Source organism: Mucilaginibacter sp. 3215 (assembly GCF_050433785.1).
In the GTDB taxonomy this organism is placed as follows: Bacteria; Bacteroidota; Bacteroidia; order Sphingobacteriales; family Sphingobacteriaceae; genus Mucilaginibacter.
The window spans coordinates 1-57,671 of the sequence record NZ_JBNPWO010000028.1 but is presented as its reverse complement, the minus strand read 5'-3'; the positions used below and the strand labels follow the sequence as shown (position 1 = coordinate 57,671).

General features: G+C 42.8%; 52 protein-coding genes (1 of these 52 running past the window's edge). 35 read left to right on the top strand and 17 right to left on the bottom strand.

From position 1 onward, the window contains the following. From ABIC84_RS26510 to metK, 6 genes are all read right to left on the bottom strand, one after another. Positions 1 to 398 carry the 5' portion of a hypothetical protein gene (locus tag ABIC84_RS26510; protein ID WP_426581522.1) on the bottom strand. 40 nt of this gene lie to the left of the window's left edge, so 398 of the gene's 438 nt are visible here — the first part of the coding sequence; its start codon is at positions 396 to 398; the stop codon falls past the left edge of the window. A gap of 11 nt (positions 399 to 409) precedes the next feature. Continuing rightward, positions 410 to 1,702, bottom strand: coding sequence for a hypothetical protein (locus tag ABIC84_RS26505; RefSeq protein ID WP_426581520.1), 1,293 nt, complete (start codon positions 1,700 to 1,702; stop codon positions 410 to 412). Positions 1,703 to 1,794: 92 nt separating this feature from the next. Beyond that, the gene (locus ABIC84_RS26500; RefSeq protein WP_426581518.1) at positions 1,795 to 2,127 is read right to left on the bottom strand and encodes a hypothetical protein; all 333 of its coding nucleotides are present in this window, start codon (positions 2,125 to 2,127) and stop codon (positions 1,795 to 1,797) included. Between the two features lie 183 nt (positions 2,128 to 2,310). Beyond that, a complete protein-coding gene (locus tag ABIC84_RS26495) occupies positions 2,311 to 3,426 on the bottom strand; it encodes an AAA family ATPase (protein ID WP_429265516.1) in 1,116 nt (371 codons plus the stop codon). Between the two features lie 575 nt (positions 3,427 to 4,001). Further along, entirely contained in the window at positions 4,002 to 4,520 is a 519-nt protein-coding gene (locus ABIC84_RS26490) for a hypothetical protein (protein ID WP_426581514.1), read from the bottom strand. Positions 4,521 to 4,714: 194 nt separating this feature from the next. Continuing rightward, positions 4,715 to 5,965, bottom strand: coding sequence for a methionine adenosyltransferase (gene metK, locus ABIC84_RS26485; RefSeq protein WP_426581512.1), 1,251 nt, complete (start codon positions 5,963 to 5,965; stop codon positions 4,715 to 4,717). Between the two features lie 218 nt (positions 5,966 to 6,183). Here metK and ABIC84_RS26480 point away from each other — a divergent pair, with 218 nt between their 5' ends. The 31 genes from ABIC84_RS26480 to ABIC84_RS26330 all read left to right on the top strand — a co-directional run bounded on the left by ABIC84_RS26480 (position 6,184) and on the right by ABIC84_RS26330 (position 36,981). Then, complete coding sequence (locus ABIC84_RS26480; RefSeq protein ID WP_429265515.1) at positions 6,184 to 7,071, top strand: diacylglycerol/lipid kinase family protein; 888 nt, start codon at positions 6,184 to 6,186, stop codon at positions 7,069 to 7,071. Between the two features lie 5 nt (positions 7,072 to 7,076). After that, on the top strand, positions 7,077 to 7,412 hold the full coding sequence (locus ABIC84_RS26475) for a translation initiation factor (protein WP_188834570.1): 336 nt from the start codon (positions 7,077 to 7,079) through the stop codon (positions 7,410 to 7,412). A gap of 432 nt (positions 7,413 to 7,844) precedes the next feature. Next, complete coding sequence (locus tag ABIC84_RS26470) at positions 7,845 to 8,678, top strand: MotA/TolQ/ExbB proton channel family protein (RefSeq protein ID WP_090533930.1); 834 nt, start codon at positions 7,845 to 7,847, stop codon at positions 8,676 to 8,678. 87 nt (positions 8,679 to 8,765) lie between these two features. Continuing rightward, on the top strand, positions 8,766 to 9,389 hold the full coding sequence (locus ABIC84_RS26465; protein ID WP_090533928.1) for an ExbD/TolR family protein: 624 nt from the start codon (positions 8,766 to 8,768) through the stop codon (positions 9,387 to 9,389). A 6-nt stretch (positions 9,390 to 9,395) separates the two neighbouring features. Beyond that, positions 9,396 to 9,941 (top strand): ExbD/TolR family protein, encoded by a 546-nt coding sequence (locus tag ABIC84_RS26460; protein ID WP_188834569.1) that lies wholly within the window; start codon positions 9,396 to 9,398, stop codon positions 9,939 to 9,941. Between the two features lie 40 nt (positions 9,942 to 9,981). Beyond that, a complete protein-coding gene (locus tag ABIC84_RS26455) occupies positions 9,982 to 10,812 on the top strand; it encodes an energy transducer TonB (protein ID WP_091175774.1) in 831 nt (276 codons plus the stop codon). Between the two features lie 223 nt (positions 10,813 to 11,035). Next, positions 11,036 to 11,956 (top strand): PstS family phosphate ABC transporter substrate-binding protein, encoded by a 921-nt coding sequence (locus tag ABIC84_RS26450; protein ID WP_429265514.1) that lies wholly within the window; start codon positions 11,036 to 11,038, stop codon positions 11,954 to 11,956. Positions 11,957 to 11,979: 23 nt separating this feature from the next. After that, the gene (locus ABIC84_RS26445; protein WP_426581501.1) at positions 11,980 to 13,671 is read left to right on the top strand and encodes a tetratricopeptide repeat protein; all 1,692 of its coding nucleotides are present in this window, start codon (positions 11,980 to 11,982) and stop codon (positions 13,669 to 13,671) included. Positions 13,672 to 13,847: 176 nt separating this feature from the next. Beyond that, a complete protein-coding gene (locus tag ABIC84_RS26440; RefSeq protein ID WP_090533920.1) occupies positions 13,848 to 14,219 on the top strand; it encodes an NADH-quinone oxidoreductase subunit A in 372 nt (123 codons plus the stop codon). A 123-nt stretch (positions 14,220 to 14,342) separates the two neighbouring features. Next, complete coding sequence (locus tag ABIC84_RS26435; RefSeq protein ID WP_090533918.1) at positions 14,343 to 14,885, top strand: NADH-quinone oxidoreductase subunit B; 543 nt, start codon at positions 14,343 to 14,345, stop codon at positions 14,883 to 14,885. Next, positions 14,885 to 15,388 carry an NADH-quinone oxidoreductase subunit C gene (locus tag ABIC84_RS26430; protein WP_413321436.1) on the top strand — a complete coding sequence of 168 codons (504 nt, stop codon included), beginning with the start codon at positions 14,885 to 14,887 and terminating at the stop codon, positions 15,386 to 15,388. Before ABIC84_RS26435 ends, ABIC84_RS26430 begins: the two co-directional genes overlap by 1 nt. Before the next feature lie 116 nt (positions 15,389 to 15,504). Next, complete coding sequence (locus ABIC84_RS26425; RefSeq protein WP_426581498.1) at positions 15,505 to 16,716, top strand: NADH-quinone oxidoreductase subunit D; 1,212 nt, start codon at positions 15,505 to 15,507, stop codon at positions 16,714 to 16,716. Then, positions 16,709 to 17,233: an NADH-quinone oxidoreductase subunit NuoE gene (nuoE, locus tag ABIC84_RS26420; RefSeq protein WP_429265513.1), complete on the top strand. Its 525-nt coding sequence runs from the start codon at positions 16,709 to 16,711 to the stop codon at positions 17,231 to 17,233. The genes ABIC84_RS26425 and nuoE overlap by 8 nt, the downstream gene beginning before the upstream one ends. 3 nt (positions 17,234 to 17,236) lie before the next feature. Further along, a complete protein-coding gene (gene nuoF, locus ABIC84_RS26415; RefSeq protein ID WP_112575916.1) occupies positions 17,237 to 18,595 on the top strand; it encodes an NADH-quinone oxidoreductase subunit NuoF in 1,359 nt (452 codons plus the stop codon). A 164-nt stretch (positions 18,596 to 18,759) separates the two neighbouring features. Then, positions 18,760 to 19,749, top strand: coding sequence for a 2Fe-2S iron-sulfur cluster-binding protein (locus ABIC84_RS26410; protein WP_426581495.1), 990 nt, complete (start codon positions 18,760 to 18,762; stop codon positions 19,747 to 19,749). Beyond that, complete coding sequence (gene nuoH, locus ABIC84_RS26405) at positions 19,749 to 20,792, top strand: NADH-quinone oxidoreductase subunit NuoH (RefSeq protein ID WP_426581493.1); 1,044 nt, start codon at positions 19,749 to 19,751, stop codon at positions 20,790 to 20,792. The genes ABIC84_RS26410 and nuoH overlap by 1 nt, the downstream gene beginning before the upstream one ends. 4 nt (positions 20,793 to 20,796) lie before the next feature. Continuing rightward, positions 20,797 to 21,294: a NuoI/complex I 23 kDa subunit family protein gene (locus ABIC84_RS26400; RefSeq protein ID WP_429265512.1), complete on the top strand. Its 498-nt coding sequence runs from the start codon at positions 20,797 to 20,799 to the stop codon at positions 21,292 to 21,294. Positions 21,295 to 21,351: 57 nt separating this feature from the next. Continuing rightward, positions 21,352 to 21,855, top strand: coding sequence for an NADH-quinone oxidoreductase subunit J family protein (locus ABIC84_RS26395; protein ID WP_090533903.1), 504 nt, complete (start codon positions 21,352 to 21,354; stop codon positions 21,853 to 21,855). After that, a complete protein-coding gene (gene nuoK, locus ABIC84_RS26390; protein ID WP_090533902.1) occupies positions 21,855 to 22,184 on the top strand; it encodes an NADH-quinone oxidoreductase subunit NuoK in 330 nt (109 codons plus the stop codon). Before ABIC84_RS26395 ends, nuoK begins: the two co-directional genes overlap by 1 nt. Before the next feature lie 143 nt (positions 22,185 to 22,327). Then, on the top strand, positions 22,328 to 24,241 hold the full coding sequence (gene nuoL, locus ABIC84_RS26385; RefSeq protein ID WP_429265511.1) for an NADH-quinone oxidoreductase subunit L: 1,914 nt from the start codon (positions 22,328 to 22,330) through the stop codon (positions 24,239 to 24,241). A 25-nt stretch (positions 24,242 to 24,266) separates the two neighbouring features. Further along, positions 24,267 to 25,742, top strand: coding sequence for a complex I subunit 4 family protein (locus ABIC84_RS26380; RefSeq protein ID WP_429265510.1), 1,476 nt, complete (start codon positions 24,267 to 24,269; stop codon positions 25,740 to 25,742). Positions 25,743 to 25,764: 22 nt separating this feature from the next. Then, positions 25,765 to 27,147: an NADH-quinone oxidoreductase subunit N gene (locus ABIC84_RS26375; RefSeq protein WP_426581485.1), complete on the top strand. Its 1,383-nt coding sequence runs from the start codon at positions 25,765 to 25,767 to the stop codon at positions 27,145 to 27,147. A gap of 55 nt (positions 27,148 to 27,202) precedes the next feature. Then, the gene (locus ABIC84_RS26370) at positions 27,203 to 27,847 is read left to right on the top strand and encodes a DedA family protein (protein WP_426581483.1); all 645 of its coding nucleotides are present in this window, start codon (positions 27,203 to 27,205) and stop codon (positions 27,845 to 27,847) included. Between the two features lie 33 nt (positions 27,848 to 27,880). Next, on the top strand, positions 27,881 to 28,429 hold the full coding sequence (locus ABIC84_RS26365; protein WP_429265509.1) for an inorganic diphosphatase: 549 nt from the start codon (positions 27,881 to 27,883) through the stop codon (positions 28,427 to 28,429). 4 nt (positions 28,430 to 28,433) lie between these two features. Next, positions 28,434 to 29,774, top strand: coding sequence for a hemolysin family protein (locus tag ABIC84_RS26360; protein WP_426581481.1), 1,341 nt, complete (start codon positions 28,434 to 28,436; stop codon positions 29,772 to 29,774). A 14-nt stretch (positions 29,775 to 29,788) separates the two neighbouring features. Further along, entirely contained in the window at positions 29,789 to 30,496 is a 708-nt protein-coding gene (locus ABIC84_RS26355; RefSeq protein ID WP_426581479.1) for a 16S rRNA (uracil(1498)-N(3))-methyltransferase, read from the top strand. Next, on the top strand, positions 30,496 to 31,158 hold the full coding sequence (locus tag ABIC84_RS26350; RefSeq protein ID WP_429265508.1) for a DUF4159 domain-containing protein: 663 nt from the start codon (positions 30,496 to 30,498) through the stop codon (positions 31,156 to 31,158). The genes ABIC84_RS26355 and ABIC84_RS26350 overlap by 1 nt, the downstream gene beginning before the upstream one ends. Before the next feature lie 168 nt (positions 31,159 to 31,326). Next, positions 31,327 to 31,827 (top strand): biotin/lipoyl-containing protein, encoded by a 501-nt coding sequence (locus ABIC84_RS26345; RefSeq protein ID WP_429265507.1) that lies wholly within the window; start codon positions 31,327 to 31,329, stop codon positions 31,825 to 31,827. A gap of 127 nt (positions 31,828 to 31,954) precedes the next feature. Beyond that, positions 31,955 to 35,008, top strand: a complete 3,054-nt coding sequence (locus ABIC84_RS26340) for a SusC/RagA family TonB-linked outer membrane protein (RefSeq protein ID WP_429265506.1) — start codon at positions 31,955 to 31,957, stop codon at positions 35,006 to 35,008. 16 nt (positions 35,009 to 35,024) lie between these two features. Next, complete coding sequence (locus tag ABIC84_RS26335) at positions 35,025 to 36,431, top strand: RagB/SusD family nutrient uptake outer membrane protein (protein WP_429265505.1); 1,407 nt, start codon at positions 35,025 to 35,027, stop codon at positions 36,429 to 36,431. Between the two features lie 163 nt (positions 36,432 to 36,594). Continuing rightward, positions 36,595 to 36,981: a hypothetical protein gene (locus ABIC84_RS26330; protein ID WP_426581469.1), complete on the top strand. Its 387-nt coding sequence runs from the start codon at positions 36,595 to 36,597 to the stop codon at positions 36,979 to 36,981. Between the two features lie 113 nt (positions 36,982 to 37,094). On the opposite strand, the gene ABIC84_RS26325 is transcribed toward ABIC84_RS26330, so the two are convergent. Next, the gene (locus ABIC84_RS26325) at positions 37,095 to 38,753 is read right to left on the bottom strand and encodes an SUMF1/EgtB/PvdO family nonheme iron enzyme (RefSeq protein WP_426581467.1); all 1,659 of its coding nucleotides are present in this window, start codon (positions 38,751 to 38,753) and stop codon (positions 37,095 to 37,097) included. 242 nt (positions 38,754 to 38,995) lie between these two features. Here ABIC84_RS26325 and porV point away from each other — a divergent pair, with 242 nt between their 5' ends. Beyond that, positions 38,996 to 40,165 carry a type IX secretion system outer membrane channel protein PorV gene (gene porV / locus ABIC84_RS26320; protein ID WP_090533878.1) on the top strand — a complete coding sequence of 390 codons (1,170 nt, stop codon included), beginning with the start codon at positions 38,996 to 38,998 and terminating at the stop codon, positions 40,163 to 40,165. Further along, positions 40,165 to 40,647 (top strand): 2-C-methyl-D-erythritol 2,4-cyclodiphosphate synthase, encoded by a 483-nt coding sequence (gene ispF / locus ABIC84_RS26315; RefSeq protein WP_426581464.1) that lies wholly within the window; start codon positions 40,165 to 40,167, stop codon positions 40,645 to 40,647. Before porV ends, ispF begins: the two co-directional genes overlap by 1 nt. A 97-nt stretch (positions 40,648 to 40,744) precedes the next feature. Here the strand turns inward: ispF and ABIC84_RS26310 are convergent, their stop codons facing one another. The 7 genes from ABIC84_RS26310 to ABIC84_RS26280 all read right to left on the bottom strand — a co-directional run bounded on the left by ABIC84_RS26310 (position 40,745) and on the right by ABIC84_RS26280 (position 50,066). Next, positions 40,745 to 44,200, bottom strand: a complete 3,456-nt coding sequence (locus tag ABIC84_RS26310) for a glycosyltransferase (RefSeq protein WP_429265504.1) — start codon at positions 44,198 to 44,200, stop codon at positions 40,745 to 40,747. A 66-nt stretch (positions 44,201 to 44,266) separates the two neighbouring features. Continuing rightward, positions 44,267 to 44,428: a FeoB-associated Cys-rich membrane protein gene (locus ABIC84_RS26305; RefSeq protein ID WP_429265503.1), complete on the bottom strand. Its 162-nt coding sequence runs from the start codon at positions 44,426 to 44,428 to the stop codon at positions 44,267 to 44,269. 59 nt (positions 44,429 to 44,487) lie between these two features. After that, positions 44,488 to 45,681 carry a hypothetical protein gene (locus tag ABIC84_RS26300; protein ID WP_429265502.1) on the bottom strand — a complete coding sequence of 398 codons (1,194 nt, stop codon included), beginning with the start codon at positions 45,679 to 45,681 and terminating at the stop codon, positions 44,488 to 44,490. Positions 45,682 to 45,791: 110 nt separating this feature from the next. After that, a complete protein-coding gene (locus tag ABIC84_RS26295; protein ID WP_429265501.1) occupies positions 45,792 to 46,619 on the bottom strand; it encodes a type 1 glutamine amidotransferase in 828 nt (275 codons plus the stop codon). A 144-nt stretch (positions 46,620 to 46,763) separates the two neighbouring features. Continuing rightward, a complete protein-coding gene (locus ABIC84_RS26290; RefSeq protein ID WP_090533867.1) occupies positions 46,764 to 47,861 on the bottom strand; it encodes a carboxylate-amine ligase in 1,098 nt (365 codons plus the stop codon). 170 nt (positions 47,862 to 48,031) lie between these two features. Next, a complete protein-coding gene (locus tag ABIC84_RS26285; RefSeq protein ID WP_429265500.1) occupies positions 48,032 to 49,219 on the bottom strand; it encodes an ATP-grasp domain-containing protein in 1,188 nt (395 codons plus the stop codon). Between the two features lie 139 nt (positions 49,220 to 49,358). After that, on the bottom strand, positions 49,359 to 50,066 hold the full coding sequence (locus ABIC84_RS26280) for an esterase family protein (RefSeq protein WP_429265499.1): 708 nt from the start codon (positions 50,064 to 50,066) through the stop codon (positions 49,359 to 49,361). A gap of 164 nt (positions 50,067 to 50,230) precedes the next feature. On the opposite strand from ABIC84_RS26280, the gene ABIC84_RS26275 reads away from it, so the two are divergent. Both ABIC84_RS26275 and typA read left to right on the top strand, forming a co-directional pair. Next, a complete protein-coding gene (locus ABIC84_RS26275) occupies positions 50,231 to 51,037 on the top strand; it encodes an alpha/beta hydrolase (RefSeq protein ID WP_429265498.1) in 807 nt (268 codons plus the stop codon). Positions 51,038 to 51,134: 97 nt separating this feature from the next. Next, positions 51,135 to 52,946, top strand: coding sequence for a translational GTPase TypA (gene typA, locus ABIC84_RS26270; protein ID WP_176622498.1), 1,812 nt, complete (start codon positions 51,135 to 51,137; stop codon positions 52,944 to 52,946). A 32-nt stretch (positions 52,947 to 52,978) separates the two neighbouring features. Here typA and ABIC84_RS26265 read toward each other — a convergent pair whose 3' ends face one another. From ABIC84_RS26265 to ABIC84_RS26255, 3 genes are all read right to left on the bottom strand, one after another. Next, positions 52,979 to 55,789, bottom strand: coding sequence for a S8 family peptidase (locus tag ABIC84_RS26265; protein WP_429265497.1), 2,811 nt, complete (start codon positions 55,787 to 55,789; stop codon positions 52,979 to 52,981). 97 nt (positions 55,790 to 55,886) lie between these two features. Next, the gene (locus ABIC84_RS26260; protein WP_090533853.1) at positions 55,887 to 56,717 is read right to left on the bottom strand and encodes a M57 family metalloprotease; all 831 of its coding nucleotides are present in this window, start codon (positions 56,715 to 56,717) and stop codon (positions 55,887 to 55,889) included. 259 nt (positions 56,718 to 56,976) lie between these two features. Then, the gene (locus tag ABIC84_RS26255; protein WP_429265496.1) at positions 56,977 to 57,441 is read right to left on the bottom strand and encodes an aspartyl protease family protein; all 465 of its coding nucleotides are present in this window, start codon (positions 57,439 to 57,441) and stop codon (positions 56,977 to 56,979) included. Between the last annotated feature and the right edge of the window lie 230 nt (positions 57,442 to 57,671).

Sequence of the window (57,671 nt, the reverse complement as noted above, 5' to 3'; positions counted from 1 at the left end):
GGTATATCCTTAACTATTTGCTGCCGTTCTTCGCTCACCGCATTTACAAACGGTTCCCATGACCGTTTCGGATTCTTTCTATTTACGGTCATATATCCTTTAGACTTACCATTTTCGTCAAGTATAATCGGCGGACATTTCGCTTTTTTATTGAAAGGGGAATAATCACTCTTAGTACTTCCGTACACGCCATTCGGGTTCCATATTGAGTTAGTCTCGTGGGTGGATCCATATCTCCCCAGGGTGTTCCAGATGGAATTAGGATCATCTTTTGTACACGTGACACATCCTAAAAACTGATCGTGTTTTTTTCCTCCGTAAATATTTAATTTAGACTGGGCTTTTATTGACAATGCGGACGATAAAAAGAACGCAAGCGAGATGATAATTTGTTTCATAATCAATTATATTAAGGACATTTTGTTCCAACTGAGTTGCCTTTTCTGACATCTCGTTCCGAGTCGTTGGCATATTTAATGCTGCTATCATCCACGATTCCTCCTTTTGCAAGAGCCAGCGCCTTATCAGCAGGAAAAGAAGGATTATATGCTAATATCGCATCTTTAAGCTGTCCAATGAAATATTCAGCCATAGTTATGTGACCGCCTGTTACGACCTTGGTTTCGTATCCGGCTCCGGGGTCGATCCAATAATCGTATGGGTCAGCGCCGACTACGCTTGTGAAATTGGAGTGAGCAACAACTTTTACCATCGGATACTTGGCTCTGAAACCAGCATCACCAAGCGTCTTGTGTTCCAAGTTCAAATAAGCGTGAATGGCCTCATGATAAAGCGTTACGAGCCGGTATTCGTTCGATGAATTGGCAAGAACAAAGGGGTTGAGATATACCTTGTAGCCGATCGTATGTCCATCTTCAGTTGCATTATTGCCGGTAAAATCAGCAGCAGGGCCATCAACAAACGTGATGCTTTTACTGCTTGTCGTGCCGAAGGCTTGATACAGTATCCTTGCAATATTGGTATTGAGAGTGGTCAACTGCGCCACCAATGCCCGGGCGCATTGGTAGTTCGTACTAATACTATCTCGTATGTCTGCATTGGGAATGGTAACCTGAGTTGATGTTACAACGGTTGCACACGGCACGTTTCCATCTGGTGGCGGAAAGCCCCCGCCTGGATCAACTGGTGTGGCAGGCGGTTGATATGTGTTTGTTTGTAGTCCATTTACGCTGACCGTTTTGCCGATGCTCTCAACAGCTCCGCCTTTTGGCGCGCATGGATCGTCTTTGGGCGCAGGTGGAGTACCAGGAGTACTACCTGTTCCTCCGCCTCCCCCGTCACCGCCGGTGCTACCTGAGCCGCCGTTGTTATCCGGGCCACCACCCATGCCGCCCGCGTACGTGGTGACACAATAGCTATCGAGCGTCACTGGCGGGTAGGTATGTCCTTCATACGTGGTGGTTTGCGTCCACGCATAGCACACCGTTATTCCTATTAGGTTGGTCTTTATCGCGTCTATTTGAATACTGTTGTTTGTTTCAGCAGACCCCGTAGATGCCGCGTTTGGTGAGATTTTCGCCATTACCTTCCCACTTTGGTATGTCCACGCGTTAACAAATGCTCCTTTCGGGGTACTGTAGTATACGATCCCGGTAAAGTCGCTGTCCCGCTTGTTGTATTTGTTGTTATCAAGCTTCGTGAGGTCACCTTTGAGATATGACGGGTCGCCGATAATAGTCATAATGTAGGCTTGATAGACGCCAAGCGATTTTATCAAGAGAAATGAGCTTTTACTGTTCGCTGCTTTGTATTCCGTCCCGGTGGTTTGTTCTTTTATGCCAAGGGCAAGCTTCCCGAGGTCACTGCGTCTATCGGCATTTCGAGCACCTCGTCATCGAAGCGTGTATATGTTGCACCATTGTTCCAATCAGGCTTTACACCTTGGCTCCAATCTTGGCCGACAGATGCTGCCTGCACAGAGAGTTTGGTGTTGGCAGGATAAGATTTTTCGTACCAACTTTTTGCTTCGTTGACAGCGGCAGGATTTGCAGCAGGCGGCGTAGTCACATGGCTATCTTTTTTACAACTGCCGATAATTACGGCGATGAGCGTGATAGGCGCACATAGAAGTAGTAGCTTTTTAAAAGCCGGTTTAGGTTGATTCATTATTTTAGTAGATTGTCTTTAGGTAAGATAATAACTAAATAATAAATTAAAGAATATTTAATATTTTTATTTATGCACATGGAGCCTATTAAGGAAAGGCATTAAAATGGTATTACCTATGCGCTACCATGGATTTTGCTAAAATATTGTAGTTTTATAGTAAGTATTTGTTAATGATATCGATTAACGAGAATACCTTTGCTGCAATATCCCAAACCACTTTATCCCCCCACCCCCCCCCAACACCCTGTTCACCGCCGATAAGCTCATTTCCAGCCTGCCGGCAATTTGCCTTTGGCTCAAATCCTGTTTATGAAGCGCGAGCACATCTGCGGCCCGGCGTTGGCGCTCGATTTGGCTGTAGCGGCGCAGGTGTTTAACCTCATTATCGGTATGGGAAAATACAAATTGTAAAAAGCCGTTTTGCCTCTCCAGCCGACCGAGGCATACGTTATGGCTGCCGTACATTTCGGCGGTGCTGCGTTGTTTTACCTGTTTAAAATAGCGGTAACCGGGCAGGGTTTGGCTTTCGGCCATGGCGAAAGCGCTGTCGGCAAAGTTGATGAGCATTTTGCTGCCCTGCAGGTCGTTACGGGTAATAGGCAGTGAAGGGTTGCGCTTAGGGGTGTGAGCCAGCACCAGGATGCTGAGGCCATGCCGGGTTTTAAGCAGTTTGAGCTGTTTCATGAGCGAGAGCGCCTGGCTGCTGCGTTCGGTGCCGTTGCGGAGGCAGGTAATATTATCAATAATCAGCACCCTGGCATCGGTACGTTTAATAGCGCGGCTAAGCGCGTGGGTAATAAATTCATCAAAAGTTTTAAAATCTTGCGGCAGGCCGGTCATCTGATCAAACTCGCCCCGGTAAAAATTTTCGTGGAAGGTGTGGGTGATGCTGCCGTCGGTATAGCGTTGTTCAAATTGTTTGCCGGTGAGTTCAAAATCAATGTAGAGAACCGGGCTGGGTTCGGCATCCATTTTAAAAGGTGTGATGGCTTTGCCGCGGGTAATGCTGTCGCCCAGTTGTACGGCCAGTAAACTTTTGCCCATATTGGTATCGGCAAACAGGATGCACAGTTCGCCCTCGAGCCAAAACTCGCCGAACAGCATCCGGGGCGTTTGGCGTTCGCGTTCCATCTCCATCCATGTACTGGCCTGGTGAATAATAAAAGCATCGGGAGGGATAGCGTCAGGGTCATAAACCCTCGGGCGGATCCTTCTTTTAGCGTCTCTTCGCGCCGCCTCGCGCACATCGGCGCGGATCATTTCCACAACCAGTGGTCGTCCATTTTTTTGAATCATAGTGTTATGTCGTTGATAAATTAATGCTTGATCTTTTAGGCCAAACCATAAGGCCCGGGTAGCGGAGAAGTGTTCGGAAGAAATAAAAAAAGAGGGATTGCGCGATTCCCTCCCCCGGGAGGGAATTAAAAATCTTCCAACATTTACTGCATAACGGGAAGGACCCCGACTTATGGCTTCCGGCTTAGTACTCCTGACTTAATTGCCCCCGGGAAATTTTCATAAGCCCTCTCCAAAGGAGAGGGTTGGGTGAAGGCCAAATTTAGCTGTAGGTCTTTGCAATATTGGTGGCGCTGTTTTGTCAGTACCTGCCGGTAAAATGGAGGGTTCAAATAAAAATGCCCAAAAAACAGCAAAAAAATGAAAAAAATAGAAGATGAAAAACGCGGTTGAACTGCTGCTTTAATGAGCGGTTAAATTTACCGGTAAAAAGCTTTAATTGTTGATAATCAACTATTTAGACATGTTTCACCAAAAATGTTAAACTGTTGATTTTTAAGGTGTTTCAGAAAATGACTGTTTCGCGTTTCGGCTTTCAAAAAATGGAACACCCGGTTTTTTAAAAAAAGAAGAGATCAGGAAATTTCATTTTTTTTTCGGGAATCAAAAAAATGGGACACCTCATTTGTTACAATTCCGGGGTGCAAATGGAATACTACTTTAATTTGCAGCAGTATACTGATGATCAGGATAATCATCCATCCGGCAAACCATTTAAGTGATAGCCGGGTGTTTACAACGGCCTTAAAAAAGAATATGATCATCATCAGCACTGCTAATACTGTAGCATAGGTAAACTGCTCCCAGCTGCTCACCGGTATATACCTGAACACATACACAGAAAACATGGCGCAGCTGCCAGCCAGGCTGGCAAAGCTCATACGCCTGATGAAGACCCATTTGTTGGTTTCGAGCAATATGATAGCCGCTATAACCATCACAACCCATTTACCGCAAGCAACAAGGTTGGATAACAATATGGCTTCGGGCGTAACCACGTACCCAAACTTTTGTTCAATGAACCATGCGGTTATCATGACTGATGCGGCAAAGTTTATGATGGCGGTTATGGCGTTTCGGGTGTTAGCAGGCATTTAAATCAGGCTCGGGGATTTTGGGTTATAAATGTATGTATTTATAATTTAATTAGGAAAGAGCTCACCCTAAATCCTTCTCGGGGGGAGAGGGCTTCAATTCACCCCAACCGGGGAGATATAGAGGGGGCTTAAACAACAATAGCGACAGGTAAGCCCGTCGCTATTGCCGCGTATTATATAGGTGTAGTTAATTACAACCCGAAGGCTGCTTTAACCTTATCAACATGATCAAGCTTTTCCCAGGTGAACAGCTCAACCTGGCGCTCCAATTTGCTGCCGTCGTGGCCAACAAAAGTTTTGGTAACTATTTCGTTAGGCCTGCCGAAATGGCCGTAAGCCGCGGTTTCGCTGTAAATAGGGTTACGCAGTTTAAAGCGGGTTTCAATGGCGTATGGGGTCATATTGAAAATGCCTTCTACTTTTTTGGCAATGTCACCGTCGTGCAGGTCGACCTTAGCGGTGCCGTAAGTATTTACGTAAATACCCATTGGCTGTGCAACGCCGATAGCGTATGATACCTGCACAAGCACTTCATCGCACAAACCGGCGGCAACCAGGTTTTTAGCGATGTGGCGGGTAGCGTAAGCAGCCGAGCGGTCGACCTTTGAAGGATCTTTACCAGAGAAAGCGCCGCCACCATGTGCACCTTTACCACCGTAGGTATCCACAATAATTTTGCGGCCGGTTAAGCCGGTATCGCCATGCGGACCGCCGATAACAAATTTACCGGTTGGGTTGATATGGTATTTAATATCGTCATTAAAGAAGTGGGCGTATTTAGGGTATTTAGCTTTAACACGCGGAATCAGGATACTGATAATATCGGCGCTGATTTTGGCAAGCATGGCCGGTTCGTCGTCAAAATCATCGTGCTGGGTTGATATAACGATGGCATCAATACGTTGCGGTTTGTTGTCGTCACTGTACTCAAGCGTAACCTGCGATTTTGCATCCGGGCGAAGATATTTGATCTCATTGTTTTCGCGGCGGATAGCTGCAAGCTCAATTAATAAAGCGTGGGCTATATCAAGGGCAAGCGGCATATAGTTGTCGGTTTCAACGGTTGCATAACCGAACATCATGCCCTGGTCGCCGGCACCTTGTTCTTCTTTGGCGGTGCGGTCAACCCCCTGATTAATATCGGGCGATTGTTCGTGGATGGCCGATAGCACACCGCATGAACTGCCGTCAAACATATATTCGCCTTTGGTGTACCCGATCTTGTTGATCACCTCGCGGGCAATCTTCTGTACGTCCAGATAGGCTTTTGATTTTACTTCGCCGGCTAAAAAAACCTGGCCTGTGGTTACCAGCGTTTCGCAGGCAACTTTCGATTCGGCATCAAATGCTAAAAAATGATCAATCAGCGCGTCCGAGATCTGATCGGCCACTTTATCCGGGTGACCTTCTGATACGGACTCTGAAGTAAATAAATATGACATAAAATTTTAAATAAGTAAAATTAAAATCGACTGGGAGGGGCTTAAGACGGATCGAGCGGTAAAAAGAAGCATGGTTTTAGCACTTTTTTACGTGGTTGCAATCCGGCTCCGGTGTAAAAAGGAGCATTAAATCAGTCCACATTCGGGCGGTAAAAATAAAACAAATTTCACAAAGCCGAAAATACATTTACTTTTGAAGATTGAAATAATATATATAGTTGAAACGGAAAGCGTTATTTATAATAAACCCAATTTCGGGGGGGAAGAAGAAGGACGGGGTGCCTGAACTGATTAAAGATACTATTGATGCCGGTGTAATGGAGCCGGTTATCGCTTTTAGTGACGGCGTGGCACATGCAAGGGTTATCGCATCCGAAGCCATTGGCAAATTTGATATAGTGGTTGCAGTTGGGGGTGATGGTACAGTTAATGAAGTAGCATCGGCCATTGTGGATACAGATACATCGCTTGGTATAGTTCCATTTGGCTCAGGTAACGGGCTTTCGAGGTTTTTAGGAATCCCAATGGATACAAGGGATGCTATTAAGAACCTCGCCTCGGGCCGTACCGAAATTATTGATTCGGCCAGGATTAACGGGCAACCGTTTTTTAATATGGCAGGCATGGGATTTGACGCTCACATCAGCGAGATCTTTTCGCATGGTAAAAAGCGCGGTTTTATCAGTTATATAAAATCGTCGATAAAGGAGGTAGTTGGCTACCAGCCGCAAAACTATCATCTTGATATCGACGGAAAGAGATATGATTATAAGGCATTTATGCTCAGTATAGCCAATTCTTCGCAATACGGCAATAATGTACATATATCGCCCAAAGCAAGCCTGCAGGATGGTTTGCTGGATGTTTGTGTGATAAAGCCTTTTCCCTTGTGGAGGTTTCCGGAGATGAGCATGCGCATGCTGATTAAAGCGACCGAAAGCTCAAAATACGTAGAAATTATCCGTGGTAAGCAAATCCTGATAAAAAGGGAGCATACCGGCCCTATTCACCTGGATGGCGAACCCCGGGTGGCGGGTACGGGCATAGATATTACTATATTGCCAAAATCATTAAAAGTTATAGTTGGCCCGTCATTTAAAAATTGATCAATATGGCTAAGAAAAATTTTACAGGCGTAGTTTACTCAACCGACCCCGATTTTCAATACCAGGAAACCAGTGGGGGAGGGGCCGAAACATTGCCGCCACAGCAGCAAAATCTTAAAATATATCTTGACCGTAAAGGAGGCAGCAAACTGGTTACCCGCATTGCCGGGTTTATTGGTGCCGATGCTGATCTGGAAGCTTTGGGAAAAAAGCTAAAATCAAAATGCGGGGTTGGAGGTTCGGTTAAAGATGGCGAAATACTGATCCAGGGCGATTTCAGGGATAAAATAATGGTATTATTACAAACCGACGGGTATAAAGCTAAAAAAGCCGGCGGGTGATCTGGAAAAAATAAACAATTATAAACCGGTAGTTTAACAAACTTATTTGAAAGAAGGATTTTTAAACAAAGTGCACAACTATCTGTTACAAAGCTTGCATCATAGTTAAAAGGTACAGAAACCTTTTATAAACTTAAAAAAACGGGCCATTTTTAGCTTGGTAACACAAATTTTATGTGTTATCACTTGCTATTTTTAAAAAAAATGGTTTTCATTGCATATAATTGTGTTGGTAACACACAATAAAATTGTAATGTTGCGTTTATATTCACCAACAATACACAGAATGATATTCTGTATTAAAAAATTGTAAAGAATAACATAAATGGTTTTTTTAATTCAATAAAATTCTATTTTTGTTATTCCCAACAAACAGCGCATTTTAACTAACTTATAAAATAAACAAAAACAAAAACTAAAAATTCAAAAGTAATGGCAAACGCACCAACAAAACCAACTACTCCTGTTAAGAAAGAAAGCTCAAGTGCATCTGGCATGTTTGCTTCTTTAACCATTCCAATCTGTCTTATTGTTACAACTTGTATCTTTATATTCATTTTAGGTGATCCAAGCCACTTTAAAGGTGGTGATGTTAACGCTTACCCAACAGACATTTTCGGCACAGTTCACAGTGGTGGTGTTATCGTACCGGTGATCATGGGTTTCTTATTAATGGTTATCGTTTTCTCTATCGAGCGTTTCATTGTTATCAGCAAAGCTTCAGGTACTGGTAGTGTTGATAGCTTCGTAAGGAAAATCCAATCTCTTTTAAATGCCGGTAACATTGCAGGTGCTTCTGCAGAGTGCGACAAACAAAAAGGTTCTGTTGCTAACGTTATCAAATCAGCACTGAAAAAATACGGCGAAATGGAAGCTGAACCAAACCTTGACGTTGATCAAAAAACTTTAGCTATCCAAAAAGATATCGAAGAAGCTACTGCTTTAGAAATGCCAATGCTTGAGCAAAACTTAACTATCATCGCTACTTTGGTATCTATCGGTACGTTAACCGGTCTGTTAGGTACGGTTGTGGGTATGATCAAAGCGTTCTCTTCATTAGCAACTGCCGGTGTACCTAACCAGGTTGAATTATCAGCTCACATTTCTGAAGCCTTGATCAACACTGCATTTGGTATCAGTACTTCAGCTATTTCAATTGTTATGTACAACGTATTTACGTCAAAAATTGATAAGTTGACTTACGCTATTGACGAAACAGGATTTAGCATTGTACAAACATTTGCTTCATCTCACAAAAACAAATAAGAATATATTAGTGCTATGCCTCATGCACAATAAGTTAGGGGCAAGATAGTTAATACTGAAACACTATATATTTTTAAGAAATTTAACATGGCAAGGATAAAAGTTCCAAGAAAGAGCACCGCAATTGACATGACCGCTATGTGCGACGTGGCGTTTCTGCTGCTTACTTTCTTCATCATGACCGCAAAAGTAAAAACCGAAGATCCGGTACCTATTGATATACCGAAGTCTTCAATCCAGCAGCCAGTGCCTGAGTCTGATTTTGCTACAGTATCTGTAGGTGATCAAAAAGCTTTCTTTGGTGTTGAAGGTGTTGATATCCGTAAGGAAACTTTGAACCAGATGGGTTCAATATATCATATGACCTTTACCCCTGAAGAGCAAACCCGTTTTTCATCTATCAATTCATTTGGCGTGCCAATGAACCAGTTGAAACAGTTTATCGCTTTATCTGCTGATCAGCAAAAGAAATATGCACAGCCGGGTATCCCGAGAGACTCGGTTTCGGCCGAGCTTACCAACTGGATTCGCCAGGCCCGTATAGCTACCAAAGCCTTACATAACAAGGAGCTTCGTTTGGCTATTAAAGGTGATAGCAAAGAAGAATATCCGGTTATAAAGGATGTTATCGGTATTTTGCAAAAGCAAAAAGTTAACAAGTTTAGTTTAATTACGGATTTGGGCAGCGCCGGTGGTGCTCCAAAAAAATAAAAGACCATGGCAGAATTAGATACCTCCGGGGGAGGCAAACATAAAGGCGGTAAGGTTCGCAGTAAGAAGCAATCAACCCGTGTAGATTTAACCGCGATGGTTGACCTGGCTTTCTTGTTGATCACCTTCTTCATCATGACCACTACACTCGCTAAACCAAAAGCGATGGACTTGGCCATGCCTGATAAGGATGAGAAAACAAAAGATCAGATGGATATTGCCGCTTCACGTTCAATGACCATTTTATTGGGAAGCGACGATAAATTGGAGTGGTACATCGGCGAGCCGGGAAAATCAGCGCCCACAATTGACAATTTTGGCCCTACTGGGTTACGTAAAACGTTAATTGAAAAAAGCAAAGAAGTACAGCAAAAAACAGGCAAATACATGTTTGTTGTGATTAAACCAAGCGATAAATCAAAATATAAAAATATGGTTAGCACGCTTGATGAGATCAATATCGCCAATATCCAGAGCTATGGTATTGTTGATATTTCAGCACCGGAGATTGAGTTGCTTAAAAAAGACGGCTTGTACAACGATAATAAATAGTATTAAATAACGTTATAAACTTCCATTAAAGCCTTAACAGATGTTAGGATCAAAATTAGACATACTAAAGCAGGAATGGATCGACGTTGTTTTTAGTAATCGTAATAAAGCCTATGGCGCTTACGAGTTAAGGAAAGAGAATTCAAAAAACACCAGCAAGTCGTTGATCATTGCTATTGTGGTTTTTGTATTTATAGTTTCTTTGCCAACTATCATCAACAAGATCAAAGGTCTTATCCCAGCGAAAGACGAAAAGGTGAAGATAACAGACGTGGTTCTGTTGCCTCCGCCACCGGTTGACCAAACCAAAAAACCACCTCCGCCGCCACCTGAACCGCCAAAACCAAAGGTAGACCAGGTACGTTTCCCTCCTCCGGTTGTAAAACCAGATAACGAGGTTAAGGAGAAGGATCCGCCAACAGTAAAAGAGCTTGCTGTTGCCGATCCGGGTCAAAAAGACCAAAAAGGTGATCCTAACGCAGACATTAGAATTGATGAGCCGGTAGGTAACTCAGACGTTAAGCAGGTTGTGGAAGCCGATCCTAACCAGATCTTTACTTCTGTTGAGCAAGTTCCTGAATTTGCCGGCGGTTTGGAGAAATTTGGTCAGTATTTGAGCAAAAACATCAGGTATCCGGCCGTAGCCCGCGAAAACAATACACAAGGACGTGTAATTTGTACATTCGTTGTGGAAAAAGATGGTTCTTTAACCGATATTAAGGTTGTAAGAGGCATCGGCAGCGGTTGCGACGAAGAAGCAGTTCGTGTATTGAAAAATTCACCAAAATGGAAACCTGGTATACAAAACGGTCGTCCGGTTCGTGTACAATACAGTGTTCCAATCAGCTTTACTTTAGCATCTGAAGAATAAGTAATGCCATTTAATTACAATAAAGAGCAAAAATCGCCCAAAAGGCGGTTTTTGCTTATTTTAGGAACCGCTGCATTTATTTGCTTTGTGGTTTTAGGTCTCATGATCATGTTTTGGGATGCGCTCCCGCTGCAACTGCAACATTATCAACGTTTACTTTTCGGTGCGTTTATTATAGGATACGCGATTTTGAGGTTTTCGAGATTGTTTAAGAAGGATCAGTATGAAGATTAAATTAGGGGTTGTATATGTATTGGTTTTAATTGTTTTAATAGCCGGTTTACAGGCCTGTAAGCAAAAACAAGTAAAATCCGTACCAACCGACAGCTTCAACGCCGGAAGAGCAACTTTCGTAGCCGATGAATCTTTTTCGCCTATAGTAGCACAGGAAGAATATGTTTACAGAAGCCGGTACCCCAACGCCGACCCGGTATTTATTTATAAAACAGAAAACCAGGCTGTAAATATGTTGTTAAACGACAGTGTTAGGCTTGCGGTATTATCGCGTACGCTTGATACCACGGAGCGTAATATAATAACGCGCCGTACGTTGAGTGTAGAGGTTGTACCGTTTGCAGTTGATGCAATTACATTGATAGTTAATAAGGCATCGAATGATACCGCTATTACTGTCGCTCAATTAAAAAAGGAGCTTAAAGGCCAGGGGAACGGAAATAAAACTATAGTTTTTGATAACCCGAACTCAAGTTTGGTAAGGTATTTGAAGGATTTCTCTGGTACTAAGGAGTTTAAGCAGAAGAATATATATGCGCTTAAATCAAATATCGAGGTTATTAAGTATGTAAGCGAACATCCTGATGCATTAGGCATTATAGGTTTTAGCTGGATTAATAACCCAGAAAAAGAGTATGCGGATTACGTTGAAAAAGTGAAAGTTGTGGGAGTTAGAGATGAAGGAAACAAACAGTATCCTAACGAATATTTTAAACCTTCGCAAGAATCGCTTGTCTTAAAACAGTATCCCTTGAGCAGGAGTTTATATTTGATCAATTGCTCAAGTAAGAATGGTTTAGCAGCGGGATTTGTTACGTTCCTGGCCAGTGATGTGGGGCAACGGATAATATTGAAATCGGGTTTACTACCTGATTCAATTCCCCCGAGAGAGATAATTTTAAAAAAGTAAACTATAACTAAATAAAGATGAAAATGATCAGTAAAATAGCTAAGGCTTCATTAGGACTGGTATTTTTAGGTTCATCATCAGTTTTTGCGCAAAGTCTTGCCGACGCCAAAAAAGCTATTGACGCCGAACAATATCAGAAAGCAGAGTCGATGCTCAAAACGCTTACTACAACTCAGCCAACTAAAGATGAAAACTTTTTTTATCTGGGCTGGGTGTACATTAAACAGGACTATTCTGACTCGGCGAAAGTCGTTTTCAATAAAGGTATTGCTGCAAATCCAAAATCAGCATTAAATTATGCCGGTTTAGGTGCTGTTGCCCGTTTGGATAAGGATAATTCCGGTGCAACAACTAACTTTAATCAGGCTGTAGCTTTGGCAGGTAAGGACGCAAAACCTTACACGTATGTAGGTTTATCATATTTGCTGCCTACTACTACCGATAAAAAAGTTGCGCCCGCGGATGCAGATGCTGCTATTGCAGTACTGACTAAAGGAAAAGCTATTAATGCGAAAGATGTTGATTTGCTTATCGCTTTAGGTGATGCTTACCGCTCTGTGTTAAAAAGTAACGAAGCGTACTCAAACTATTCTGACGCTTCTACACTTGATCCTAAAAACCCTGCTGCTAAAGTAGCAACCGGTGTATTGTATAAATTTGCTAATAACTTTGATGGCTCTGAGCAGCAATTTAAAGACGCATTGGCTATTAATGCCAACTATGGCCCTGCTTACCGCGAGTGGGCTGAAACCGACCTGCGCTGGTCATTAACCGACCCCAAAATGGCTTCGGCTAAAATTAAAGAGGCAGTTGATCATTACAAACAATACCTGAGCTTAACTGATCAGTCAGTAGAATCTCAAATGCGTTATGCCGACTTCCTGATTCTTGCAGGTGATTATAAAACTTTACAACAGGTAGCTACTGATTTGTCAAAATCAGCAAGTACCAATGCAAGGGTTTATCGTTACCTGGCTTATGCGGCTTACGAAAACAAAGATTATCAAAATGGTTTAACTGCAATCAACACCTGGTTCCAGAAAGCTGATCCGAAACGTATCATCCCACGCGACTACTTGTATCAAGGCCGTTTACAGGTTGCCCTTAATCAGGACTCGGTAGGTATACTTACTCTTAAGAAAGCTTTAACACTTGATAGCACCCAAACTGATGTGTATGCTGAGATAGCTAAATCATATTTCCGCCAAAAGAAATATGCTCAAGCTGGTGATGCTTACAGGGAAGTTACTCTTAAAGGTGGTCACAGCGTTAAATTAACCGACTATTTTTACGAAGGTATCAGCTATTATTATGGTTACGATACAAAAGCTCCTAACGATTCACTGCTTACACGCGCCGACAGTGCATTTAGCTATGTAATTGCCAAAACAGCTACCAGTCCGTTTCCGGATGCATTTTTATATCGTGCACGTGTTAACGACCTAAAAGAAAAAGACCGTAATAACATTTCAGGATACGCGAAGCCATACTACGAAAAGTATATCGAAGTAGTTAATGCAAAGGGTGCCCCTGACGAAAAAACCAAGAAAAGTTTAGCGGAAGCCTATGCTTATCTTGGCACGATTTACCAGTATAAAGAGAAAGACGACGCTAAAGCATCCGAAAACTTTGCTAAAGCGCGCGAACTGGATCCTGCTAACAAAAGTGCCGCAGCTTACTTTCAACACAAAGGTGGTGCTGGAAAAGGCAAATAACATTATAAATTAACAGATATGAAGGGTCTCCTAAAAAGAGGCCCTTTTTTTATTCCGGTTTGAGAAATTGATTAATGACGGCGATTTGTAATCAATATTAATAACGAATTGCAGAAATGATTAACAACCTTATAAATCACACTTTTTTATTATTAAGGCATTAGTATATTTGCAGCATGGAAGCACAAAGTTTACCGGTTAATTATTTACCCATCATATTTCAAATGGTGGTTGCTTTAGGGTTTGTGGTAACAACAATGTTTGTAACACACAAAATAGGGCCCAAAAGAAAAACAAAAGATAAGCTTACCCCTTTTGAGTCGGGTATTGAGGTGGTGGGTAATGCCCGTACACCAATCTCCATTAAATATTTCCTGGTAGCCATTTTGTTTGTGCTGTTTGATGTGGAGGTTATTTTTATGTACCCCTGGGCGGTAAATTTCAAGGCATTAGGTACTACCGGTCTTATTGAAATGTTTATTTTCATGGCGACACTTCTGCTGGGTTTTATCTACGTAATAAAAAAGGGAGCTTTAGACTGGGATTAAGTTTAGATTGATTCTAAATATACCCCCTCTATACCCGTAGTGTACTTTTTACATCGTTATTATTGTAAATTTGCTGCTATTATCCACATTTAGTGGTGATGGTTTTTCTATCAATTTAGTTCAATGAGTGATATTCAATTAGTTGATGCCCCTGCCGGAGTTGAAGGCGCCGGGTTTTTTGCTACCTCGCTTGATAAAGTAATAGGCATAGCACGCTCAAATTCATTATGGCCTTTACCATTTGCTACTTCATGCTGCGGCATTGAGTTTATGGCCACCATGGCATCTCACTATGATCTTTCACGTTTTGGTGCCGAGCGTTTGAGTTTTTCACCACGACAGGCCGATTTGTTAATGGTTATGGGTACCATAGCCAAGAAAATGGCTCCTGTACTGCGCCAGGTATACCTGCAAATGGCCGAGCCCCGTTGGGTAATGGCTGTGGGTGCCTGCGCTTCAAGCGGTGGTATATTTGATACTTACTCCGTTTTGCAAGGTATTGACGAAGTTATCCCGGTTGACGTTTACGTACCTGGTTGCCCGCCGAGGCCAGAGGCTATTATAGATGGTTTTATGAATATTCAGGAGCTGGTAAAAACGGAATCCCTGCGGCGCAGGAGCGAGCCTAAGTACCAGGAGTTATTAGCTAAATACGGAATTCAATAATGGCTAAAATACCTAACGAAGAGCTTATTAAAGCTATAGCCGATAAATTTGATACTTCAGTAACGGTTATTGGTGAACCGTATGAACTGCTTACTGTTGAAACCGGCCGCGAAACAATCATCGATCTGCTTACATTCCTGAAAACGGATCCGGCTCTTAAGTTCATTTTTCTGACAGATATTACAGGTATCCATTACCCTGAACAGGAAAAGCCGATAGGCGTAATTTATCACCTGCATAGCCTCACTACCAATACCCGTATCAGGATCAAGGTGTTTTTGGCAGATGCTGATGTGCATATCCCAACTGCTACTGTGCTTTGGGATGGTGCAAACTGGATGGAGCGCGAAACTTATGACCTTTTTGGGGTACTATTTGACGGTCACCCGGATTTGCGCAGGATTTTGAACGTAGATGATATGACTGCTTTCCCAATGCGTAAGGAGTTTCCGTTGGAAGACCCCAACCGTGTTGACAAGAAGGATTTCTATTTCGGAAGATAACATAATATAGACTCAAGAAATTGAGAATTAAGAACCAGGAAATACAGAATTAAGAAGCCAGAACAAGTCATCTTGATTCTTGTCTTCCTGATTCTTGACTCTAATTAACAATACTGATGCAAAATCATCCTGTATATACAGATAACGATCCGCAAAGCGAGCTATCAACCCTTAACCTGGGGCCAACTCACCCTGCTACCCATGGGGTGTTTCAAAATGTGCTCCAGCTTGATGGCGAGCGTATCGTTAGCGGTGTATCAACCATTGGTTATATCCACCGCGCATTTGAAAAAATTGCCGAACACAGGCCTTTTTACCAGATCACCCCGCTTACCGACCGTTTAAACTACTGTTCATCGCCTATAAATAATATGGGTTGGCACATGACGGTTGAAAAACTCCTGAATATCCAAACTCCAAAGCGCGTTGATTATCTGCGTGTAATTGTGATGGAGCTCGCCCGTATAGCCGATCATATCATTTGTAACGGTGTACTTGGGGTAGATACCGGTGCTTTTACGGGCTTCCTGTATATGATGGAGCACCGCGAGGCTATTTATGAAATATATGAAGAAGTTTGCGGATCGCGCCTTACAACCAACATTGGCCGTATCGGTGGTTTTGAGCGTAACTTCAACAGCCGTGCCTTTGATAAGCTGCGTGCATTTTTAAAGAACTTTCCTAAAACCCTTAAAGAGTTTGAAAGCCTGTTTAACCGTAACAGGATCTTTGTTGACCGTACCAGAGACGTAGCTGCTGTTAGCGCTGAAACTGCTTTGAGCTACAGCTGGACCGGGCCGCTTTTACGTGCTGCCGGTGTTGATTACGACGTAAGGGCTATGAACCCATATTCATCATATGAGGACTTCGAATTTGAAGTACCCGTTGGTGATAATGGCGACGTATACAGCCGCTTTTTGGTTCGTAACGAAGAGATGTGGCAGAGTTTAAGGATCATTGAACAGGCCTTAGCCAAACTTGATAAAGAGCCAAACGATATTTTCCACGCTGATGTACCTGAATTTTACCTGCCTCCAAAAGAGGAAGTATATAATAACATGGAAGCTTTGATCTATCACTTTAAAATTGTGATGGGCGAAATTCCAACACCAACTACTGAAGTTTATCATTCGGTTGAGGGTGCTAACGGCGAGTTGGGCTTTTACCTGGTTAATGATGGTGGCCGCTCACCGTACCGTTTACATTTCCGCAGGCCAAGCTTCATCAATTACCAGATGTATGCGCCAATGAGCCGCGGTATGTTATTATCAGATGCTATTATTAACATGAGTAGTTTAAACGTTATAGCCGGAGAGTTAGATGCTTAGAGTTGACGAAGCTCAGGAACCGGTTGAATTTTCGCCGGCACTGATCAGCAAATTTGATGAAATAGTTAGCCGTTATCCGCAGGGAAAACAAAAATCGGGCTTATTGCCGATCCTTCACCTGGTACAGGCTGAGTTTGGCTGGGTAAGTGCGCCAGCAATGGATAAGGTTGCCGAATATTTAAGCATCCTGCCTATTGAGGTATACGAGGTTGCTACATTTTATACCATGTACTTTTTACGCCCGCAGGGCAAGTACGTACTGGAAGTTTGCCGCACAAGCGGCTGCTGCCTGGTAGGTGCCGAAAAGATCATGAATCATATAGAGGAAACCCTTGGTGTAAAAGAAGGTGAAGTTACTCCCGACGGCTTATTCAGCTGGAGAGGGGTAGAGTGCCTTGCCGCCTGTGGTTTTGGCCCCGTATTGCAAATTGGCCCTGAATATACTTTTTATGAAAACCTGACCAACGAGTCGGTAGATAAATTGATCAGTGATTTAAAAGCGAAAGCTAAGAATTAAGTTATGGGACGGAAATTACTTTTAGAACATATAAACGTACCCGGCATCAATACATTTGATGTTTACCGTTCAAAAGGTGGCTATGCTTCTGTGGAGAAAGCATTGAAAACCATGTCGCCTGAGGCGATTGTTGAAGAGGTTAAAAAATCGGGCTTACGCGGTCGTGGCGGTGCGGGTTTCCCTACCGGTATGAAATGGAGCTTTTTGGCTAAGCCCGAAGGCGTTGCGCGTTACCTGGTTTGTAATGGTGACGAATCGGAGCCCGGTACTTTTAAAGACCGCTACCTGATGACTTATATCCCTCACTTACTGATTGAGGGCATGATTGTATCGAGTTTTGCGCTTGGTGCTAATACATCATACATCTACCTGCGCGGCGAAATGATGCCACAGGTAAGGATCCTGGAAAGAGCCATCGCTGAAGCAAAAGCGAAAGGTTTCTTAGGAAAAAATATCTTAGGTACCGGTTACGATCTTGAACTTTATGTTCAACCAGGTGGTGGTGCTTATATCTGCGGTGAAGAAACTGCTTTACTGGAATCATTGGAAGGCAAACGTGGTAACCCGCGCATCAAACCACCATTCCCGGCTATTGCCGGTTTATATGGTTGCCCTACAGTGGTAAACAATGTTGAATCTATAGCAGCGGTTGTACCTATCATTAACGAGGGGGGCGACGAATATGCTAAAATAGGTATCGGCCGCAGTACAGGTACAAAACTGATCTCAGCTGGTGGTAACCTGAAAAAACCGGGGGTTTATGAAATTGAACTCGGTGTACCTGTTGAAGAATTTATTTATTCGGATGAGTATTGCGGTGGTATCGCCAATGGCAAACGCCTGAAAGCTGTTGTTGCCGGTGGCTCATCAGTGCCAATTTTACCGGCTAACCTGATCCTGAAAACTATCAATAACGAAGCTCGTTTGATGAGCTATGAGTCATTATCAGATGGTGGTTTCGTAAGCGGTACCATGTTGGGTTCGGGTGGCTTTATCGCTTATGATGAAGATGCCTGTATTGTACGTAATACCTGGAATTTCGCCCGTTTTTATCATCACGAAAGCTGCGGACAATGTTCGCCTTGCCGTGAAGGTACCGGCTGGATGGAAAAAGTATTACATCGCCTCGAGTATGGTCATGGCAAAATGAGCGACATGGACCTGCTGGTAGATGTATCTAAGAAAATAGAAGGAAATACCATTTGTCCGCTGGGTGACGCGGCAGCATGGCCTGTGGCCAGTGCTATCCGCCATTTCAGGGATGAGTTTGAATGGCACGTAACTAACGCGAGCGAAGCAACTTCAAGAAACTACGGTTTGGCACATTACGCTGATCCGTTGAAGGTTGTTGAGACTGCGTAATAGATAAAGAACGTCATTGCGAGGTACGAAGCAATCCCTAACTATACAGGGCGTACCTGCAAATCGGGGGATTGCTTCGTACCTCGCAATGACGGCAGTTTTCAGGTTCAGGTTTGAAAACAGAGATTTTAGAAATTAACAAACGACGTTATTATTAAATGTCAATGAAAGTAACAATAGACGGAATAACCGTTGATGTAGAACCCGGAACAAGCATCCTGAACGCTGCAAGGCAAATAGGAGGTGATATTGTTCCGCCTGCAATGTGCTATTACTCTAAGCTGCAGGGTAGCGGCGGTAAATGCCGTACCTGTTTGGTTAAGGTTACCAAAGGATCAGAAAAAGATCCGCGCCCTATGCCTAAACTGGTGGCTTCATGCCGCACCGGTGTTATGGATGGGATGGAGGTACAAAACATTACTTCGCCAGAAGTTATTGAAGCCCGTAAAGGCGTGGTAGAAATGCTGCTGATCAATCACCCGCTTGATTGCCCTGTTTGCGACCAGGCCGGCGAATGCCACTTGCAGGATCTGGGCTTTGAGCATGGCGCAGCTAAAACGCGCTATGAATTTGACCGCCGTACGTTTGAAAAGATAGACATAGGTGACAAAATTCAGCTGCACATGACCCGTTGCATCCTTTGCTACCGTTGTGTGTTTACTGCCGATCAAATCACCAACACCCGTTTACATGGCATCCTGAATAGAGGCGATCATTCAGAAATCTCTACTTACATCAGCAAAGCGGTTGATAACGATTTTTCGGGTAACATGATTGACGTTTGCCCTGTAGGTGCATTAACTGATAAAACTTTCCGCTTTAAAAACCGAGTTTGGTTCACCAAACCTGTTGAAGCACACCGCGATTGCGATAAATGCTGTGGTAAAGTTACCTTATGGTACAAAGGCGAGGATGTGATCAGGGTAACTGGCCGTAAAGATGTTTATGGGGAAGTTGAGGAATTTATCTGCAATACCTGCCGATTCGATAAAAAGAAAACTGCCGATTGGGTTATTGAAGGCCCACGTAAGGTATCGCACCAATCAGTGATCAGCGCTAACCATTACGAGTTTACGCCACTGCCGGTTGTTAAAACTAACCCGGTACTGATGGAAGCCAATAAAGAACAATTTGAAAGGGAGACCCGCTTATAATGGAAACCGCAGATTTAATATTCAGGATCGTACTGATCGTTGTGATTTTTGCAATCAGCCTGGTCGTGGCTATGTATTCAACGTACGCCGAGCGTAAAGTTGCCGCATTTTTCCAGGATAGGATAGGCCCTAACCGTGCAGGTCCATGGGGTATTTTACAGCCCCTTGCCGATGGCGGTAAGATGTTTTTGAAAGAAGAGATCATCCCTACCAATGCAACTGGTTTTCTGTTCATTGTTGGCCCTTCGCTGGCTATTTTAACTGCTTGTATTGGTTCGGCTGTTATTCCATGGGGATCAGCTATTCAAATTGGCGGTCGTACTTTTGATTTACAGGTTACCGATATCAACGTAGGTGTACTTTACATTTTTGGCGTAGTATCATTAGGTGTTTATGGCATCATGATTGGTGGCTGGGCATCAAACAATAAATATTCGTTATTAGGTGCCATCCGCGCTGCATCTCAAAATATCAGCTATGAAATTTCAATGGGTTTATCCATCATAGCGTTGCTGATGCTTACCGGTACATTAAGCCTTAAAGAAATTGCCGAACAACAACATGGTTTTGCCTGGAACGTTTGGAGACAACCACTTGGTTTTATCCTTTTCCTGGTTTGTGCTTTTGCCGAAACCAACCGCTCACCATTCGATTTACCTGAGTGCGAAACCGAGCTTGTAGGTGGTTATCATACCGAATACTCATCAATGAAATTAGGTTTTTACCTGTTTGCTGAGTATATCAACATGTTCATATCATCGGCGGTAATGGCTACTTTATATTGGGGTGGTTATAACTATCCAGGTATGGATTGGGTTGCCGCTCATGCCGGCCCTACTATAGCGCCTATTATTGGTGTTGTTGTATTATTTGGTAAGATCTTCTTCTCTATCTTCTTCTTCATGTGGGTACGGTGGACAATCCCGCGTTTCCGTTATGATCAGTTGATGGACCTTGGCTGGAAAATATTAATACCATTGGCTATTGCCAACATTGTGCTTACAGGCGTAGGCAGTACATTACTTACACACTTTGGATATTAATCAAATGGAATCATTAAGCAATAAACGAAAAGTACTGGAAGTTAAGCCACTCAATTTTTTAGAGCGTGCTTACCTGCCGGCCATTGTGGGCGGTTTATCCACTACAATGAAACACTTTTTCAAAAAGCCGGTAACCATCAGCTATCCTGAAGAAAAGCGTGAATTTTCAGAGAATTTCCGCGGCATGCATTCGCTTAAACGTGATGAAGATGGCAGGGAACGTTGCACAGCCTGCGGCCTTTGCGCATTATCATGCCCGGCAGAAGCTATTACCATGACAGCTGCCGAACGTCAGAACGGCGAGGAGCACCTGTACCGGGAAGAGAAATACGCTGCTGTTTATGAAATCAACATGCTACGCTGCATTTTTTGCGGTTTATGCGAAGAGGCCTGCCCTAAAGAAGCTATTTATCTTGATGGTGATATTGTGCCTGCCGACTATTTAAGGAAGGATTTTATTTACGGTAAAGACAAATTAGTAGAAGCACCCTTAAATCAATAAAGAAGTTTTATACCTTTGCCCTGCCTAAAAGGGTAAAGGTATTTTGTAAATAAAAACATGAGTACATTTTACTTCATCGCATTTTTGTCCATATTCTTTTCGATATTGGTAATCTCGGCCAAAAATCCGGTACATAGTATCCTTTATCTGATCCTTACCTTTTTTACTTTCACCATCCACTACATTTTGCTTAACGCTCAATTTTTGGCGATTGTAAACTTCATCGTGTACATGGGCGCTATATTGGTATTGTTCCTGTATACGCTGATGCTCATCAACCTTAATAAGGAGTCGGAGCCTGTAAAGCCTTTCATGGTTAAAATAGCCGGTGTTTTTGGCGGAGGCATCTTGGCTGTAGCTGTTGCATCTTCACTTAAACTGATGGGCGCATCAAACCCGGTATTGTTACAAAACCCTGATCTGGGCCTTGTAAAAAACTTAGGTAAAGTATTGTTCAACGAATTTTTATTGCCATTTGAAGTGTCATCTGTATTGCTTTTATCAGCTATGGTAGGTGCGGTATTATTGGCCACTAAAGAAAAAGAACCTAAAGCAGCATAATGGAAAGTTTAACAAATACTATGCACGCCGTGCCGCTTAATCATTACATATTGTTAAGCACAATCATTTTTGCTATAGGCGTAATGGGCGTATTGATCCGCCGTAATGCTATCGTGATCTTCATGTCAGTCGAGTTGATGCTTAACTCGGTTAACCTGCTGCTTACCGCGTTTTCGGTATACAGGGGTGATGCAACCGGGCAGGTATTCGTGTTTTTTATCATGGCGCTGGCCGCTGCCGAAGTTGCAGTTGGTTTGGCTATTATCGTGATGATCTATCGTAATACTAATTCAATTGATATCAACGTACTGAACAGGTTGAAATGGTAACAGGTATTTCGGATTTCGGAGTTTCAATTTCGGAATTGTAATAGCTGATTAGTAATAAAACAAACGTTGTTGCCTCTTTCCAGCAATAGCGATTAGATAATTAAAAACGTATAACGTAACGCGTAAAACGTACAACATCGAACATGGATAAATATATCTGGCTTATTCCTATACTACCGTTAGCCGGTTTTGTTATAAACGGACTTGGCCGTAATTCATTATCAAAAAGTGTAATTGGCTTTATTGGCAGTTTGCTTGTAATGGTATCATTTGGTTTAAGCATTGCAGCTTTTTTCCAGGTAAAATCAACCGGGGTTCCTATTAATGTTAACTACTTTACCTGGTTTGCGGTAGGGGCATTAAAATTTCCTTTCGCATTTCTTATTGATCAGTTAAGCGCTATCATGCTGCTGATCATAACAGGCGTTGGCTTCCTGATCCACCTGTATTCTATTGGTTATATGCATGACGACGAAGGTTTCGGGAAATTTTTCGCTTACCTCAACCTGTTCGTTTTCTTCATGCTGCTGCTGGTTTTAGGTTCAAACTACCTCATCATGTTTATTGGATGGGAGGGCGTAGGCTTGTGCTCATACCTGCTGATCGGTTTTTGGTTTACCAACCCTGATTATGCAGATGCAGCGAAGAAAGCGTTTGTAATGAACCGTATCGGTGACCTTGGTTTCCTATTAGGCATCTTCACCATTATCTATGTTTTCGGTAGCATCCAGTTTGCAGAGATCTTCCCGAAGGCAGCTGTTATGAAATCAGGCGCTGGTCCACTGTTTATCATTACCATTTTACTATTCATTGGTGCTTGCGGTAAATCTGCGCAGTTGCCGTTGTTTACCTGGTTGCCAGATGCGATGGCCGGCCCAACTCCGGTTTCGGCTTTGATCCACGCTGCCACCATGGTTACAGCCGGTATCTATATGATTGCCCGCTCAAACATATTCTATACTTTATCTCCGGATACAATGGAGATCATTGCTTATGTAGGTTTGGCCACGGCGCTTATCGCGGCTCTTATCGCGTTAACGCAAACAGATATTAAAAAGGTATTGGCTTATTCAACAGTATCTCAATTGGGGTATATGTTTTTAGGCCTGGGTGTTGGTGCTTATACAGGTGCTTTCTTCCACGTGTTAACACACGCTTTCTTTAAAGCTTTATTATTCCTTGGTGCAGGGTCAGTGATCCACGCCATGAGTGGTGAGCAGGATATGCGTAAAATGGGCGGCTTAAAAGGCAAGATCAAAACTACGTTCACCACCATGATGATTGGTACTGTAGCTATCGCCGGTATCCCTCCTTTGGCAGGTTTCTTTTCAAAAGATGAGATCCTGGCACATGCTTATGCGCATAGCCCTATATTTTGGGCTATAGGTGTATTAACTGCTATGCTAACCTCATTCTACATGTTCAGGATGATGTACCTTACATTTTACGGAAAATTCCGTGGTACTCATGAGCAGGAGCATCATTTACATGAATCGCCTCCAACCATGACTATTCCGCTTATTGTATTAGCTATCCTTTCTATTGTAGGTGGTTGGATCGGTGTGCCGGAAGTATTACACGGACATCATGAACTGGCACATTTCCTTGAGCCTGTTTTCCATAAATCAAACGAAATTTTGGGCGAGCATCATTTGTCCGAATCACTTGAATACGCGTTAATGGGCACTTCGGTAGCATTGGCTTTAGCTGCTATGGCTTATGCCTATATGAAATATGCTAAAAATGGCAGTGTACCTGTTGCTGATACTGAAGAGCGCCCGGCACTTACAAGTCTGTCATACCACAAGTTTTACCTGGATGAGCTTTATGACCTGATCGTTCGTAAACCACTCGACTGGCTTTCAACCTTCTTCTATAACATCATAGAGCGTTTAGGTATCGATGGTTTGGTGAATGGGATTGGCAGAGGAACGATTGAAACCAGTAAAGGCCTGCGCCTGCTGCAAACCGGTAACGTAGGGTTCTACATATTTGTAATGGTACTGGGAATTATCGCGGTATTAGTGTATAGTGTATTTGGATTAACTAAAATATAAACGATAAGCGTTTAGCAACATAAAAATGACCGTTAGTATATTACTTTTTTTGCCAATAGTTGCCGCCCTGATAGTTGCCCTGCTTAAAAACGGGATAGCTAAACATGCTGCATTATTTTTCTCTGTTGCCCAACTGGTAATAGCGCTTATATTTTTAAGCAAGTTTGTTCCGGATGCATCAACCCAGTTTGTTATTGATGTGCCATGGATCAGCAGTTTTGGAATTTATTTCAGTGCCGGTATCGACGGGATCAGTATGATCCTGGTTTTGTTGACCACTGTGCTTGTACCATTAATTATTTTAACAACCTATCAGCATCAATATAAAAACGAAGGTGCCTTTTATGGTCTCATTCTGTTTATGCAAGCTGGCATGCTGGTTGTATTTACCGCCCTCGACGGATTTTTGTTTTACGTTGGATGGGAAGCGGCATTGATTCCAATTTACTTCATTTGTGCCCTTTGGGGAGGCGAAAACCGCATCCGTGTTACTATTAAGTTTTTCATTTACACCTTTGCAGGTTCACTGTTCATGCTGGTAGGTATCATTTACCTGTACCTCCAATCTCCCGACAAAACTTTCGACATCCACAATTTCTATAAAATGACTTTGGATGTTAAACATCAGAGCTGGATCTTCTGGGCGTTTTTCCTGGCTTTCGCCATTAAAATGCCTTTGTTCCCTTTCCATACCTGGCAGCCGGATACTTATACCGAAGCTCCATCTGGCGGTACCATGATGTTATCAGGTATAATGCTTAAAATGGGTATTTACGGTGCTATCCGCTGGATGATTCCTAATGCCCCGCTTGGCTTTTATCATTTCCAGGCGTTGGCCATGATCCTTGGGGTTATAGGTGTAGTATATGCTTCTATTATCGCCTTTAAACAAAAAGACGGAAAACGCCTGGTGGCCTATTCATCAATAGCACACGTTGGCCTGATTGCTGCGGGTATTTTTGCCTGGAATATTGCTGGCGTTCAGGGCGCCATGATTCAGATGCTTAACCACGGTATTAACGTTGTTGGTATGTTCTTTATCTGGGACATCATCAGCCGCAGGCTGAACACCCGTGAGATTAGTCAACTGGGCGGTATTGCTAAAGTAGCCCCTAAATTCGCAATAGGTTTCCTGATCATATTATTAGGTACAGTAGGCTTACCGCTTACCAATGGTTTTATTGGTGAGTTCCTGTTGCTGAAAGGTGTATTTGATTTTAGCGTACAGCATTATGTAAACCTGGTATTGGCTGCTGTTGCGGGCCTTACCATCATATTTGGCGCGGTTTACATGTTACGCCTTTATAAAAATGTAATGCAGGGCGAAACCAACCCGCTTACAGCTACTTTTGCTGATGTTAGCGGCACTGAAAAGCTAACGTTGTGTATCATTTGTGCCCTGGTTATTGTATTAGGTATTTATCCTCAGCCTATTCTGCATATTTCTGAAGCTGCGGTAACGCAACTGGTAAATCAGATAGGTTCAAAGTTTACAATGTAGGTTTAAGATTTTAAAGAAAAGAATGAATACTATAATCATCATATCTGTTTTACCTATAGTGCTGCTGTATTTAGGGTTGTATAAAGCGCAAAAAGCTTTGTTACCCGTTACCGTTATAGGCTTACTGGCTGCTTTAGGTTTTGCAATTTGCCAATGGACTTCAAAAGATACAGCCGAGCCGCTTTATACCGGCATGCTGCTGTTCAACAATTTCTCTGTTGTATTTTCAAGTGTTACCATTATATCTACCATACTGATCCTGTTACTGTCAAAAGGATACTTTGAGCGGATCAGCAGGCATACCGCCGAGTATTATGCCATTATCTTGTTTTCGCTGGCAGGTATCATTGTGATGGTATCATTCAATAACCTGGTGATGCTGTTTATCGGCATCGAGATCATGTCAGTTAGCTTGTACATCCTGGCCGGCATTAAAAAGAGCGATTTCGCTTCAAATGAAGCTGCTTTGAAATACTTTTTAATGGGTGCTTTTTCAACCGGCTTCCTGCTGTTTGGTATGGCCCTGTTATACGGATCATCCGGTTCATTCAATATCGATGCAATCAGGGAATATGTAATTAATCATCCGCATATCGATCCAATGTTTTATACCGGCATAGCCCTGATCATTGTAGGTTTATGTTTTAAAGTTGGTGCAGCCCCCTTTCATTTCTGGACACCGGATGTATACGAAGGTGCGCCTACGCTGATCACGGCTTTCATGTCGACTGTAGTTAAAACAGCGGGGTTTGCAGCTTTCCTGCGTTTATTTTCAGCCTGTTTCCAGCCATTGTCTGACTTCTGGACACCAATAATACTTGTAATCACTATTATTACCTTATTTATAGGCAATATCACCGCGTTGTATCAGCAAAGCTTTAAGAGGATGCTTGCATTTTCAAGTATCTCTCACGCCGGCTACCTGTTATTTGCAATCGTGTCATTAGGCGCTGCTTCAGGCAATTCGGTGTTTGTATATGCTACAGCATATTCAATTGCTTCAATTATCGCGTTTGGCGGCTTGATATTAGTACAGCAACAAAACGGAAGCGACAATTTTGAAAGCTTTAACGGCCTGGGTAAGAAGAACCCGTTCCTTGCCTTTGTATTAACTGTAGCCATGCTTTCATTGGCGGGGATTCCGCTTACTGCAGGCTTCATCGGTAAATTCTTCATGTTTTCGGGAGCGGTAAGCCGTTATCATATCGGTTTAGTTATTATAGCTGTGATTAACGCTATCATTAGTATCTTTTACTATTTCAGGGTCATCATCGCCATGTATTTCCGTACCGACGAACGCGCAGAGCTTACAGTGCCGGTTTATTATAAAGTAGTATTTGCACTTTCTGCTCTCGCTACAATCCTTATTGGTGTTTATCCCGATGTTATAGCCCGTTTCATATAATCGGTATTGATAACTGCAAATTGATATAATATTTGTAGTTTTACAGATATAGTGAATGGAAAGTTTCTGGGAATACCTTCAAAATTTAACTGACGCACAATCCATAATAAGCAGGGGTGGTTTTTATCTCTTGCTTATTGTTGTTTTTGCCGAAACCGGTTTATTCTTTGGTTTCTTTCTGCCCGGCGATTACCTGCTGTTTATGGCTGGTTTATTATGTGCCGCTGGTAAAGTTGATGTTTCTATAACTACGCTGGTATTGTCATTGATAGGCGCCGGAGTATTAGGCAATTTTACCGGGTATTGGTTTGGTTACCGAACGGGGCCGGTATTATTCAATAAAAACGACTCACTATTTTTTAAGCGGCGGTACGTAGTACTGGCCAGTGAGTTTTACAACAAACATGGGGGAATGGCGCTTATTTTAGGGAGATTTTTCCCTATTGTTAGAACATTTGCTCCTATATTTGCAGGTGTTGTTAAGGTTGATATTAGAAGATTTTCGGTTTATAACCTTATTGGCAGCGTGGCCTGGGTATGTGTATTTACGCTGGGCGGTTTTTTTTTAGGGCGAAGGTTCCCTCAACTGCAGGATTATCTGCAATACATTGTACTGGGATTGATTGTAATTACAACAATTCCGCTGGTTATTGCTTATGTTAAAAAGAAACTTCGTGAAAAAAACGAAAAAATAGATTAGTTAATAATTTTATATACTATATAATAAAGATAAATGAGTACTCTGCATCCATGGCACCAGGTTTCACCAGGTGATAATATCCCTGAAATAGTAAATGCTATTATTGAAATTCCAAAAGGATCAAAAGCGAAATATGAAATTGATAAAGAGTCGGGCTTGCTAAAGCTCGATCGTGTGTTATTTTCATCTGTAATGTACCCGGCTAACTACGGCTTTATCCCTCAAACCTATTGCGATGATAAAGATCCTTTGGATATCCTTGTACTTTGCTCAATTGATGTTTTCCCAATGTCTATCATTGAGGCTAAGGTAGTAGGTGTAATGCACATGGTTGATAACGGTGAGCAGGATGATAAGATCATAGCTGTAGCAAAAAATGATATGTCGGTAAATTACATCAACGATTTAAATGAGCTGCCGCCACATGCCATGACCGAAATTGTTCGCTTTTTTAAAGACTACAAAAAATTAGAAGGCAAAAACGTTACCATCGAACATTTGTTAGGTGTACGTTATGCCCATAAAGTGATAACCGAGAGTTTGGAGCTGTACAAGTCTAAGTTCCCTGTGTATCAATCATAAATAAATGGACCCCGCACATTACGAGATTAGTTTATTTTACATTTTCGCTACCATATTTTTGGTTTTACTCAATGGCTTTTTCGTAGCCGCGGAGTTTGCCATGGTAAGGGTTCGGGGTTCGCAAATTGAAATTAGGGCCAAAGGCGGCAGCGGCGTAGCCAAAGTTGCCCGAGGCATATTGCATAATTTAGATGGTTACCTGGCTGCCACACAGCTGGGTATTACCATTGCTTCGCTGGCGCTCGGCGTTGTGGGTGAGGAGGTTGCCACCAACATCGTGATCCGCGCTTTCCTGAGCGTGGGCATAACCCTTTCTCCGGGTTATATTACTGCCAGTCATATCCTGGCTTTCAGCTTTATCACCATTATGCACATTGTTTTTGGTGAGCTTGCGCCTAAATCGTTGGCTATCCAAAAATCGGTACGTACTGTAATGGCTGTTTCATTGCCGCTCAGGTTCTTCTTTGTGGTTTTCAGGCCATTTATATGGGTACTTAATAATTTTGCAAATTTCATTCTGAAATTATTGGGTATAAGCACCGTTGAAGGCGGTGAAACCCATCATAGTTCGGAAGAACTGCAATACCTGTTGGAGCAAGGTAAAGAGACCGGCGCACTTGACTCAAATGAGCACGAACTAATCCAGAACGTGTTTGATTTTAACGAGCGTGTGGTAAAAAACATCATGGTACCGCGTACCAAAATCTCGGGAGTCGATATCGCTTCAACCAAAGAAGAGCTGCTGGATATGATCATCAACGAAGGTTATTCGCGGATGCCGGTTTATGACGATGTTATAGATAAGATCATCGGTATAGTACATGCCAAGGATATTTTGCCACTACTGGCCCGGAACGAGGAGATTGTACTTAAAGATATTATCCGCAAACCGTATTTCATCCCCGAAACCAAAAAGATCAACGATCTGATGGCCGAACTACAGCAAAAGCGCATCCAGATAGCTATTGTACTTGACGAGTTTGGCGGTACTGCAGGCATGGTTACATTGGAAGATATTGTTGAAGAGCTTGTTGGCGAGATACAGGATGAGTATGATGAAGAAAAGCCAATTGTTGAAAAAGTAAATGAGCGTGAGTTTATAGTTAATGCGCTTGCATCTATTTACGATGTGAACGAGCATTTACCGCATGATTTACCTGAAGATGGCGATTTCGATACCGTATCGGGCTGGCTTGGCGATATCTTCGGGAAGATCCCTGATGTTGGTGAGCAAAAAGAATCGAACGGATATAACATCACTGTACTGAAAAAATCCGACCAGAATATTGAATCAGTTAAACTCGAATTACTGATAAATGAAGAAGATGCAGTAGATTTACATTAATCTGCTTATCCATAATGCAACTTTTTTATACGCCTGATATTGACGCCTCGCATCCACAATACTTTCTGAGCGAAGAAGAAAGCAAACACGCTATACGTGTGCTGCGCCTCGAAGCGGGCAACGAAGTGCAACTGATTGACGGAAGGGGAGGCTTATATACCGCTCTCATCCATGACGGACACCCTAAGCGTACCATTCTAAAAATAACATCGGTAATTACCGAATTTGAAAAACGTAATCATTATCTACACATCGCGGTAGCACCAACCAAAAATATTGAACGCCTGGAATGGTTTTTGGAAAAAGCTACAGAGATTGGTATCGATGAAGTATCGCTGATCGTCACCCAGCGTTCAGAGCGTAAGGAGGCCAAGGTGGAGCGTTTAAATAAAATCATCACCGCTGCTATCAAGCAATCCCTTAAAGCCTACCATCCGCTATTAAATGAGCCTTTAACGCTAAACCAACTATTCGATAAACCTTTTGAGGGGCAAAAGTTTATTGCCCATTGTGAACCCGGAGAGAAATTCAATCTGAAAGACGAAATAACCCCGCAAGGCCGTTATTTAATATTGATAGGCCCGGAAGGGGATTTTGCTCCGGCTGAGATTGATAAGGCTTTGCACAATGGGTTTAAACCAATATCTTTAGGTACAAGTCGCCTGCGTACGGAAACTGCCGCGCTGGAGGCTTGCTTTGAGGTGAATTTTTTAAACAGATAATGAAAAGGATAAGGTTAGCATTGGTTGTTTTATTTGCGGCTATAGCAATGAGCAGCTTTAATGCCCCTGCCTATAAGATTGCCCGCCTTAAATACAGCGGCGGCGGCGATTGGTATGGCGACCGCACAGCGTTACCTAACCTGATCAAATTCTGTAATGAAAACCTCAAAACCAATTTTGATGACGACGATGAAGTAGTTGAGGCAGGCGGTGCTTCTTTATTTAATTATCCTTTCACCTTTATGACGGGGCATGGCAACGTGATCTTTTCCGACCAGGAAGCCCGGAACCTGCGTAAATACCTTACCGGCGGGGGCTTTTTGCATATCGATGATAATTACGGGCTCGACCAATATATTCGCCCGCAAATGAAGAAGGTGTTTCCTGAGCTTGATTTTGTTGAACTGCCGGTTAATCACCCTATTTACCATCAAAAATATGACTTCCCGAACGGCTTACCCAAAATTCATGAGCATGACGGCAAGCGTGCCCAGGGTTTTGGATTGATATACAAAGGCAGATTAGTTTGTTTTTACACTTATGAGTGCGATTTGGGCAACGGTTGGGAAGATTATGGCACCTATGCCGGCGATACCCAGGAAGGCCGCCAAAAGGCCCTTAAAATGGGCGCAAATTTAATTCAATACATCTTTACCCAATAGTTGCCTCTTTGTTCCGCAGCGCATTATGCAATGCACCATTTTCTTTATACTGTAGTTAAACATTGGATTTTGCTTATGGAACCTTTGTGGTTAATAATAATATGTTTAGCTTTATACCAGCCCCTAAACAAATAATATATAAACCGCTTATCTCCAAATCTAAATCCTATGTATAAATTAAGTATTAATAGCCATTTTAATATTGAAGCTGAGAGAACCATTGCGGCGGGACTGCTTATTAACGGGGTTAAAAGAGATGCGGATATCAAACCAATACAACCTGGTATTTACCACGTCATCGAAAACAACCGCTCATACAATGTCGAGGTAGTCAATTTTAACGGTGACGAAAAAACTGCTGAAATAAAAGTTAATAATCATATATATAGCATTAGTGCTAAGGATCAATTTGATATACTGCTTGATAAGCTTGGTTTTAGTAATTTAAACAGTGCCAGGATTAGCGAAATTAAAGCCCCTATGCCAGGTTTGGTATTGAAAGTATTTGTAAATAAGGGAGATATCATTAAAAAAGGTGACAATCTCTTTGTGCTTGAAGCTATGAAGATGGAGAACATCATCAAAGCCCCCGCCAATGTAACGGTTGGAAAGATATTAATAAAGCCTGGAGATAAAGTTGAAAAAGGGCAGATTTTAATGCTTTTTTAACTGATTGTTATTGTTCTAAATATGCGATAATAACATTTTTGCAACAAATGCAACGTAGTTTTAAGGCTTTTGTTGTTTCTACACATTTTTTTTACGAACTTACTTTCTTAATTAACAATATTAACTTATGAAGAAACATCTACTAACAATTCTGTTGTTATGTACTTGTATTGCCTTCGGTTTTGCTCAAAACCGGGTTATTACAGGTAAAGTAACAGATCAGAAAGACGGCTCGCCCTTACCGGGGGTAAGCGTAACTGTAAAAGGAGTTGCCGGGCTTGGCACCCAAACCGACATTAACGGTGGTTATAAACTTAGTGTGCCGGCAAATGCTAAAGGTTTAGTTTTTAATTTTTTAGGGTACCTTCCCCGCGAAATCGCTATAAATGGAGCAGCGGTAAATGCACAGTTGACCACAGATTCAAAAGTACTTAATGAGGTTGTGGTTGTAGGATATGGTACACAAAGCAAGCGATCATTGACCGGCTCTGTTTCAAAGATTAAAGGCGGCGACATAGAAAATATTCCTGTACCAAGTCTTGAATCGGCTATACAAGGCCGGAGCCCGGGCGTATACATTCAGGCTCAAAACGGTAAATTAGGGCAGGGTATCCAGGTTAGGGTACGTGGTGCATCTTCTGTATCAGCCGGCAGCCAACCATTATACGTGGTGGACGGATTGCCGATTACTGTCAATGATTTTTCAAGTAACGGAGCATCTACTAATCCGCTTGTGGATTTGAACCAGAATGATATCGAGTCTATCGATATTTTAAAGGACGCTTCTGCGGCAGCTATATATGGTTCGAGAGCATCAAATGGCGTTGTTTTGGTTACCACAAAAAAAGGTAAAGCAGGTTCAACAAAAATTACCTATAATCAATATTATGGTTTTAGTAAGCCGACCCGTGAACGCGAATTTCTAAATTCAAAAGAATATTTAAAACTTGTACAATCGGCTGCAGTTGCAGGTGGTTTGGAAGATTATGCCAAAAGCCGTTTGACCAGATATGCTGCGGGAAATGCAAACTATGCAAATACAAATGTAAATACCAATTGGCAAGATCAAATCACTCAGCACGCTCCGGTTCAAAATTATAACCTTGTATTTTCGGGTGGTACAGAAAAAACAAAATTTTACATATCCGGAACTTATAACGACCAAAAAGGTTGGATACTAAAGAACAAGATCAATCAATACAGTTTACGTACAAATATCGAAAATCAGGCTACCAACTGGCTTACAGTAGGTGCCAATTTGAGCGTTTCGCGTACGCAAAATCATCGTTTGGATAATGATAATGCTTTTTCGACCCCCGAGCAAATCGTTGCATTGTCACCTATTACACCTGTCATTGACCCGCGTACGGGCCTGTTAAGTGGTCAGCTTGATCCCGCCACCGGCTTGCCAAATAGTAATTTCCCGGTGTATTTTAACCCGCTGCTAAATTCTGAAAATAGTTATTTCATTACTACGGATTATCGTAACCTTGGTAATGTTTTTGGAGAGATTAAGATATTGCCATCTTTAACTTTCAGGAGTGAGGTAGGTGTAGATATTTTAAATTCAAGTGAAGATAATTATTCAGGCAGCCTTACTGCACGTAATTCGGGCACTAATAATGGAGTGGGTTTTAATTCTTCAATAACGTCCATTAATTTTAACACCAATAACTTTTTACATTTCTTAAAGGATTTTGGAAAAAGCAGTATTGATGCGGTTGGCGGTATGACCTATCAAAGACAGCAAAATGACTTAAATTCACTGAATGGTGAACAATTTCCGAGCGATGCTTATAAGAAGCTAATAAGCTCCGCAAGTATCACCAGCGCTTTGTCATCGTCAACTGCTTATTCATTACTGTCTTATTTTGCAAGAGCTAATTATAAATATCATGACAGGTATCTTTTATCATTAAGCGGTCGTATCGACGGGTCTTCAAGGTTCGGTGCCGATCACCGGTATGGTTTCTTCCCTGCAGGTTCTGTTGGGTGGATAGTTTCGGAAGAAGGTTTCATGAAAAATCAAAAGCTGATATCTGACTTGAAATTAAGAGGCAGCTATGGTTTAACCGGTAACTCTGAGATAGGTAATTTTCCGGCGCGGGGGCTATATACCGAATTTGGTTATGCAGGTGTTGCCGGAGCGAGGCCTACGCAATTACCAAATCCCGATTTAAAGTGGGAAACTACTGCCCAAACAGATATAGGTTTGGATATAGCTTTTTTAGGAGGCCGCTTAGCAGGCCAGTTTGATGTTTATTTGAAGAAAACAAAAGATCTGCTGTTGAATGTACAAGTACCGGCAACTTCCGGATTTACTACCATTACACAAAACCTCGGTAAATTGCAGAACAAGGGCTTGGAAATTCAGATAGATTCAAAAAATCTTGTGGGTAAAGTAACCTGGAATACAAGCTTTAATATCTCATTCAATCGCAATAAAATAACTGATCTTAAAGGACAGGTTATAACAGGCAGCGGCGATGCTGTTAACCGTGCCATGGAAGGACAGCCCTTAGGTATATTTGTGGCTCCGGAGTTTGCCGGCGCTGATCCTGCAAATGGTGATGCCTTATATTACAAAAATACCGATTTAGGCAATGGTAAACGAGACCGTACCAAAACTAATGATTACAATGAGGCGATTCCTGTTGTAGTTGGTAATCCAAATCCCAAATATATCGCAGGACTAAATAACAGTATCAGTTACATGGGTATAGATTTTAGTTTCCTGATACAATCAGTTAATGGGAACCAAATTTATAACGGTGCCGGTCAGTATATGTCAGTTGGTTTTAACAATGGTTTTGATAACCAAACCCGCGATCAGCTGCTGGCCTGGACAAAACCCGGGCAAATTACCAATGTACCTGAAGCCCGTTTATTTGGCGGAAACGGAGTTAACCCAAGTTCAAGGTTTCTGGACGACGGTTCATACGTGCGTTTGAAAAATATTGTGTTAGGGTATAACTTCCCTAAAGCATTGATAAGCAAAATTAAATTATCAAGCCTAAGAGTTTATGCACAGGCTACTAACCTGGCTACCTGGACAAAATACAAAGGTTGGGACCCAGAGCTTAATTCCGATGCGTTTTCAGGAAATATTACTCAGGGGTATGACTTTTATGCCGCACCTCAGGCTAAGACTATAACTTTTGGTATAAACGTGGGATTTTAATTTAAGCTGAAGAACAATGAAAAAAACTAAATATTCAATTATAGCATTAAGCACAATAGTAATGCTGTATAGTTCCGGCTGCCAAAAGCAACTGGATATAAAGCCACAGGATTCAGTTGAACAGGATCTTGCAATTAAAACTTCAAAAGATGTTCAGGGCGTACTTGTGGGTGCTTATACAGCAGCTGGTTTAAGAGGGTTATATGGTGGCCGGTTTCAATCAACCACAGACTTTTTAGCTGATGATGGCGACTTTTCATATTTCGGAACTTTTTCAGAATATACTGAACTGGCAAATAAAGCGCTAACCGTTAATAATATTTTTGTTGAAGGTGTTTGGGATAGCGGGTATAATGCTATTAACGTGTGCAACAACGTTTTGGCCAACTTAAATCTGGTTGATGCTGCCAATAAGGATAGAGTGGAGGGTGAAGCCAAATTTTTACGGGGCATGATCTATTTTGATTTGGCAAGGGTGTTTGGTAAGGCATGGAATGATGGAACGCCCGCTTCAAATCCGGCTGTACCAATAATATTAACTCCAACAACTTCAATTCCTGGTATTCAGAAGCCTTCACGCAATACAGTTGCTGAAGTTTACGCACAGGCTATAAAGGATCTTACAGATGCCGAGGCAAAACTGGATACTTATAAAACTTCATTCGCTAACTCTCCTGATGCTTCAGCGGTGCTCGCGCGGATATATCTCACACAGGAAAAATTTGAACTTGCCGAACAGGAAGCTACTAAGGTAATTAGTTCGGGTTTATACTCTTTGGTTCCTGTGTTTAAGGATGAGTTCCAAAATTATGAACAGGCAACACGTGTGTTCAATTCGAGTGAAGATGTGTTTGCTATTCAGATGTCTCCCCAATCAGGTTTCAATGCATTAAACGAAGTGTTCGCCAGTGCCGATTTTGCAGGCAGGGGAGAAACTGTAATTAATCAACAACACTTTGACAGGTATGAATCGGGAGATGCAAGAGCTGATGAGTTTTATAATGATGGCGATAATTATACTGCTAAATTCAATAATAAGTTTGGTAATGTGATTGTGATAAGGCTTGCCGAAATGTACCTGATAAGATCAGAAGCCAGGTCGCAAAAAACAACTCCTAATTTTGCAGGTGCTATATCTGATTTGAATGTTGTAAGAAACCGGGCCGGATTAGCCAATACAACTGCAGCAAGCAGTAAGCAGGCGTTACGTGCTGCGGTAGAGAATGAACGCCGTGTGGAACTGCCTTTTGAAGGTTTCAGGCTGTTTGATTTAAAACGATACAAAGGTAGCACGGTTACTACAGATGAAGACGGAAATGTGGCAGATACTTTTGAGTGGAACTCGCCAAAATTGATCTTCCCAATCCCGAAACGCGAGCGCGATGCAAACCCTAATTTAACGCAAAACGAAGGATATCAATAACAACTGTATTCTTTTAAATGTTTATATCCCGGTGGTAGCTTACCACCGGGATTTTACTTTATTAACCTAAGTAAGTCTTTCAGTTAACCTGATGTTATTTGCTGACCAGATTGGGTTTAGCTGCTATTTGAAGTTTACTCATATTAAACATACCTAAAACACCATGGAAGATCAACAAATACTTGCCGCCCTGAATGCTCATTGGCAGGCATCGGCAGCCGGTGATATCAACGCGGAACATGACATATACGATGATGATGTGATCTGTGATTATCCTCAATCAGGCGAGCGGATTTTTGGGCGCATTAATTTGCAGGCCTTGCGTGGGCATCATCCGGGTAAGCCATCGGGTTTTCGTGTCAGGAGGATTCTGGGAAAAGGCGATACCTGGGTCACGGAATATACCGTTAAGTATCAGGAGCAGCTGGCTTACACGGTAAGCATTATGGAGTTTCGTGAGGATAAGGTAATACATGAAACACAGTATTTCGCAGATCCCTTCGAAGCCCCGGCCTGGCGAAGCCAATGGGTTGAGCCGATCGATGGATAACGCATTGTTGAAGCAAGATCTATGCTGATTGGTGATAATCTATTTTGATTACTTTAAAACAAATAAGGCCTCTCATTACTGAAAGGCCTCATTTCAAATATCTGTTATAAAAATTATCTTGTTTTAAACGGTTTAGCTTTTTTAACCGGGTAATGTGGTTTGCCATTAGGGTTAATTTCGGGAGCGCCAACTAAGGTCATTGCACAGCGGAAACCAACTTCGGCACTTGCCTCGTCCTGATCCATAAAACGACGGGTAGCAGGGTTTAGCCAAAACGCCATGTCGTTCCATGATCCACCTTTGTAAACTTTAGAGTGATCATTAACCAGGGTGGTTGTTCCGTAAAGAGCTTTATTAACTTCGTCTTTTTCACCCCTCGCATCCGGGTTGTAAGCTTTCCCCGAGTTTTTAGGCAGCAATGAATCAATTGGTAATGAACCTGTTTGAGGAGTTGTAAGAGGCGCGTTTGGATTGGCGCTTTGCGCGACTGTATTCTGTTGCTGTAAAGCTAAAAGTTCACTGTATTTTAGCTTCTTATTAGCATGTGCGGGATCTTTGATTGGCTTGCCATATTTGTCTTTTGCATAAAGTCCTTTGCTTGGATCTGCAAGGCGTTTGTTTGAAAACTCATTACCGCGGAAAGGGTTAAAATCTTCAAACTCCTCAAATGATGTTTGGCGGTAGGTATCAGCAACCCATTCGTTTACATTACCCGCCATGTTATACAAGCCAAAATCATTAGGTGCATATGAACGTACAGGGGCGGTAATGTCTGCCTTATCGTTCAGGTAACCGCCAACACCGGCGTTGTCACCGTTGCCGCGTTTAAAGTTTGCCATGATCAAGCCACGGGTTTTGCTTTTTGCCGAACGTACTCCCATACCGTTCCAAGTATATATTTTGCCATCATCGATGTTTTCAAACTGGGTATTTCCTGCAAGGGCTAATGCTGCATATTCCCATTCGGCTTCTGATGGTAAGCGATATGCTTGCTTAAGGATCCCGTCTTCCATACGTACAGGCCTAACGGCTTTGCCGCCTTTTCCTGTCCCTGCCTGGGCATTAGGGCTCAGGTTAGGCATCATTTTTTTACCATCGATGCCTGCTCCGGTCATCTGGCCGTTGAGGTAAATATCAGTATTAAAAGGTTGTCCGTTCGCTGCAATGCCGGCATCACCGCCGCCACCTTTTTTGCCCATATCTTTCCACGCTACCATTTTTCCGGTTTCGCGTAAAATGTTTTCATTGGTACGGTCGGTGCGCCATGAGCAATAATCCTGTGCCTGGTCCCAGGTTACGCCTACAACAGGATAATCCTGAAAAGCAGGATGACGCAGGTAGTTATCTACATATGGCTCATTATAAGATAAAGGATGACGCCAAACCAATGTATCAGGCACCGCATTGTAATATAACTCGCGATCCTGCGGGAAAGTAATGTTTATCCAATGCAGGTAATCAAGCCAATCCTGATTTGATACCTCGGTTTCGTCCATGTAAAAAGAAGGCACGGTAACCCTGCGGCGTACATTATTATAATCGTAAGTTATGTCCTGGTCGGCACTGCCTCCCATAACAAAAGTACCACCCTCAATAGGCACCAGTCCGGGCCCTGGAGATGGATGGCTTTGCCTAAAACGCTCATAACCGCCGTTGTTTTTATCGTTATAAGTTATACCCGTTTTTTGCGATTGCTCACGTTTACTGCAGCTACTCATCACGGCACCTAAAGCCAACAATCCCAGAGCAGTTTTAGTAAAAAGTATTTTCATATTTTTACAATTATATTAAGTGGTAAATTTATAAAAAAATGGATACAGTGCTTATGCTAATGAACCATTATTTAGAAATAAATACTACAATTATCAGAGGTTTTAACGAAAATTTAATGAAATTAGTTGCGTTGATTTAAATTTTTGATTTAACTTTCAGCAAAAGCGGGGACTTGAAAATGTGAAGCAAGTCATGGTCCTATGTTTATAAAATACAAATTGTTAAAACCTAACTCCTACAAATGAAGTTTTTTACATTTCGAGGCCTTGCTATCATTACCCCATTTTTATTGCCACTTGCTGCTGCTGCGCAAACAAATCCTAACGGAAGTAATATCAATGCAATTCCCACCGAGGTCCCTTTTTTAAATATTTCACCTGATTCGCGTTCGGGGGCTATGGGGGATGCTGGGGTGGCTTTGTCGCCGGATGTAAATGCGAATTTTTGGAATCCGTCAAAGCTTGCATTTTTAGAAAGTAATGATGCGTTGTCTGTATCATATAGCCCCTGGTTAAGGCATCTTGTGCCTGATATCAGCTTATCATACCTGAGCTATGCCCATAAAATTGATGAGCGGAACACAATAGGCGCTTCGCTCAGGTATTTTAATTATGGTTCCATTCAGCTTACCGATGATAACACAAACGACCAGGGTACTTACACACCAAACGAGTATTCGTTAGATGTTTCATTTGCCCGTAAGTTTGGCGATAATTTTTCACTGGGCCTTACTGCCCGGTATATTCATTCCAATATATCAAGTATTTCGTTTGCCACCGGCTCAAGCCAGGCGGCAAAAGCCGGCAATGCTTTTGCTGCAGATGTTTCACTATACTACACGGCGCCTTATGGTGATGGCAATACTTTTGCTTTTGGAACCCACATTTCAAACATTGGTACAAAAATCAGCTATAGCGATGTGGGCAACAAGTATTTTTTGCCGGCCAACTTGAAATTAGGGGTGGCTAACACCTGGCAGTTAGATGATGTTAATGAGTTTACAGCAACCTTCGACATCAACAAACTGCTGGTACCAACTCCGCCCCTGCGCGACAAGGATGGTAAGATCATCAAAGGCAAGGATGATAATGTATCGGTGCCGGCGGGTCTTTTTCAATCGTTTGGCGACGCACCGGGTGGTTTCAGTGAAGAGTTGAAAGAGATCAGCTTTTCGCCGGGTGTTGAATATTGGTACAACAAACAGTTTGCTGTGCGGGCAGGCTATTTTTATGAAAACCCCAACAAAGGCGACAGGCATTATGTTACCATGGGTATTGGGTTTAAGTACAGCGTTTTTGATTTTGATTTTTCGTACCTGGCAGCCAGCCAGCAAAATAGTGCCCTGGCCAATACTTTGCGCTTCACTTTGTCGGCAAATTTTGGTGGTACAACAAATGCTTCTAAAAGATAATGGGTAAAATTAAGGTAGGTTTTGGGTTTGATGTACACCAGCTAAAAGAAAATCACCCCTTCGTTTTGGGCGGAGTTAAACTTGAGCACCATGCCGGTGCTTACGGACACTCAGACGCCGATGTATTGTTACACGCCATTTGCGATGCCCTGCTGGGGGCGGCAAACCTGCGCGATATAGGCTTTCACTTTTCAAATAAGGATGACAGATGGAAAGGTATCAGCAGCTTGATCCTTTTACAGCATGTTGTTGCCCTGATCAAAGAAAAAGGGTTTGCTATTGGCAATATCGATGCCATGGTATGTCTTGAGGCTCCGAAGATCAACCCGCATATCCCGGCAATGAAAACCTACATAGCCGAAGCTGCGGCTATCAGCGAAGAAGATATTTCCATTAAAGCTACCACAAACGAGCAAATGGGTTTTATTGGTAGGGAGGAAGGCGTTGTGGCTTATGCGGTTTGTTTGATTGAAAGGGAGTAAGGAAGCACTCTATAGTTACAAACTAAGGGCATAGTCGTCCGAAGTCAGAGACTTCGAATCCGTATACTATAGTTTGTAACTAAACGATCTTTTAATCCTAACTATAATGCTTATACAACAAATACACAATCACCGCAACTATTGCCACGCCAATTACCATATATATTGGCTGCGCTTTTTTGCTTCCTGAGCCATCAACTTTCACATTGCCGGTGCGTTTAAGCACTCCCCATCCGCTCAATTCGCCTTTCAATGCTTTTCGCAGTGATTTAAACAGTACGTAATACATTAGTTGCCGCCACATAAAACGCTGCGGAATGATATAAATGAGTTTCTTGTAGTCTTCCTTTTCCATCCGGAAAGCGATGATGCCTACTATAAAATCAACCACCACAAATGCTACGTAATAAAGCAGCATCTTTTCGGGTTTTTCACCGAACAGGGCGAATAGCATCATCAGGTCTGCCAGAGGGGAGAACAGCGGCAATATGATCTGGAAGATAAGGATGTTTGGCATCCCCACCATCCCAAAGAACTTGTACTTTTTGTTAAACAATGCGTCACGGTTTTTCCAGAAACTTTGCATCACACCAAAACTCCAGCGGAAACGCTGTTTAAGCAGCATGTTTATCGTTTCCGGCGCTTCGGTATAAGCAATGGCTTCGGCGCAGTTACGCACTACGTAGCCTTGTTTCAGGATACGCATGGTAAGGTCGCAATCCTCGGCAAGGGTATCATAGGTGAACCCGCCTGCGCGGAAAATAGCCGATTTACGGAATGCCCCAATAGCCCCGGGCACAACGGTAATACTGTTAATGAGATCAAACGCGCGGCGGTCCATATTTTGTGCGGTGATATATTCTATCGACTGCCAGCGGGTGATGATATTGGTTTCGTTGCCAACTTTAACGGTTCCGGCTACGGCGCCAATTTCCTCATCTGTAAAATAGGTCATGAGCTGGTAAACAGCATCAGTTTTGAGCTGGGTATCGGCGTCAATACAAACCACAAAATCATTTTGGGCGTGGGTAATGCCAAAGTTTAATGCTGATGCCTTACCTCCGTTTGGTTTGGTTAAGATCTTGATGAGCGGATTACCTTTATAGGCGGATTCTACAACCTCAAATGTTTTATCTTTTGATCCGTCATCAACGAAAATGATCTCGAACGATGGATAATCGGTTTTGAGCAGGCTTTGTATAGTTGCTACTGCATTAACTTCCTCGTTGTAGGCAGGAACAATGATGCTCACCGCAGGCATCACATCGGCATTGCGATCAAGCTTTTTGGATTTTTTATCCATGCTTCGCTGCCTTACAGCCAAAATACCAATAAGCACAATGCGACCAATAGCCAGGAATATAGCCGACAGGAATATATAAATCAGCGCCCAGTTTATATAGTAATAACCATGAATAAAAACATCATAAGCGGGCCCGAAAATGCCTGTGCTTGGATCCGGTTTAATCGGCGGCATCAGGTCGTCCTTAGTTTTGCCCAGCACATCGGCAATAGTGGTAAACTGGTACCCTTGCGATTTAAAGTAATGAATGATTGCAGGAAGGGCTTTAACGGTTTCTTCACGGGTATCACCTCCTGCATCATGCAGTAATATCATCGATCCGTTATCTTTTTGCCTTATGGTGCGGGCGATGATACTATCGGCAGTTACGCCGGGCTGCCAATCCCAGGGATCGATAGATTCGCCGATGGTGATATAGCTTTGACGGCGGCTTTCCGCAACCGGAATAACTTCGGCAAGGGTTTGCGGCTCGGCATCGGCATTAAATGGCGGGCGGAAAAGGATAGTGCTTCGGCCGGTTACCGATTCAATAAGTTTGCGCGTGGAGTTAAGCTCCAGGATCACCCTTTTTAAGCTGATGGTTGAAATATCGGGGTGGAAGAACGTGTGATTGCCTATTTCATAACCTTCTTCGTATTCGCGCCGCAATAACTGTATGTTTTTTTCGGCCATAGAACCCACAACAAAGAATGCTGCCGGTACCTTTTCGGCTTTGAGGATATCTAAAATACGCGGGGTAAAATCGGGGTCGGGGCCGTCATCAAAAGTTAAAACCACTTTCTTGGGGGCATAACCATACCTGCGGATCACATATTTAGTAGGAAGTTTTATATAATGCTGATCGAGGATGGTAAACGTAGATGTATCCATTTTTACATCAATTACCCCGGTGGTAGGAGTAGTAATGAGGTCAAGCACCTCGCCATCACCATCATAGTCAACATTTACACGGTTGTTCAAACCTACAGACGTAAGTCTCCGCATATCCACACCTGTTTTTTTCAATGAGTCTATCGACAGGTTTTTCTGGAAAAATGTCCACAAACGCGGATCTTCGGCACCTAAACGCCATAAAGCCACGCCGCCGGTGGCCCAGTCGTCGGCCATGCGGATCACGTTAAAGTTTGTTGCCGCGTCTGTAAAGTAAATGGTATGGTCAAGGCTGTCCTTGTCTATATAAGTAAAGTGCAGGTTGGCCGAATTAGGATCAAAAGTAATTTTGCTTTTTTGCTCCTCTGCAGTACTGATAGCCTGCTGATAACCGATAGTTTTACCTACACTGCCTTCGGGCCAGTCATAAGCGCCGCCTGCAAATGTTAAGATTATTTTTTCTGACGGCACTTTTGAACATACGTCATCGAGGATTTGCTCAACCCAGCGCTGATTTGAAAGATCACCGGCATTGGTTGCTTCATAATGCTCATCAATAGCCATGATGAACAGGAAATCGTTTACATGCTGGAGCTTTGTGATATCAAAACTTTCATCCTCCGGCACTACGTTTTGAGTAACCAGGAAACCTTTGGCATGCAAGGTTGTATAAAGCTCATTTTGAAATGCTATGTAATTTTTACTGTTGCGGTCCCTTAGTTCATCAAAATCAACGTTGACACCCTTCAGTTTATTTTTGGTAAGCGAGTTAACTATGCTGTTAATAAAATTACTACGGAGTGTTTTATTGTTAACAATACGGTCGACATCTTTAGTGTCGTAGCCGCCATGTGTGTTGTTGTAGTTTACGTAGTTTGACAGCGATACAATAATTGGTTTGTTGTATTTTTTATTGAGGTTCATCAGCCCGGTATCGAGCTTGGTTACAACGGTATCAGTTTTAGGTACTATAGAAAAGCCTTCGCTCACTACCATATCCAGGTGGCCAATATTCACCACCAGCGAGTTATAAGCCTGTGGTTCCCACGCACGATAAAAGGCGGCGTTTATACGGTCTTTATTGTTAGGTTGTTTAAGCTGGTGTAATTTCTTAGCTCTTTCAAGTGCTTCTATTTCAGATTTTTGTATTTTGAATGATTTGAACTTCGTTGACTTTTTTAATTGCTCAAGCTCCTCCTTGGTCATTTTTTTGGGAGCAGGGTTAAGGTTGGGAAGCTCGGGGTAGTAGGTTGAGCGGATAGTAACGAAAACGGCTATTATTCCAATAATCAATGCAGCCAGTAGTACACGACTCAACCATTTAAAACGGTTCCACCTACCGGGATTATCAGCCTGAAAAACTTGCTTGCTTGATGACATTAAGAAAAATTACTTTATTAAAAGTATGGGTTACTTATGAAGATTGTATGAAATGAGAATTGGGCATTATTTGGTGGTTTTTCCGGGTTCAATACCTGAAAAATCGACACCACATTTGCAATTGCCGCCACAGCTTTTTTTGGTGGTAAGCGCCCTGTACATCATACGGACGATGTAAAAAACAGCGCCTGCAAAAAGTATCGCGATAATGATGATTTGCATATTCATAAAGACAAAATTAAGCATTATTTAATATATACGTACAGACAGGGTAATTAGTGTAAAGTTTAACGCGGCATAAAGGCAACTGTGCCGCCAACCCAATTAAAATGCTTGTTATAACGTACGCCTATCATTTTTCCGCGGCTTAAACGCGCAAGGTTAATGGCAAGCGTAGGTTTTTCATCCCCATCGGGCCAAAGATAAAGTAACCTGATCTCGGCTTTTACACCGCCTTCCGGCGATTGCACAACAGGCTCGTAATTCACCTTTTCCTGCAAGATCCAGTTTTCAGGATCTGTAATGGTTTCTATGTCTTCCTTACTAATATCGATAATTACCCCCTGACCTGCAAAGGAGAACAACGGTTTAAGAACATAGTTTTCCAAATTAGCAGGGATTTGCTTCAATTGGTGCAAAAACTGCGTTTGGGGAATGTAATCGCCCGTTAAAAAAGGCATGGTGAATTTGCTAATCCGGTAAAACCAGTTGGGATGAGTGATCCATTCAACCTCAAGGGGCTGCCTGATATCGGCCGTCGTGGTAAAAATATCCGGATCGCCCGCTATCTCGTCAAATATTAAACGATTATAAATCCGTTTAATTTGTTTCTTTTGATCGCCCACTTTATAATAAAGTTTTTTACCATCCTGGATCAGATCGCCTAAAGACACCACCGGCGTACCAATATATTTTTGTGTGAGATAAAAATCTACCGCTGTTTTTTGCTCCGGGGCGTTTACATCCATCAGCACAACTTCATCAGGCTGATAAGGGCTTATGATTGTTTTTTTAAGCAGATCGAGATAACTTTCCTTACCCAATCCTCCAAAAAAGATAGTTTCATCAGCCGGAATATCAAAGACTTCCCGGTAGGTATTGCCCAGGTGCACCTGGAAGCCGTAAAGTGAAGGGAAGCCCTGCAATTCGATGAGTTTGGGTACGATATTACCCTGCTCATCTTTACAGATGCCAAAATCCAATGCGATAAAATGCGGGTGATCATTTTCATTGGCTACCCGCCAAAAATCGGGGATAGCCCGCTCAGTAAGTTCTTTGAAATTGGGCTTGAGGATTGTATCAGTAATATCATTACCGGCGGCGATGAGCTTATCACGAAAATCGGCAGTCAAAAACACCGGTGTTTCCGCAACACGGAAGGGAACAGGTTCACGTAGACCTTCATTAAGAAGATTCAGAAATTGACTGTACTTTTCCTCGCTGAATGTTTCGTTAAATGTTTTTCTGGCTGGTGGATTCATTACCTTTCATATTGTGATGTCATTGCGAGCGTAGCGTGGCAATCGCATACTATACAGAGCGGTCTGGCCTCCGTGCGATTGCCACGCTACGCTCGCAATGACGTAGTGGTTTATACTACACCCAACACGTTCTCTACCGCCATATCCAAAAAATTAGGAATAAGCGTATGCTGGGTATGTGTTATTTTATCCGGATCGTCGAGGCGTTCAAGCATCTCTTTATATTTAACCTCGCCATGTTCTCTGATGACTTCCTCCTTTTTTTCTTCGCGAAGCAGCATCCCTTTCATACCTCCAGCATCGGCCTCGGGGTGAAATTGGGTAGCAAAAAAATAATCGTTATACCTGATGGCCATCATTGCCCTTGGTAAATCAACATGCGGACGTTCTTTCTCTATTGCTACCAGTTGCATGCCCAGTTCTTTAAAGCGTTTTTCATCAGGATTGATCACCTGCCAGCTGCGCGAGTCAACAGCGTAAAAAGGTTCGGCTAAACCTTCAAATAGTGGTTCGTTTAAGCCAAGCCCAGTTTTATTAACCGGCAATACTCCGAATGAAGGGGAGCGGCGCATATTAATATCGCCCAGTTTATAATAACGGCACATTAACTGAAACGAATGGCACACGAAGAACACATGCTTTTTATTGCTGTTATTAGATAAGTTGTGATCTTCCAGTTTATTAACCAGGTTAAAGTATTTCTTTTCCCACTCGGTACCCTCGGTTTCCAATGGATTGCCGGGCCCTCCGCTTGATATATAAATATCAAAATTGAGATCGGCCATTTCGCATTTGCGGCGTACATCAAAGATCTGGTAAGTTAAATTCAGATCGTGTTCGGTTCGGTATCGCTTTAAAATATCCTGGAAACCGCGCATACCCTCGTTCGCTATCCCATCATACAGATCAAGTATGGCTACTTTTATTTCCGGTTTCATAAGCGAGCCCCCTCTAAATCTCCCCCGGTAGGGGAGACTTTTTGTTTTTTAAATAAAAAAATAACTAGTCTCATTTGATCTGCCATGTAACTGATTTTTAAGCCCTCCCTCCCGGGGAGGGTTTGGGAGGGCCGTTGGGTGGGGCTACAACCCCTTCAAAGTTTGTGAAGTGATATAATCCACCACGTCGGCAAAGTTATTGTTTTGCTGATAAATAGCCAGCTGCCTGTCGGCGCCGGTGCCGTGCTCCAGGATATTGTGTACATATTGCAGGTCATCTCGTGAGCCGAGTTCATCAACTACATCATCTACAAAATCAAGCAGCTCCAAAATCAGCGAACGGGTGTTTACCTCCATTTCCTTGCCAAAATCTATCATTTTGCCGTCGATACCGTACCGGGCCGCACGCCATTTATTTTCGTTAATGAGCGCGCGCGAATAGTTAATGAACTTCATGTTTTGCGCCCTGAGCTTGTATAACTTGGCACATAAAGCCTGGAACAAAGCTGTAAACGCGATGGTTTCATCAACCAGCATAGGGCAGTCGCAAATTCGGAACTCGATGGTTTCAAAGAAAGGGTGTACCCGGATATCCCACCAAATTTTTTTGGCGTTATCAATGCAATTGGTCTTTACGAGCAGCTTAATGTAGCGGTCATACTCCTCAATGCTGCTGAAATAATCGGGGATACCGGTGCGCGGAAACTTATCAAAAACCTTGGTACGGAATGATTTGAAGCCTGTGTTCCGCCCTTCCCAAAATGGTGAATTGGTTGAAAGGGCATACACATGCGGCAAAAAATAACGCACCTGGTTGGCAATGTGAATAGCCATATCGCGGGATTGGATGCCAACATGCACATGCAAACCAAAAATGAGGTTGGAACGGGCCGCCTCCTGCATCTCATCCACAATTTCAAAATACCTGGGGTTATCGGTAATTAATTGATGCTGCCAGTGCGAAAACGGGTGTGTACCCGCGGCGCCAATCCGCAGACCAATATCACCTGCCAGTTGCGCTACCGTGGTACGAAGCTTACTTACCTCTTTGCGGGCCTCCTGGGTATTGCGGCAAATATGTGTACCCACCTCAACTACAGCCTGGTGCATTTCGGCTTTCACCTGGTCTTCATGGATTTTTTGGGCTGCATCCACAATTTTTTGCTCATGCGATTTTAGCTCCCGCGATACCGGGTCAATCACCATAAATTCTTCTTCAACGCCTAAGGTAAATTCGTTCATTATTGGTTGGGGTTATGATATTTCATTTTCAAAAGGGCGGGATTGTGCGATTCCCCTCTTGAGAGGGGTGGAGGGGTGTGTTTTGCTTTGATTTTATAATTCGTACAACACACCCCTGCTATCGCTCTTTCCAACCGCGCCCCCTCTCAAGAGGGGAGTTTAGGAGCTTCTTATTTCTTAGCCGCTTTTTTAGGCTTAGTCACTGCTTTTTCTTTTACAGCGGCTGCTTTTGCGGCGGGTTCTTTCACTGCTGCCGCTTTTACTGCCGGTTCTTTCGCAGCAGCAGCTTTTGCTGCCGGTGCCTTAGTTACTGTGGCTTTCTTCACTTTCCCTTCTGTTTCAATAGCATGGTCAACCACAGCCACGGAAACATCTGCTTTAACAGTCGCTTTTTTTGCAACTGCTATCAAGGGCATTTTTGCTGCCGAGGTTTTTACAAACTCGCCCCAGGTAAGGTTATCCAGACCATCTTTTTGTTGTTTAGCCCGTTCAATGGCATAACTGGCAGCGGTTTCAACCACCCAGTCAAAGTTTTCCTGGCCAACGCTGGTAACTTCAGCATCGGGGGCGGGGTTACAAAAATCAATCGCGTATGGGATGCCGTCGCGTACGGCAAACTCCACTGTATTAAAATCGTAACCTAAATATTGGTTTAGTTTGATCACATAATCTTTAATGGTGTCCAATAGCTTTTTAGATGCAGGTGCTTTACCATGCTCATAGCGCAGGTGGTGAGGATTGCGCGGCTCATACTGCATAATTCGCACATGCTTGCCGCCAATGCAATAGCAGCGGAAGTAATCATCAAAAACAACTTCTTCCTGCAGCATCATTACATATTGCTTGGTTTTATCGTACTTGCTGAAAAAATCTTTCTCATTTTCCACTTTGTATACCTCTTTCCAGCCCCCTCCGTCAAAGGGTTTCATGTAAGCCGGGAAACCTACATAGTTGAAAATTCCGTTCCAGTCCAAGGGGTAAGCCAGGTTGCGGAACGACTTGCTGGTGGTGTCATCAGGCAATTCTTTTGATGGCAGGATCACTGTTTTAGGTACCGGAACCCCGATCTTTACAGCAAGGGCGTTGTTAAAAAACTTTTCGTCGGCGCTCCACCAAAAAGGGTTGTTGATTACCGCGGTACCGCAAATAGCGGCGTTTTTTAGGGCCGCGCGATAGTAAGGCACATCCTGCGAAATCCGGTCGATGATCACAGCATAGTCAAGCGGTTCGGCCTGCATCACTTTATCGAGCCGTACAAACTCGGCACTGATGCCTTTTTCTGCTTTTTGGTTTACACGGTCAACAAATGCCTGCGGAAACGAATCTTCCTGTCCGAATAAGATACCGATTTTTTTCATGGTAGTAGATGTTTTTATGTTTGTTTTTCTTTGGGTTTCAGGTTGATGTAAATCTTGTTCTTTATTTTTTCATTTTTTTCCTGTCTCTTAAGTTCTTGCCTTATTATTTTCTTGTTTCTTGAATCCTGATCTCTTGTTTCTATTTAATCGTTGATAAATAATGCGGGAACATTTCGCGCCAGATGGGCCAGTCGTGATTGGCAAAAGGGCGGACATCCAGCCAGTGTTTAATGTTTTTTTGTTTTAAAATATTTGAGAGCTGGATGTTATAACCTTTACATATGTCATACTCGGATGTACCAAGTACAATGTTCATTTGCCAAAGGTCATGATGGTTACTGCCCGGCAAAAAATCGACCGGGTTATTATAAAAAATGTTATCATCATAATAACCATCGGTAAACATTTTAATATCAAAGGCCCCGCCCATGGTAAACAAATGCCTCACCTTTTCAGGATGTTTGAACGCGAAATTGGCGGCATGATAGCCCCCAAAACTACAGCCGGCGAGAGCTACCTTGCCAACACCTGTTTCATGCATGGCCCAGGGGATGAGCTCGTTTATCAACATGCGATCGTACCCTGCATAGGTTTTGGCCCTGTCGGCCGGGTGGATGCCTTTATTGTACCAGCTGCGGTCGTCGATAGTATCGGGGCAGTAGATTTTCACCAGTCCATTATCAATAAACCATTTTACACTCTCGATCAGGCCGAAATCTTTGTTTTGATAATAGCGGCCTTTGGTAGTAGGGAAAACGATCACAGGATAACCGCGGTCGCCGAATACCAGCATTTCGAGGTCGGTGTTGGTGTTGGGTGAGTGCCAGCGGTGAAATTTTTCGGTCAAAGCTTGTAGTTTTTATAATGATTGTAAGTTAGGAGGTTTGTTTGAAAAAGGCAACAGCCTGATAATATTAATCCTTAGCCGCCAAAAAGTAAAAAGTATAGCTTATTTTTGCGCCCTTAATTTTAATTTAGAAAGAGATGTACCCGGGCTGGCTTGATACTGAAATGACAATAACCGAACAAGAAATAAATATAACCTCGGCACTGCTGGAGCGGGAAGTGACCTTAACCATCCTGAAGCCGGAAGACAGTGATATCGCCGAACCGCTAAACCTGCTGCTGCTTAATGACGGACAGGAGCTTGAGAACCTCGGATTAAAAACCACGCTCGAAACATTATATAATACCAATCGCCTTAAGCCGCTGCTGATCGTAGCTATCCATGCCGGAGATAGCCGCCTGGATGAATATGGCATTGCCGGTAAACCCGATTTTAAAGGCCGGGGTGCCAAAGCAGGTGTATATACACAATTTATAAAGGAAGAACTATTGCCTCAATTACTACAATTAACCAGCCTTACTGAATTTGATACAACGGCCTTTGCAGGCTTTTCGCTCGGCGGTTTATCTGCTTTTGATATTGTTTGGAATAACCCGATGTTATTTGATAAAGCGGGCGTTTTTTCAGGTTCGTTTTGGTGGCGGGGAAAAGACCTTGCTAAAGGTTATACCGATGCCGACAGATTAATGCACCAGGTGATCAGGGAAACCAAAATCAAACCATCCATCAATGCGTGGCTGCAAACCGGAACCAAAGATGAAACCACCGACCGTAATAAAAACGGCATTATTGATGCCATTGACGATACCATAGACCTGATCAAAGAAATGGAGGGCAAAGGTTTTAAACGCCCGGAAGAAATTCAATATATTGAAGTAGTAGGAGGTTCCCATGATACAGCTACCTGGGGAAAAGCAATGGCTAAGTTTTTGGTTTGGGCTTTTGGAAATAAGGTATTAACTGCCTTTTGATACTTTGATTACATTAATTATTAACTATAACTTGTAAACGGCTTTATAATCTCATATATTAAGCGTACCTTTGCGCCAAATTTTAGGGAGCATTTTCATGCAAAAAATAAGAAATATCGCGATTATAGCGCACGTTGACCACGGTAAAACTACTTTGGTTGATAAAATTCTGCACAGCTGTGCCATTTTCAGGGACAATGAGCAAACCGGAGAGTTAATCCTTGACAACAATGACCTTGAACGTGAGCGTGGTATCACCATCGTTTCAAAAAACGTATCTGTAAGGTATAAAGATGTTAAGATCAACATTATTGATACCCCTGGTCACGCCGATTTTGGTGGCGAGGTTGAGCGTGTATTGAAAATGGCCGATGGTGTATTATTACTTTGCGACGCTTTTGAAGGCGCTATGCCTCAAACTCGTTTCGTAACTCAAAAAGCTTTGGCTTTAGGCCTTAAGCCAATTGTAGTTGTAAATAAAGTTGATAAAGAGAACTGCCGCCCCGAAGAAGTTTACGAACAAATTTTTGAATTATTCTTCAACCTTGAAGCTACTGAAGAGCAACTGGATTTCCCGGTTATCTACGGTTCATCAAAACAAGGCTGGATGAGCACCGATTATAAAAAACCAACAACGGATATTTTCCCGTTAATGGATGCTATTTTGGAAAACATTCCTCCGGCGCCTATTGCTGAAGGTACTTTACAAATGCAGATCACCTCTTTAGATTATTCATCTTTCGTAGGTCGTATCGCTATCGGTCGTGTGGCACGTGGTACCATTAAGGAAAACCAACCGGTATCTTTGGTAAAACGCGACGGCACCATCCAAAAATCAAGAATAAAAGAGCTTTATACATTTGAAGGCTTGGGTAAAGTACGTGCTACTGAAGTTAGCTCGGGCGATATCTGTGCCGTAGTTGGTATTGAAGGTTTTGATATTGGTGACACCATTGCCGATTTTGAAAACCCGGAACAACTGGAAGTAATTAAAATTGATGAGCCAACCATGAACATGTTGTTCACCATCAATACTTCACCTTTCTTTGGTAAAGAAGGTAAATTTGTTACTTCACGCCACCTGCGCGATCGTTTGTACAAAGAGATGGAAAAAAACCTGGCGCTTAAGGTTGTTGAAACCGAATCGCCTGATTCATACCTGGTTTATGGTCGTGGTATCCTTCACTTATCGGTATTGATCGAAACTATGCGCCGTGAAGGTTATGAATTGCAGGTTGGTCAGCCGCAGGTTATTATTAAAGAGATCAACGGTGTTAAATGTGAGCCGGTTGAAACCCTGATTGTTGACGTACCGGGTGATGTTGCAGGTAAAGTAATTGAACTTGTAACTCAACGTAAAGGCGATTTGTTGATCATGGAGCCTAAAGGCGATTTGCAACACCTTGAATTTGATATCCCTGCACGTGGCATCATCGGTTTACGTAACAACGTGTTAACTGCAACAGGCGGCGAGGCTATCATGGCACACCGTTTCAAAGCATACGAACCATGGAAAGGTCAGATCCCGGGCCGTTTAAATGGTGTATTGGTATCAATGGATACCGGTAAAACTACTGCTTTCGCAATTGATAAATTACAGGATCGTGGCAGGTTTCACGTTGATCCCGGAGTTGATATTTATGAGGGCCAGATTTTAGGTGAGCACATTCGCGATAACGATTTGGTTATCAACCTAACCAAAGGCAAGCAGTTAACCAACATGCGTGCATCAGGTAGTGATACCAACGTACGGATTGCTCCGGCTATCAAGTTCTCGTTGGAGGAATCAATGGAATATATCCAGGCCGATGAGTATATTGAGGTTACGCCGCAAAGCATCCGCTTGCGTAAGATCTATCTTAACGAAAACGAACGTAAGATCAACGCTAAGAAATTTGTTAGTCAATAATTTTCAATAAACAAGTATATGAAGCCCTTCGGTTAACCGGAGGGCTTTTTTGTTATCAGTTTACCATTGTAAACTACTTTGCCATTTAGTTCGATGGTATAAACATACATGCCTGCCACGAGGTTTACGGGGATGGTGTTTTGTAATTCATTGATGCTTTTAACCAGGGTTAACTTACCATCGATGCTGTATAGTTTAAATTCGTAATTATTGATATCGCCGCTGATGATATTGATCTGGCCGGCAACAGGGTTGGGGTATATAACAAATTGGTTGGGCTGTAAATAAACAGCATCGGCTATGTTGGAGTATATGATATCGCCATTGATTGTGGTGAGTTTTGCCCGGTAATATTGTTTGCCTTGTCGGGGATTATTGTCTGTATATATATAATCCACCGCCGTACTAACCGGGACGGTATTTAAAGTAACGTATTGGCCGGCAGTTGTAGTTTTTTCCCATGTGATGGATTTAAGATTATAAACACTGCCCAACTGCAGGTTAAGCACAACGGTATTGTTAACTACATTTGCCAATAATGTTTTTACATAGCAGCCAACCCCCTGCGTGGTAGCATTAATAGTATAACTTTTTAGCCCCTCAAAACCACTACCTGTAGGGCTCACCGCAAAATAAGTTGAAGTTTGTTGTTGCGCGGGTATAATGATGCTGGTATCGGCAGTTGATACAAGTTTTTGAAGCAGGTTATCTTTAATAGTATAAACGTTGTAGCCTGTGCTGCCTGGTTGGGGTTTCCATTGCAGGAGCGTGCCGCTGGCGCAATTATACCCTATATCAAGTGTTAAAGGTTTTGAAATGCTGAACTCCGCGCTGGTAAAAGTTTGACCGCCGATATCCATTTTAAGCATGGTTTTGGTAAAAACATCGGGCGCTGTCCAGGTATAATAGCGGTTTTTAAGGGTGGCATTATTAATGGCCTGCCAGGTTTGGCCGTGATCATAGCTAACGCTTATTGTACCCGATGTGGTATTGAATGAGCTTTGCCATCTCAGGTAATTGTCCTCGCCGGCAAAAAGCTGGTCGCCGGCCGACGGGTAGATCCATTCAAACCGGTTTGATATGATCTCCTGGTGGGCGACATGAAATTTTTGAACACCGGCAGTAACCCTTCTGCCCTTAACATGCACCATGTATGTGCCAGCCGCGGGGTTTTGTAAACTTATTTGTTCTGTGTTGTTTAATGTATCCACTCGTCTTTTTGGCGGGGCAGATAACGAATCGGCAGATGGGAAGCTGCTGAGCACCCATGGTAAAATTTGCTGCCCGGATGGTGTGGTAACAGTAAGATCGAGATCATTTACCAATGCCCATGGCGCATTAACGGCCGCCGCGGGGTCATTCCAGGCCAATGAAACTTTAAGCTCCCTGCAATTTGCCGGGACCGTTATGGAATAGTCTGTTTGTGTAGCATTGCTAACCGAGCCGGTAAAAGTGCGTTTTTCATTGATAGTGCGCAGTGCTTCCAATGCATTCAATGAACCATAGCCTGTTTTATGGCTGGGACCTGATGAGCCTGTTTCATCAGCCGAGTTAATGAGTACACTTTTTATAAGCGCGGCAGATGGCAGTTGTTTATATTGTGTTTTATAAGCTTGCTGCAGCAAAGCTACCGTGCCTGATACGAGGGCTGCAGCGCCAGACGTACCATCCTCACCATCCGCGATCAATTCGGGCTTGATGCGGCCATCATATGCGGGTCCTGCCGAGCTTAAGGGTTCGGGGGCACCCGTTCTGCCGGTGCCGCCAACCACCAATACATTTTTAGCCTGCTTAAAGTCGCCCGAGAGGTTGGCTACCCCGCTTATACCGTTGTAAACCCCGCTTTCGGGCGTAGAAGTGCCGATATTCCCCGATGAAAATACATGCACCAGCGAATCATTTTCAAGGATCTGCTCATCATAAGCGGCACTTTCGGCACCATAATAATTTTCAATGCCGGTACCATATGAGTGGTTTTGCACCGAAATTCTGAATGATTTAAAAATGGTAGTGCTATCGGGCATTAGTTGTGCAAAAGATGATGACGTGAAATTTACTTTAGGCGCAACTCCCAGGCCTTTGATATATGAGTTGCCATTGCCGCCTATAAGGGTCGCCATGGTGGTAGCGTGTCCTGATGTGATATCGGATGTTTTGAAGGATGTGAAGCTGCGGCCTAACAGGTCGAGATCATTATCATAGCGGTCTTCTTTTACCGAAACGTTAATGCCGGATCCGGTTATACCCGGAAAATTAGCCCCTATGGCCGATATGGTATTTAAGCCGAGATCGATATCGCTAATGGCAAGTTCTTCATGAGGTTGGCGCACCTCATTGGCAAATAATATATAGTCCTGTTGAAGTAAGGCAGGTAGGTTTTCTAACTTGATTTTAAGACGTACTAAGTTGCCGGTTTGACCGGTAATGGCTCCGGATTGTTGAATGTGCTTAATAACGGTGTCATTAACAGCTGTAACTGTAACCTCAATGGCTTGTGTGTGTGCCGGATGCTGCTTCCAGTTTTTTGCAAGGTTATCTGAAGCTTTCCAAATGGGGGAAGCGGCGCTGTTATTTATAATATTAGCATCGCTTTTGATAGCAGAGACTGATGATACTACATAATAGTTATAGGAGACCCGTTTGATGATATTGTATTTCCGGCTATCAATATGTGCCGGATCTTTAAATTTTACAAGGTAATACTGGTTGGGACTTTTTTGCGGAGATAAAGATGTTGCTTTATAAAGTGAAACAATTGCCTCGTCGCTCATGTGTTTTTGTGACCATGACACTTTAAAGCATAAAAAAAGGAGTAATACGGTAACAGGTAGTCTTTTTGTCATAGGCGGTAATGTGATCAAACCAATAAAGGGGAGCTGCAGCATCCCCTTTATTGATAAAGCTATTTAGTCGAAATGTAAAAAACAACTATAGGCGTTATTAGTATAAATAATTTAACGCTATCTGATCATTGGCATTAAACGTACGGTCGGTACCGCTTGAGCAGGCTAACATCCATGAGCCGGCATCTGCCTTGGTTGGTGTGCCCGGAATGTTGATAGCGCCTATGCCTGCCGAACCTTCGTTTACATGTCGGCCGCCGCAGCTGAACGCGCGGTTCATATAGTCGGTATGACGGAAACCGATACAATGGCCCAACTCGTGCTGAATAACTGATGTTACATAACCCAGATCAGGGTTAGTGCCATAAGCCTGTTCGTTGGTGTTCATCTGGATTTGGCTATACGGGTCGCCCGATGAAGTAGGGAAGCCTGATGAACCTAAAGTGATATAACCGCCGCTTGGGCCCTCGTTAAAGCCGATGATATCGATTGTGCCGCCACTGCTAACCATTTGAAATTTAAGCGTGAGGTTTAAAGCATTGTAACGTGCAACCGCCGCGGTAGCCGCGTTAAGGTAAACAGTAGGCAGGTTTGTAACTGATACGGTTACTGTCCTGGGTAGATTTTTAACCAGGTTTGTGGTACGGTACTGCTCAACATCGGCAATTCTTAAGGTAGGGCTGGTGCTTGCTTCGGCTAAATTAGCTTTAGTGAGCAGGATATCTCCTTCAACAAGATAGCCATCGCCCTGCCGGCGCACTTCATCGGTGCTGAAGCCTAAGTTTGTAATACTTTTCAGTACATCATCCGGAATAGCGGTTGGGCTGGTGGTTGTAGTTTTTGCAGCCTTGTCTTTTGAACAGGAGAATAGTACAGAGACTCCGACAAGCACGCTTAGTCCGATCCCTAATAATAGTTTTCTTTTCATTGTTTTCGTTACGTTTTAGATGTAAAAGAAGAATTAATTTCAGCAGCCGGCCAGCGCTATTAACTTATACGCAATATATAAATAAAATGTTATGAATTTATTAATAGAAAATAACAAAAAAATATTCTTTTTAGGAATTATTGTCTTTTTATTCGATTGATATCAAAATTATAATTGTCATTTTGACCATTATGCCAATTATAGCTTTGTTTTAACCCAATGGGTATTTTTGGAGCGAACCCTTGTTGATTAATTAAAATTACCTTCGAATATATAAGGCACCGCGTAAGCTTGACAAAGGCTTTTTTAGTTTCAGTACCCGTTTCCCATAGTCAATAACGGCTTTATATTTCATTAAAATATCTCCGCCCAAAACACCCAATACCTGCGGGTGCCCCATTTGGCCGTAGGCCACATTAATAGTGGAAAGATCAAGCACAGCTACTTCAAATTCGGCGATAGGCAAGTCGCCGATGTGCAGGTCGCTGACTGTTGCTGTAAAAGATTCCATGGTATTAGTGCCGAGGCCAGTGGAGAGTTTATCGCTGGCTAAGATGTTCATGGTTTCATTGGCTTCGGAAAGCACCGTTTGATCAAAAGCGGTTTTTGACGCGCCGGTATCCAGCACCATAATAAAAGTTTTTTCAAACAGCATAACTTCAACCAGCGGGTGGAAACCATCGTCATGCAAGTCGATAATACGGAGCGGGACAGATATAATCATTGCAGGTATGCCAATTACAGATGTGCAAATGTGCAGATTAAAGCAGTGATTATTATTGGTACTGTTAGAAAAAAATCAGCGGTAATTTTAAGATTTAATTAAATACCCATCTTTCACGGCGCGATCTTTCAATTGTGATAAGGTTTAGGCTTTAAAGATCACTAACAGGGAAGTTAATTTTAACAAGTCCATTTAGTTTCTTTATGAGGCTAAATTAGGGTTAACCAATC

Coding starts and splice junctions, on each gene's coding strand:
- ABIC84_RS26310 (WP_429265504.1), bottom strand. CDS start 44,200: ATGTCATCAAGCAAGCAAGTTTTTCAGGCTGATAATCCCGGTAGGTGG.
- nuoE (WP_429265513.1), top strand. CDS start 16,709: ATGCTTAGAGTTGACGAAGCTCAGGAACCGGTTGAATTTTCGCCGGCA.
- ABIC84_RS26260 (WP_090533853.1), bottom strand. CDS start 56,717: ATGAAAAGAAAACTATTATTAGGGATCGGACTAAGCGTGCTTGTCGGA.
- ABIC84_RS26395 (WP_090533903.1), top strand. CDS start 21,352: ATGAGTACATTTTACTTCATCGCATTTTTGTCCATATTCTTTTCGATA.
- ABIC84_RS26290 (WP_090533867.1), bottom strand. CDS start 47,861: ATGAACGAATTTACCTTAGGCGTTGAAGAAGAATTTATGGTGATTGAC.
- ABIC84_RS26265 (WP_429265497.1), bottom strand. CDS start 55,789: ATGACAAAAAGACTACCTGTTACCGTATTACTCCTTTTTTTATGCTTT.
- ABIC84_RS26340 (WP_429265506.1), top strand. CDS start 31,955: ATGAAGAAACATCTACTAACAATTCTGTTGTTATGTACTTGTATTGCC.
- ABIC84_RS26375 (WP_426581485.1), top strand. CDS start 25,765: ATGAATACTATAATCATCATATCTGTTTTACCTATAGTGCTGCTGTAT.
- ABIC84_RS26445 (WP_426581501.1), top strand. CDS start 11,980: ATGATCAGTAAAATAGCTAAGGCTTCATTAGGACTGGTATTTTTAGGT.
- ABIC84_RS26380 (WP_429265510.1), top strand. CDS start 24,267: ATGACCGTTAGTATATTACTTTTTTTGCCAATAGTTGCCGCCCTGATA.
- ABIC84_RS26360 (WP_426581481.1), top strand. CDS start 28,434: ATGGACCCCGCACATTACGAGATTAGTTTATTTTACATTTTCGCTACC.
- metK (WP_426581512.1), bottom strand. CDS start 5,965: ATGTCATATTTATTTACTTCAGAGTCCGTATCAGAAGGTCACCCGGAT.
- ABIC84_RS26435 (WP_090533918.1), top strand. CDS start 14,343: ATGAGTGATATTCAATTAGTTGATGCCCCTGCCGGAGTTGAAGGCGCC.
- ABIC84_RS26465 (WP_090533928.1), top strand. CDS start 8,766: ATGGCAAGGATAAAAGTTCCAAGAAAGAGCACCGCAATTGACATGACC.
- ABIC84_RS26455 (WP_091175774.1), top strand. CDS start 9,982: ATGTTAGGATCAAAATTAGACATACTAAAGCAGGAATGGATCGACGTT.
- ABIC84_RS26300 (WP_429265502.1), bottom strand. CDS start 45,681: ATGAATCCACCAGCCAGAAAAACATTTAACGAAACATTCAGCGAGGAA.
- nuoL (WP_429265511.1), top strand. CDS start 22,328: ATGGATAAATATATCTGGCTTATTCCTATACTACCGTTAGCCGGTTTT.
- nuoF (WP_112575916.1), top strand. CDS start 17,237: ATGGGACGGAAATTACTTTTAGAACATATAAACGTACCCGGCATCAAT.
- ABIC84_RS26285 (WP_429265500.1), bottom strand. CDS start 49,219: ATGAAAAAAATCGGTATCTTATTCGGACAGGAAGATTCGTTTCCGCAG.
- porV (WP_090533878.1), top strand. CDS start 38,996: ATGAAGTTTTTTACATTTCGAGGCCTTGCTATCATTACCCCATTTTTA.
- ABIC84_RS26325 (WP_426581467.1), bottom strand. CDS start 38,753: ATGAAAATACTTTTTACTAAAACTGCTCTGGGATTGTTGGCTTTAGGT.
- ABIC84_RS26295 (WP_429265501.1), bottom strand. CDS start 46,619: ATGAAACCGGAAATAAAAGTAGCCATACTTGATCTGTATGATGGGATA.
- ABIC84_RS26425 (WP_426581498.1), top strand. CDS start 15,505: ATGCAAAATCATCCTGTATATACAGATAACGATCCGCAAAGCGAGCTA.
- ABIC84_RS26470 (WP_090533930.1), top strand. CDS start 7,845: ATGGCAAACGCACCAACAAAACCAACTACTCCTGTTAAGAAAGAAAGC.
- ABIC84_RS26305 (WP_429265503.1), bottom strand. CDS start 44,428: ATGAATATGCAAATCATCATTATCGCGATACTTTTTGCAGGCGCTGTT.
- ABIC84_RS26490 (WP_426581514.1), bottom strand. CDS start 4,520: ATGCCTGCTAACACCCGAAACGCCATAACCGCCATCATAAACTTTGCC.
- ispF (WP_426581464.1), top strand. CDS start 40,165: ATGGGTAAAATTAAGGTAGGTTTTGGGTTTGATGTACACCAGCTAAAA.
- ABIC84_RS26335 (WP_429265505.1), top strand. CDS start 35,025: ATGAAAAAAACTAAATATTCAATTATAGCATTAAGCACAATAGTAATG.
- ABIC84_RS26275 (WP_429265498.1), top strand. CDS start 50,231: ATGACAATAACCGAACAAGAAATAAATATAACCTCGGCACTGCTGGAG.
- ABIC84_RS26505 (WP_426581520.1), bottom strand. CDS start 1,702: ATGACTATTATCGGCGACCCGTCATATCTCAAAGGTGACCTCACGAAG.
- ABIC84_RS26495 (WP_429265516.1), bottom strand. CDS start 3,426: ATGATTCAAAAAAATGGACGACCACTGGTTGTGGAAATGATCCGCGCC.
- ABIC84_RS26370 (WP_426581483.1), top strand. CDS start 27,203: ATGGAAAGTTTCTGGGAATACCTTCAAAATTTAACTGACGCACAATCC.
- ABIC84_RS26430 (WP_413321436.1), top strand. CDS start 14,885: ATGGCTAAAATACCTAACGAAGAGCTTATTAAAGCTATAGCCGATAAA.
- ABIC84_RS26460 (WP_188834569.1), top strand. CDS start 9,396: ATGGCAGAATTAGATACCTCCGGGGGAGGCAAACATAAAGGCGGTAAG.
- ABIC84_RS26350 (WP_429265508.1), top strand. CDS start 30,496: ATGAAAAGGATAAGGTTAGCATTGGTTGTTTTATTTGCGGCTATAGCA.
- nuoH (WP_426581493.1), top strand. CDS start 19,749: ATGGAAACCGCAGATTTAATATTCAGGATCGTACTGATCGTTGTGATT.
- ABIC84_RS26345 (WP_429265507.1), top strand. CDS start 31,327: ATGTATAAATTAAGTATTAATAGCCATTTTAATATTGAAGCTGAGAGA.
- ABIC84_RS26365 (WP_429265509.1), top strand. CDS start 27,881: ATGAGTACTCTGCATCCATGGCACCAGGTTTCACCAGGTGATAATATC.
- ABIC84_RS26440 (WP_090533920.1), top strand. CDS start 13,848: ATGGAAGCACAAAGTTTACCGGTTAATTATTTACCCATCATATTTCAA.
- ABIC84_RS26500 (WP_426581518.1), bottom strand. CDS start 2,127: ATGAATCAACCTAAACCGGCTTTTAAAAAGCTACTACTTCTATGTGCG.
- ABIC84_RS26355 (WP_426581479.1), top strand. CDS start 29,789: ATGCAACTTTTTTATACGCCTGATATTGACGCCTCGCATCCACAATAC.
- ABIC84_RS26450 (WP_429265514.1), top strand. CDS start 11,036: ATGAAGATTAAATTAGGGGTTGTATATGTATTGGTTTTAATTGTTTTA.
- typA (WP_176622498.1), top strand. CDS start 51,135: ATGCAAAAAATAAGAAATATCGCGATTATAGCGCACGTTGACCACGGT.
- ABIC84_RS26410 (WP_426581495.1), top strand. CDS start 18,760: ATGAAAGTAACAATAGACGGAATAACCGTTGATGTAGAACCCGGAACA.
- ABIC84_RS26400 (WP_429265512.1), top strand. CDS start 20,797: ATGGAATCATTAAGCAATAAACGAAAAGTACTGGAAGTTAAGCCACTC.
- nuoK (WP_090533902.1), top strand. CDS start 21,855: ATGGAAAGTTTAACAAATACTATGCACGCCGTGCCGCTTAATCATTAC.
- ABIC84_RS26330 (WP_426581469.1), top strand. CDS start 36,595: ATGGAAGATCAACAAATACTTGCCGCCCTGAATGCTCATTGGCAGGCA.
- ABIC84_RS26475 (WP_188834570.1), top strand. CDS start 7,077: ATGGCTAAGAAAAATTTTACAGGCGTAGTTTACTCAACCGACCCCGAT.
- ABIC84_RS26255 (WP_429265496.1), bottom strand. CDS start 57,441: ATGATTATATCTGTCCCGCTCCGTATTATCGACTTGCATGACGATGGT.